Origin of the sequence: Pedobacter sp. (assembly GCF_039594775.1) — a bacterium.
Classification (GTDB): Bacteria; Bacteroidota; Bacteroidia; order Sphingobacteriales; family Sphingobacteriaceae; genus Pedobacter.
In genome coordinates this window covers 1381496-1439166 of sequence record NZ_JBCNMT010000001.1, presented here as the reverse complement: position 1 = coordinate 1439166, position 57671 = coordinate 1381496, and the positions used below count along the sequence as shown (strand labels likewise).

The 57671-nt window shown below is 36.5% G+C and carries 49 protein-coding genes and 1 tRNA gene (2 of these 50 running past the window's edge); 38 read left to right on the top strand and 12 right to left on the bottom strand.

Annotation, left to right across the window (positions count from 1 at the left end; all coding sequences use genetic code 11):
- From rsmH to ABDV71_RS06085, 7 genes are all read right to left on the bottom strand, one after another.
- Positions 1 to 230, bottom strand: the 5' end (the start) of a protein-coding gene (gene rsmH, locus ABDV71_RS06115) for a 16S rRNA (cytosine(1402)-N(4))-methyltransferase RsmH (protein WP_343531535.1). Its footprint begins 676 nt before the window's first position; only the first 230 of its 906 coding nucleotides appear in the window; it begins with the start codon at positions 228 to 230; the stop codon falls past the left edge of the window.
- The gene (gene mraZ, locus ABDV71_RS06110; RefSeq protein WP_343531534.1) at positions 220 to 690 is read right to left on the bottom strand and encodes a division/cell wall cluster transcriptional repressor MraZ; all 471 of its coding nucleotides are present in this window, start codon (positions 688 to 690) and stop codon (positions 220 to 222) included. Before mraZ ends, rsmH begins: the two co-directional genes overlap by 11 nt.
- A gap of 209 nt (positions 691 to 899) precedes the next feature.
- Entirely contained in the window at positions 900 to 2090 is a 1191-nt protein-coding gene (locus tag ABDV71_RS06105; RefSeq protein WP_343531533.1) for a phosphoglycerate kinase, read from the bottom strand.
- Between the two features lie 3 nt (positions 2091 to 2093).
- Positions 2094 to 2528 (bottom strand): GNAT family N-acetyltransferase, encoded by a 435-nt coding sequence (locus tag ABDV71_RS06100; RefSeq protein WP_343531532.1) that lies wholly within the window; start codon positions 2526 to 2528, stop codon positions 2094 to 2096.
- Entirely contained in the window at positions 2521 to 3516 is a 996-nt protein-coding gene (gene gap, locus ABDV71_RS06095; RefSeq protein ID WP_343531531.1) for a type I glyceraldehyde-3-phosphate dehydrogenase, read from the bottom strand. Before gap ends, ABDV71_RS06100 begins: the two co-directional genes overlap by 8 nt.
- Before the next feature lie 96 nt (positions 3517 to 3612).
- Positions 3613 to 4740, bottom strand: a complete 1128-nt coding sequence (locus ABDV71_RS06090; RefSeq protein WP_343531530.1) for an MraY family glycosyltransferase — start codon at positions 4738 to 4740, stop codon at positions 3613 to 3615.
- Between the two features lie 117 nt (positions 4741 to 4857).
- Complete coding sequence (locus tag ABDV71_RS06085; protein ID WP_343531528.1) at positions 4858 to 5601, bottom strand: glycosyltransferase family 2 protein; 744 nt, start codon at positions 5599 to 5601, stop codon at positions 4858 to 4860.
- A gap of 355 nt (positions 5602 to 5956) precedes the next feature.
- Here ABDV71_RS06085 and ABDV71_RS06080 point away from each other — a divergent pair, with 355 nt between their 5' ends.
- The 26 genes from ABDV71_RS06080 (at position 5957) to ABDV71_RS05955 (ending at position 37865) form a co-directional block, all read left to right on the top strand.
- Entirely contained in the window at positions 5957 to 6658 is a 702-nt protein-coding gene (locus tag ABDV71_RS06080) for a polysaccharide biosynthesis/export family protein (protein WP_343531526.1), read from the top strand.
- Positions 6658 to 9069: a polysaccharide biosynthesis tyrosine autokinase gene (locus ABDV71_RS06075; protein WP_343531525.1), complete on the top strand. Its 2412-nt coding sequence runs from the start codon at positions 6658 to 6660 to the stop codon at positions 9067 to 9069. The genes ABDV71_RS06080 and ABDV71_RS06075 overlap by 1 nt, the downstream gene beginning before the upstream one ends.
- A 3-nt stretch (positions 9070 to 9072) precedes the next feature.
- Positions 9073 to 9579: a UpxY family transcription antiterminator gene (locus ABDV71_RS06070; protein ID WP_343531524.1), complete on the top strand. Its 507-nt coding sequence runs from the start codon at positions 9073 to 9075 to the stop codon at positions 9577 to 9579.
- A gap of 161 nt (positions 9580 to 9740) precedes the next feature.
- The gene (gene asnB, locus ABDV71_RS06065) at positions 9741 to 11537 is read left to right on the top strand and encodes an asparagine synthase (glutamine-hydrolyzing) (protein ID WP_343531523.1); all 1797 of its coding nucleotides are present in this window, start codon (positions 9741 to 9743) and stop codon (positions 11535 to 11537) included.
- A complete protein-coding gene (locus ABDV71_RS06060; RefSeq protein WP_343531521.1) occupies positions 11521 to 12648 on the top strand; it encodes a glycosyltransferase family 4 protein in 1128 nt (375 codons plus the stop codon). The genes asnB and ABDV71_RS06060 overlap by 17 nt, the downstream gene beginning before the upstream one ends.
- A gap of 29 nt (positions 12649 to 12677) precedes the next feature.
- Positions 12678 to 13538 carry an ABC transporter permease gene (locus ABDV71_RS06055; RefSeq protein WP_343531520.1) on the top strand — a complete coding sequence of 287 codons (861 nt, stop codon included), beginning with the start codon at positions 12678 to 12680 and terminating at the stop codon, positions 13536 to 13538.
- Complete coding sequence (locus ABDV71_RS06050) at positions 13538 to 14389, top strand: glycosyltransferase family 2 protein (RefSeq protein ID WP_343531519.1); 852 nt, start codon at positions 13538 to 13540, stop codon at positions 14387 to 14389. The genes ABDV71_RS06055 and ABDV71_RS06050 overlap by 1 nt, the downstream gene beginning before the upstream one ends.
- Positions 14382 to 15524 carry an acyltransferase gene (locus ABDV71_RS06045; RefSeq protein WP_343531518.1) on the top strand — a complete coding sequence of 381 codons (1143 nt, stop codon included), beginning with the start codon at positions 14382 to 14384 and terminating at the stop codon, positions 15522 to 15524. Before ABDV71_RS06050 ends, ABDV71_RS06045 begins: the two co-directional genes overlap by 8 nt.
- Positions 15517 to 16722, top strand: a complete 1206-nt coding sequence (locus ABDV71_RS06040; RefSeq protein WP_343531517.1) for a polysaccharide ABC transporter ATP-binding protein — start codon at positions 15517 to 15519, stop codon at positions 16720 to 16722. Before ABDV71_RS06045 ends, ABDV71_RS06040 begins: the two co-directional genes overlap by 8 nt.
- On the top strand, positions 16713 to 17231 hold the full coding sequence (locus ABDV71_RS06035; RefSeq protein WP_343531516.1) for an acyltransferase: 519 nt from the start codon (positions 16713 to 16715) through the stop codon (positions 17229 to 17231). The genes ABDV71_RS06040 and ABDV71_RS06035 overlap by 10 nt, the downstream gene beginning before the upstream one ends.
- Positions 17224 to 19371, top strand: a complete 2148-nt coding sequence (locus ABDV71_RS06030) for a polysaccharide pyruvyl transferase family protein (protein WP_343531515.1) — start codon at positions 17224 to 17226, stop codon at positions 19369 to 19371. The genes ABDV71_RS06035 and ABDV71_RS06030 overlap by 8 nt, the downstream gene beginning before the upstream one ends.
- Entirely contained in the window at positions 19371 to 20576 is a 1206-nt protein-coding gene (locus tag ABDV71_RS06025) for a glycosyltransferase (protein WP_343531514.1), read from the top strand. The genes ABDV71_RS06030 and ABDV71_RS06025 overlap by 1 nt, the downstream gene beginning before the upstream one ends.
- 28 nt (positions 20577 to 20604) lie before the next feature.
- Positions 20605 to 21429, top strand: a complete 825-nt coding sequence (locus ABDV71_RS06020; protein ID WP_343531513.1) for a glycosyltransferase family 2 protein — start codon at positions 20605 to 20607, stop codon at positions 21427 to 21429.
- Positions 21426 to 22379, top strand: a complete 954-nt coding sequence (locus ABDV71_RS06015) for a glycosyltransferase family 2 protein (protein ID WP_343531512.1) — start codon at positions 21426 to 21428, stop codon at positions 22377 to 22379. The genes ABDV71_RS06020 and ABDV71_RS06015 overlap by 4 nt, the downstream gene beginning before the upstream one ends.
- Positions 22370 to 23599 carry a glycosyltransferase gene (locus ABDV71_RS06010; protein ID WP_343531511.1) on the top strand — a complete coding sequence of 410 codons (1230 nt, stop codon included), beginning with the start codon at positions 22370 to 22372 and terminating at the stop codon, positions 23597 to 23599. The genes ABDV71_RS06015 and ABDV71_RS06010 overlap by 10 nt, the downstream gene beginning before the upstream one ends.
- 4 nt (positions 23600 to 23603) lie before the next feature.
- Positions 23604 to 24815 carry a hypothetical protein gene (locus ABDV71_RS06005; RefSeq protein WP_343531509.1) on the top strand — a complete coding sequence of 404 codons (1212 nt, stop codon included), beginning with the start codon at positions 23604 to 23606 and terminating at the stop codon, positions 24813 to 24815.
- On the top strand, positions 24802 to 26088 hold the full coding sequence (locus ABDV71_RS06000; RefSeq protein ID WP_343531507.1) for a hypothetical protein: 1287 nt from the start codon (positions 24802 to 24804) through the stop codon (positions 26086 to 26088). The genes ABDV71_RS06005 and ABDV71_RS06000 overlap by 14 nt, the downstream gene beginning before the upstream one ends.
- A gap of 44 nt (positions 26089 to 26132) precedes the next feature.
- On the top strand, positions 26133 to 27281 hold the full coding sequence (locus tag ABDV71_RS05995) for a glycosyltransferase family 4 protein (RefSeq protein ID WP_343531506.1): 1149 nt from the start codon (positions 26133 to 26135) through the stop codon (positions 27279 to 27281).
- Positions 27259 to 28329 (top strand): acyltransferase, encoded by a 1071-nt coding sequence (locus ABDV71_RS05990; protein WP_343531505.1) that lies wholly within the window; start codon positions 27259 to 27261, stop codon positions 28327 to 28329. Before ABDV71_RS05995 ends, ABDV71_RS05990 begins: the two co-directional genes overlap by 23 nt.
- Positions 28322 to 29701: a hypothetical protein gene (locus tag ABDV71_RS05985; RefSeq protein WP_343531504.1), complete on the top strand. Its 1380-nt coding sequence runs from the start codon at positions 28322 to 28324 to the stop codon at positions 29699 to 29701. The genes ABDV71_RS05990 and ABDV71_RS05985 overlap by 8 nt, the downstream gene beginning before the upstream one ends.
- An 11-nt stretch (positions 29702 to 29712) precedes the next feature.
- Positions 29713 to 30732 (top strand): acyltransferase, encoded by a 1020-nt coding sequence (locus tag ABDV71_RS05980; protein WP_343531503.1) that lies wholly within the window; start codon positions 29713 to 29715, stop codon positions 30730 to 30732.
- Between the two features lie 80 nt (positions 30733 to 30812).
- Positions 30813 to 32522: a M3 family oligoendopeptidase gene (locus tag ABDV71_RS05975; RefSeq protein ID WP_343531502.1), complete on the top strand. Its 1710-nt coding sequence runs from the start codon at positions 30813 to 30815 to the stop codon at positions 32520 to 32522.
- A 201-nt stretch (positions 32523 to 32723) separates the two neighbouring features.
- The gene (locus ABDV71_RS05970; protein WP_343531500.1) at positions 32724 to 34679 is read left to right on the top strand and encodes an amino acid permease; all 1956 of its coding nucleotides are present in this window, start codon (positions 32724 to 32726) and stop codon (positions 34677 to 34679) included.
- Positions 34680 to 34723: 44 nt separating this feature from the next.
- A complete protein-coding gene (locus ABDV71_RS05965) occupies positions 34724 to 35875 on the top strand; it encodes a glycosyltransferase (protein WP_343531498.1) in 1152 nt (383 codons plus the stop codon).
- Positions 35876 to 35894: 19 nt separating this feature from the next.
- The gene (locus tag ABDV71_RS05960; RefSeq protein ID WP_343531497.1) at positions 35895 to 36749 is read left to right on the top strand and encodes a glycosyltransferase family 2 protein; all 855 of its coding nucleotides are present in this window, start codon (positions 35895 to 35897) and stop codon (positions 36747 to 36749) included.
- A gap of 561 nt (positions 36750 to 37310) precedes the next feature.
- Positions 37311 to 37865 (top strand): WcaF family extracellular polysaccharide biosynthesis acetyltransferase, encoded by a 555-nt coding sequence (locus tag ABDV71_RS05955; protein ID WP_343531496.1) that lies wholly within the window; start codon positions 37311 to 37313, stop codon positions 37863 to 37865.
- A 72-nt stretch (positions 37866 to 37937) separates the two neighbouring features.
- Here ABDV71_RS05955 and obgE read toward each other — a convergent pair whose 3' ends face one another.
- From obgE to ABDV71_RS05930, 5 genes are all read right to left on the bottom strand, one after another.
- A complete protein-coding gene (obgE, locus tag ABDV71_RS05950; protein WP_343531495.1) occupies positions 37938 to 38939 on the bottom strand; it encodes a GTPase ObgE in 1002 nt (333 codons plus the stop codon).
- Positions 38940 to 39155: 216 nt separating this feature from the next.
- Positions 39156 to 39725, bottom strand: coding sequence for an adenylate kinase (locus ABDV71_RS05945; RefSeq protein ID WP_343531494.1), 570 nt, complete (start codon positions 39723 to 39725; stop codon positions 39156 to 39158).
- A 599-nt stretch (positions 39726 to 40324) separates the two neighbouring features.
- A tRNA-Arg gene (locus ABDV71_RS05940) sits at positions 40325 to 40398 on the bottom strand.
- Positions 40399 to 40806: 408 nt separating this feature from the next.
- Positions 40807 to 41268 (bottom strand): redoxin domain-containing protein, encoded by a 462-nt coding sequence (locus ABDV71_RS05935; protein ID WP_343531493.1) that lies wholly within the window; start codon positions 41266 to 41268, stop codon positions 40807 to 40809.
- Between the two features lie 41 nt (positions 41269 to 41309).
- Entirely contained in the window at positions 41310 to 42233 is a 924-nt protein-coding gene (locus ABDV71_RS05930) for an SDR family oxidoreductase (RefSeq protein WP_343531492.1), read from the bottom strand.
- Positions 42234 to 42384: 151 nt separating this feature from the next.
- Between ABDV71_RS05930 and atpD the strand changes: the two genes are divergently transcribed.
- From atpD to ABDV71_RS05870, 12 genes are all read left to right on the top strand, one after another.
- Complete coding sequence (gene atpD / locus ABDV71_RS05925; RefSeq protein ID WP_343531491.1) at positions 42385 to 43887, top strand: F0F1 ATP synthase subunit beta; 1503 nt, start codon at positions 42385 to 42387, stop codon at positions 43885 to 43887.
- A gap of 113 nt (positions 43888 to 44000) precedes the next feature.
- Positions 44001 to 44246, top strand: coding sequence for an ATP synthase F1 subunit epsilon (gene atpC, locus ABDV71_RS05920; protein ID WP_343531490.1), 246 nt, complete (start codon positions 44001 to 44003; stop codon positions 44244 to 44246).
- 199 nt (positions 44247 to 44445) lie between these two features.
- A complete protein-coding gene (locus tag ABDV71_RS05915; RefSeq protein WP_343531489.1) occupies positions 44446 to 44766 on the top strand; it encodes a GNAT family N-acetyltransferase in 321 nt (106 codons plus the stop codon).
- Between the two features lie 1011 nt (positions 44767 to 45777).
- Positions 45778 to 46668, top strand: coding sequence for a branched-chain amino acid transaminase (locus ABDV71_RS05910; protein WP_343531488.1), 891 nt, complete (start codon positions 45778 to 45780; stop codon positions 46666 to 46668).
- Positions 46669 to 46874: 206 nt separating this feature from the next.
- Entirely contained in the window at positions 46875 to 48554 is a 1680-nt protein-coding gene (ilvD, locus tag ABDV71_RS05905; RefSeq protein ID WP_343531487.1) for a dihydroxy-acid dehydratase, read from the top strand.
- A 46-nt stretch (positions 48555 to 48600) separates the two neighbouring features.
- Positions 48601 to 50343 carry a biosynthetic-type acetolactate synthase large subunit gene (gene ilvB / locus ABDV71_RS05900; protein ID WP_343531486.1) on the top strand — a complete coding sequence of 581 codons (1743 nt, stop codon included), beginning with the start codon at positions 48601 to 48603 and terminating at the stop codon, positions 50341 to 50343.
- A gap of 93 nt (positions 50344 to 50436) precedes the next feature.
- Entirely contained in the window at positions 50437 to 51072 is a 636-nt protein-coding gene (gene ilvN, locus ABDV71_RS05895; protein WP_343531485.1) for an acetolactate synthase small subunit, read from the top strand.
- A gap of 490 nt (positions 51073 to 51562) precedes the next feature.
- The gene (ilvC, locus tag ABDV71_RS05890; RefSeq protein WP_343531484.1) at positions 51563 to 53044 is read left to right on the top strand and encodes a ketol-acid reductoisomerase; all 1482 of its coding nucleotides are present in this window, start codon (positions 51563 to 51565) and stop codon (positions 53042 to 53044) included.
- A 191-nt stretch (positions 53045 to 53235) separates the two neighbouring features.
- Positions 53236 to 54639 (top strand): 3-isopropylmalate dehydratase large subunit, encoded by a 1404-nt coding sequence (gene leuC, locus ABDV71_RS05885; protein ID WP_343531483.1) that lies wholly within the window; start codon positions 53236 to 53238, stop codon positions 54637 to 54639.
- 99 nt (positions 54640 to 54738) lie between these two features.
- On the top strand, positions 54739 to 55500 hold the full coding sequence (locus ABDV71_RS05880; RefSeq protein WP_343531482.1) for a methyltransferase domain-containing protein: 762 nt from the start codon (positions 54739 to 54741) through the stop codon (positions 55498 to 55500).
- Between the two features lie 59 nt (positions 55501 to 55559).
- Positions 55560 to 56159: a 3-isopropylmalate dehydratase small subunit gene (leuD, locus tag ABDV71_RS05875; protein WP_343531481.1), complete on the top strand. Its 600-nt coding sequence runs from the start codon at positions 55560 to 55562 to the stop codon at positions 56157 to 56159.
- 73 nt (positions 56160 to 56232) lie between these two features.
- Positions 56233 to 57671 carry the 5' portion of an ATP-binding cassette domain-containing protein gene (locus ABDV71_RS05870; protein WP_343531480.1) on the top strand. It continues 46 nt past the right edge of the window, so only the first 1439 of its 1485 coding nucleotides appear in the window; its start codon is at positions 56233 to 56235; its stop codon lies beyond the right edge, outside the window.

Sequence of the window (57671 nt, the reverse complement as noted above, 5' to 3'; positions counted from 1 at the left end):
CCAAAGTTTTGATCCACAAAACGAAAGCGAGGATCAGCAATTCTATTTCTTTGCGCATCAGGATCTTGATCAAAAGCGACCAACACCCCTTCATCGCCTAAATGCTTCAATATTTCCCGAGAATGCCCTCCACCGCCGAAAGTCACATCCACGTACACCCCATTAGGCTTAATAGCCAAACCTTCCATACACTCTTGCAACAACACGGGAACATGATAATTATTCTCCATCGGCACCTCCTTTATGCTTACCACCCATTACTTCTTCCGCTAATGCGGCAAAGTTTTCAGGCACATCATCAAATAGATTATCGTAAGCTTTTTTATCCCACACTTCAATTTTATCTAATTGGCAAGCCAATACAATGTCCGACTCTATACCCGCATACTCAACCAAGGTTTTCGGAAGGAGTACTCGTCCCGCGGCATCCAACGACAAAGGCATTGCTCCACGCTGAAACGCCCTCACAAACTCACGGTTTTTACGTTCGAACATATTAAGCTTACTTAGCTCGGCCACTGTTTCATCCCAAACTTTTTTAGGATAAATGACCAAATTTTTCTCGAACCCTCGATTCACGACCAACCCATCTCGCTCTACATCAAGCAATTGCTTCTTCAGCAAAACAGGCACCATCAAGCGCCCTTTCGCATCCAATTTGCAATCAAATTCTCCGATGAGTTGGTTCATTATAGTAGCTACACTTTTTATGTAGTGTAAAAGTAAGTCACTTCTACCACTTTTTACCACTTTTTACCACAAAAAAGTTTTCAACATACATTTTCTCCCACCCGAACCCGCTTTTCAGCAATTGAAATGAACATTTAGTGGTGGTAAAAAAAGAAAGCGGTCCCGACTTTAAAGTCGGGACCGCTTATATACAACGAGTTATCCTCTATTTATTTTTGAATGGCCGCTACGCCAGGTAGTTCTTTACCTTCCATATATTCTAGTAAAGCACCGCCACCTGTAGACACATAACTTACTTCATCTTCTAAACCAAACTTAGCAATTGCCGCAGCCGAATCACCTCCACCGATCAACGAGAAAGCACCATTTTTAGTCGCTTCCACTACCGCTTCGGCAACTGCTTTAGTTCCCTGCTGGAAGTTTTCCATTTCGAAAACACCCATCGGACCATTCCACAACAAAGTTTTAGATTTTTTAATGATATCACTAAATAGCTCTACCGTTTTTGAACCAATATCCAAACCCATCCAATCGGCAGGGATATGACCGCTATCTACTTGATCTTTTTGGGCTTCATTATCAAATTTATCAGCAATTACGGTATCTATTGGCAATACTAAATTCACGCCTTTTGCTTTGGCTTTTTCTAAGAGCTCTAAACACAAAGCCATACGATCAGCCTCCAGCAATGAAGTACCAATCTCGCCTCCTTGTGCTTTCGCAAAAGTATAAGCCATACCGCCACCAATAATCAGGTTATCAACCTTTTCCAATAAATTTTCGATCAATAAAATCTTATCAGAAACTTTAGCTCCCCCCATAATTGCCGTGAATGGTCTTTCGGCACCATTAATTACCTTTTCTGCATTTTTAATTTCTTCGGCCATTAGGTAACCAAAATATTTTGCATTCGGGAAAAACTGCGCAATGATTGTGGTTGAAGCATGTGCTCTATGCGCCGTACCAAAGGCATCGTTCACATAAACATCCGCCAGCTTCGAAAGCTTCTCTGCAAAAGCAACATCTCCTTTTTCTTCTTCCTTATAAAAACGAAGGTTTTCTAACAATAAAACTTCTCCAGGGAAAAGATTTTTTGCTTTGCTAATGGCATCCTCACCAATACAGTCATCCGCAAATTTCACTGGAAGGTCTAGCATACGAGACAAATCGCCCAAAATATGCTTTAAGGAATATTTATCGCTAGGTCCATCTTTTGGCCTGCCCAAGTGCGACATTAAGATTACCGCTCCGCCATCATTCAATATTTTTTGAATGGTCGGCAATGCTGCACGCATTCTTTTATCATCAGTAATATTGAAATCTGCATCTAAAGGCACATTAAAATCTACTCTTACGATGGCTTTTTTATCCTTAAAATTAAATTGGTCTACTGTCTTCATTTTCTATATTAGGTTTAAAATCATAACATAATGCGGGCCAACTCCTGCGATTTCAAATTCATCAGAAACAACCTGAAAGCCTTGCTTCTTATAAAAATCTACCGCCGAAGTGCGTGCATTGCACCAAATATACTCAGCTTTTGCATTTTTAATGTACGAAACCGCATATTTTAATAAAGCGGCTCCATAACCTTTTCCAAAAAACCGGCTATCGGTGGCCATTCCTCTTAGCTGGTAAGCAGGCTCTTGCTTTCCATCCATTTGTTGCGGGAAGAAAGTTGCCACACTTGCTATCTCTTTATCGTTCACGTAATAAGCCAGGTGAAAAATACCTTCGATACTATCGGTTGGAAAAACACAAGCATCTAAATCAGCACCATCTCTCAACATTTTGCTTCTTAGAGGCAAAACCATTTCTAAAGGGACAAACTTAATCATAGTTTAATTTAATTTTTTCCACTACATCCGCTAAACGATTGGAATAGCCAGATTCGTTATCATACCAACCTACGACCTTTACCAAATCGCCCACAATAGAAGTTAATTGGGCATCAAAAATGCAGGAATGCGGGTTGTTGATAATATCAACAGAAACAATAGGATCTTCTGTATATTGCAACACCTTATTCAGTTTCCCATCGGCCGCCGTCCTAAAAGCCGCATTAATTTCCTCAATTGTTGTCTTCTTTTTAAGGATACAGGTAAAATCAGTTAGCGAACCATTTAGCACGGGAACCCTAATACCCGCTCCGCCTAGCTTGCCGTCCAAATGCGGAAAAATATGCGTAATCGCTTTTGCAGCACCTGTTGTGGTAGGAATAATCGATGAAGAAGCCGCTCTTGCCCTGCGCAAATCATGGTGTGGCGAATCATGTAGATTTTGATCTCCTGTCATAGAATGCACGGTAGTAATATAACCATCCTCTATGCCCCAAAAATCGTCTAATATTTTTACCATAGGCGCTACATTATTAGTGGTACAAGAGGCATTAGAAAGTATAGCCGAAGAAAAATCAACTTCTTGGTCATTCACCCCCATTACTACCATCGGTACTTCCTTATCTGCCACAGGAGCAGACACCAACACCTGTTTAGCTCCAGCTTGAAGATGCTTTTCGGCGGATGCCTGATTAGCGAATTTACCTGTAGCTTCGACCACCAAGTCTGTCCCCAAATCTTTCCAAGGCAGAGTTTCAGGCTTTGAATTGGAAAGGATATTGATTCGTTTACCATCTATCACCAAACATTGGCCGTCGACAATAATTTCACCAGGATAAACGCCATGAACGGAATCATACTTGAACAAGTGCGCCAAGGTAGCAGGAGTAGTTAAATCGTTGATGGCAATGACATCGAAATTTCGTTGTAGCGCAGTGCGCAAGAACATTCTTCCAATTCGCCCAAAGCCATTAATAACAATTTTCATTTGGTATTGATTATGAATGAAACCACCGCGATTTCATGGAGCAAAGCTAGCCAATATCTACAGAAAGAAAATCTAATTTTTTAAATAAAGATGAAACTATGACACCCTAAGGGTGTCCTTTATAAAAACGTCCTTGATGGCATAATTTTTAGTTCCTTTTTTACCTTTCATATAGGTAAGCACAGTATTGGATACCACGCAAAGACCAATTTGAAGAAATATCAGCACAAAATTGCCCAAATCCTGCAACATAACTGTTAGGATGATCATCCCTAGATTAAAGGATATGGTGACCAGCAAGATTTGCTTAGCGCTAAGTCCCAAGCGCAATAAACGGTGGTGGATATGATTTCTATCGCCTCTAAATGGAGATTTTTTATTGATCACTCTAATGAAAAATATTCTTAAAGAATCAAACACGGGGATGATAAGCACTGCTACTGCGATAGATGGGGCCGAATTAAAATAAGGTGCAGGCACTACTCCAACTTTATTAATTTCGATAAATTTAATTGCCAGCACGACAGAAACCAGACCGATAATTAGGGAGCCGGTATCGCCCATAAAAATTTTTGCTGGCGGAAAGTTAAAAACTAAAAAGCCTAATATAGCCCCTAACATAGAAAAAGCAATAAATGCATAGGCCATATCATTTCCCAATGCAAAAAATATCCCAAAGCACAAACTCACCATAGCCCCTACAGTTCCGGCCAAACCATCTACTCCATCAATTAAATTAAAAGCATTGTTAATGAAAATAATAAGAGCAATAGAAAAAATACCGCCGGCAATTGGATCTACATCCCAAATATTAAACACTCCATAAAGGCTTGATAGTTTAAAGCCTCCCAAGGTTACCAAAATCAAAGAAACCAGAATCTGAAGTGCAAACTTTGTAGAAGGGCTCACGCCATATATATCGTCCTTAATTCCCAAGGCGAACAAAAAGATACTGGAAGCAATTAAAAAATTTGCCTGTTCATAATGAACGGTGGTTGCAAATAGTAATACGGTAATGGTAAATCCGCAAAAAATACCAATTCCTCCCAATCTCGAGATACCTTCCTTATGCTCCTTTCTATGTAGGTCAACACTATCGAACAGCTTATGCTTGTTCGCCACATGCAAAATAGAGGGTATAGAGAACCTAACCAACAAGAATGCTAGGCACACAATAGCAATATAGAATATCACAGGATATTCTGTAAATAGTTGTTTGGGCATGTCACTTCTTAAATGATTGACAGTCAAATTTATATTTTTTTTTAAACAAATACGTTGTATTTTTTCAAAACAACGGAAATTATTCCAGCATTAAAATCCATACTTATAGGTATTTGACTAAAAGAATTGCCTTATTTTCCGAAGTTTTTTTAGCAGCAATGCCAGCAAAGGCAAAGGTATTTGATTATGCTTTAAAGCAGCGTAATCATTTTTCATCGCCGCATATCGATGTTTCAAAGATTGGTTACTCATACCGCCGTTGCGCATATTCACCATTAACATCGGCAAATGGGCTGAAGTTATCCGGTTTTTATATAGAAACCGAAGCATCAGCTCATAGTCAGCGGCTGAACCATAATTTAATTGGTACCCCCCCAGTCTTTTAAAAAGCTCGGCTTTCAAATAAAGCGTTGGGTGTGCCGGCATCCAACCCAAAGCCAAATCAACAGGCTTCGCTTTAGACGAACGCCATTTGCGCAGAATACGAGCAATATTTTCTGGAGCGACATAATTCAAATCGCCATAAACAGCGTCGGCATTTGTTGATTGAAGTTTTTTTGCTATTTCCGAAACCACTTGCTTATCAGCCAGCATGTCATCAGCATTCAAAATTCCTATTACTTCCCCGGTTGCCAATGAAATTCCTTTATTTAACGCATCGTACATTCCCTTGTCCGGTTCCGACAGCAAAACGGCCAAGCGATTTTTATATTCTTGTGCTATTCGGTACGTACCGTCTGTAGAATCTCCGTCAATGAGTATATATTCAATATTCGAATAGGTTTGTGACAACACAGATTCGATACAATCACGCACATGTTGTTCTCCGTTATATACTACTGTGATGATGGATATTTTCAATGTTCTTTTTTAGCCAAAAGTAAACCAAGTATTTTTTCAAAGCAAATGGATATTCAATTACCTCATTATAAATTCGGCCGCCTAATTTGGGCAAAAATACATTTACTTAAAAGTTATTTATAACTAATGGTGTTTTTAACACATAAAAAACTCATATAACTAAAACCACATATTTTTTTTAAAACAACAGGTTGTTGTTTTTTTCATTTTATTGTTGACTAACAACAAAAAGTTGTAATTTGCACCTTCATTCAAACAAATGAACTACAATAGATTACCCTTAATAACAACTCTCATATTTATTGGTTTTGCCGTCTTTTTCTTAAGCTCTTGCTCCTTTAAAGGTAGACAAGCTTTGCTAAAAACACCGTATGATGCAGATACGGTTAAAACAGTTAGAGTAATTAACAGTAATGCTGAAAATCCAGGTTATTATAACCTCATTAAACCGGAGGACGAGCTTGCCATTAGAAACGTGCAAGATATGAGCCTAATTGTAAAGCTTCCAGAAGGGACAAACAATAATACAGCGAATACTTACACCACTTTTAAAGTAGACGCCAATGGCGAAATTGTACTACCCAAAATAGGCGCTATCAAAGTTGCGGGCTTAAATCGTAGCCAAGCGGCCCAGGCTATCCAAAAAGCCTATGAAGCTAAAGAACTTAATGCGCCATTGATAGACGTACGCATCGCCAATGCCTATGTAGTCATGCTTGGTGAAGTCGATAGACAAGGCAAATACCTTATTGAACGTGAAGATTATCAACTCATTGACCTTTTGGCAGATGCTGGAGGACTAACACCAAACGCCAACAATAAAATGCTACGCATTTTTAGGGGCGAAAGGGCAAATCCTGAAATCATTATGGTTAACCTTAATGACTACAACTTCCTAAAAGACCCTAAATTGAGGCTTCAATCCAAAGATATCATTTATATAGAGCCACGTAGGGCAGCAGTAAGTAGCCAAAAATTCCAAGCCTATTCCACTTTCATACAGGTGGGTTTTGTCATTGTCAATACTTTATTATTAATCTATAGTATCACCAAATAATGGAACAACAAGTCGCGGGGAGCGCAAATGTGCAGCAAGATATAGACTATGTTAAAATAGTAAAGATTGTACTGAGCAGGTGGTATTGGATCGCATGTACTGCGATCATCTCCTTAATTGCCGCTTATATTTATTTATGGTACACGCCTGAAACTTTTAGCACAAATGCTTCTTTAAAATTCGAGGAAAAAAAATCAGAAATTTCTGAATTGCTTAACGTAAGAACTGCTTATGACCGCACCAACAAAATGCAATCGGAACAATTCGTTATTCGCTCAAGAGAAGTATTATTAAATGCCGTAAATGAATTAGATTATAAAATTTCCTTCTATCTAAAAGGTCGTGTTAGAACCTCTGATATCTATCCCCAAAAGCCTTTAGACATCGCTATTATTGAACAAGACTCTGTAAAATTTACAAAGGACCTTTTTGAATACGAGGCCCAAGATGCTAACTCGTTTAAATTAAGCTACCATGAAAACGGGCAAGAAATTGCCAAAACCTTTAATATTGGACAAATCATTACTGCTCAAGGCATCAAGTTCAAAATTAACAACAGCACTTTTAATAAAAACAGCAATTCGATTTACTGTTTTAGATTTAATTCCAAAAGTAGTTTTTTAGGCCGCATTGTTTCTGGTTTAAATATGAGCGAGACTAAGGGTACTAATATCCTTTCTTTATCTCAAACTGATATTAATCCTTATTTTGCCACAGACATTTTAAATGCCATTCTACGTTCATACGTGAATTATGATCGTAGTCAAAAAACCATTTCGGCTACCCAAACCATCAGGTTTATTGACACTTTGCAACAAAACATGTCCAAGGTGGTAAAATCATCTGGCTCTGAATTGGAGCAGTTTAAAGTAGCTAATAAAGTGTTGGATATTTCGGCAACAGGGCAAGATGTAATGAAGAAATTGACCGATCTTGAAACCGAAAAAAACACCCTTAACTTACAAGGTATCTTCATTAACCAACTGGAAAAAGAAATTGTAGGCAATAAAAACTTAAATGCAATCAACTACAATTTACAGGGGATTACCGACCCAATGTTGGCTTCTCTTTTATCGCAATACAACAGTTTGCTTTTAAAAAGAGAAGAGGCCTTAGTAACTTATAAAGCCAGTTCTGATGTTATACAACAAATAGACAAACAGATATTGGACATCAAAGCCGCTTTTGTTAGCAATGCCAATAGTCAAAGACAAAAAAACAATAAAACCATTACCTTTTTGGATCAGCAAATTGCCTCCATCAAGCAAACTTTCAACTCTATCCCAAAGGCTGAACGAGATCTTATTAATTTACAATCCAACTTTGCCATCAATCAAAAAGTATATAGTTACTTATCCGAAAAGAAACTAGAGGCCCAAATCAGTAAAGCAGCCGTTACCCCTGGTGCCACTATTGTAGATTTTGCGTTATATAACACCAACGCAATAGCTCCAGTTCATAAGAAAACCTATATCAGCGCACTAATGATAGGGCTTGTGGCTGGTATTGGTTTGATATTCTTGGTAAGAATGCTCAATCCGTATATCTACGATAAAGAGACTATTGAAAACCTTACTACTATTCCTATTATTGGAGTTATTAGAAAATATCAGGATGCCATAGACGAAGACAATCGTCAGATTTTATCTATTAAGAATCCAAAGTCTTTATTTGCGGAATCAGTAAGATCGGTAAGGACCAATCTTAGTTTTTTGGCTGCCGAAAAACAGAGCAAAGTGGTTTGCATTACTTCTGAAATTTCAGGCGAAGGGAAATCGTTCACCACGGTAAACCTAGCAAGTACATTAAGTTTAATTGATAAAAAGGTGATTGTAATTGCTGCCGATTTAAGACGTTCAAAGTTACACCATACTTTTAAAACAAGTAATCTAAAAGGTTTGAGCTCGTATTTATCCAACCAAGCAGAGCTCACAGAAATCACTTTTGATACCGAAGTAGAAAATCTTACCTTTATCCCTGCTGGTCCAGTGCCTCCAAACCCATCAGAACTATTGTATTCAGACAAAATGAAAGCGCTTTTAGAATTACTTACTCAATCTTATGATTTTGTAATTGTCGATTCCGCTCCTGTGGGTTTGGTTTCTGATGCCATTCCGTTAATCAGAATGGCTGATGTGAATTTATTTGTGATCCGCTCCGGCGTATCTCGTTATCAGGCGGCTTCCGTACCTGAGCGTCTTTCTAAAGAATTTAATTTATCTAATATCGCAATCATCTTAAACGCTTTCGACAACGATATTCTGCATAGCAGATACTACACTACCAATTACACCGGTAGCTATTACGCCAATTATTACTATTATTCAGATTATTCGAACACTGGGTATGGTAACGGCTACTATAGTGATGGTGCAACAAAAAGATGGTGGGAGTTTTGGAAAAGGAAATAGAAAATGATTGACAATTTGTACAGATGGTATCCGGTGTATACGAATTCTAGGGCAGAGAAAAAGGCTTATCAAGAACTACAAAGAAAAGGGATTGAAGCCTATTTACCCCTAAAAAAAGAATGGCGTCAATGGAGCGACCGTAAAAAATTAGTAGAAGAACCATTGTTCAAGTCCTACGTTTTTGTTCGCATATCAAACAAAGAGCACGCAGAAGTGCTGATGACTCAAGGCATTAGCCGTTTCCTCTACTTTTCAAATAAAATTGCCGTAATGCCCGATAAGCAGATGGAAGATTTAAAGCTTCTGCTTACTTCTGGTGAAGACTTGCAGCTCATTGAACATGAAGTAATGCCCGGTGAAAGAGTGTTGGTAAACGCAGGTCCGTTCAAAGGCATGATTGCTGAATTGGTTGCCATAGAAAATAAAAAGAGCCTGGTATTAAAACTAGAAAACCTAGGCTACGCCTTAGAAGTAAAAACCTCAATGGCTTATATTGAGCCTTTAAAATAAATTGAAAAGATTAGCTGATGTAACGATTAGCTAATTTGAAGATAGAAATATTGATCAATGCCAATTTACCTCATTGATTATTCGCGTTAGGCCCCAAAATGGGACTGAAAGGGCGAAGCTGTGGATAAGAAAATCAATCATTTAACGTACTAAGAATACAAATGTGCCGTATAGCTGGTATCATTAGCCAAAAGCTAAATACAAAGGAAATAGAGGAAGGTATACAGCGCATGTGTAATATCATGCACAAAGGCGGCCCCGATGGCTATAACTATTTACTCCTGCCTAATTTCAACCTATCCTTTGGTCACAGAAGGTTATCCCTTATAGACCTGAGCGAAAACGGCAAACAACCAATGCCTTATCAAAATGAGCTCTGGATTACCTTTAATGGCGAAATCTATAATTATCTGGAACTGAAAGCAGATTTGATTAGCAAAGGTTTCGGTTTTAACAGTGAAACCGACACTGAGGTGATCCTTGCAGGTTACCAAGTTTACGGTGTAAGCTTTTTCAAACAACTAAAAGGCATGTTTGCCTTTGCCCTACTGGATCAGAAGAAAAAGCAAACATTTTTGGTAAGAGATGAGCTAGGCATAAAACCGCTGTACTACTCGCTTAAAGATAATGAGCTATATTTCGCTTCGGAAGTAAAAGCATTTACAGCCTTCGATAAACATTGGAAAAGCAATACTGATTGGCCTATATATTTTCTTTCATTTGGTTTTATTCCAGAGCCCTATACCACCCTTGAGGGAGTTCAAAACTTACCAAAGGGTCACTTTTTAACTTGGAATCATCAGAACCAAAATTGCACTATACAAAAATTTGCGGGTGATTACCCACTCCAAAAAAAAGTAGAACTGCAAATAGCCCAAGAGGAAATCAAAACAAAATTAGATCAATCTGTTAAAAGGCATCTTATTGCCGATGCACCTATTGGTGTATTTTTAAGTGGAGGAATTGATAGTAGTTTGTTAAGCCTAATTGCTAGCGAACAAACAAAACAGGTTATCAATACCGTAAGTATCAACTTCAACGAGCCTGAGTTTTCTGAACAAGAATATCAAGACATCATCGCCAAGCAAATCAATAGCAAACATATTAGCTATACGGTAAGCGCTAAAGATTTCGAAGAAAACATTGAGCAAATTTTTAGCGACATGGACCAACCATCCAATGATGGGGTAAATTCATGGTTTGTAAATAAAGTGGCTAAAGAGAATGGATTAAAAGCAGTGCTTTCCGGTATTGGTGCCGATGAACTTTTTGGTGGCTATCCATCTTTCAAAAGATACCAATTGATTAAACAATTGAAAAAAGCTCCTCGCTTTCTATTAAAGATGATGAAACACCTTCCTTCAGATAAAATTAAGCGCATCAGTTTTTTAGCTTATCAAAATCCAATCGGAGAATATCTGTTTTTAAGAGGCTTTTATACGCCCAATGTGGTAAGTAAACTGCTTAACGTGCCAGAAAAGAAAATAGAGGAATTATTGGCCAATTATCCTTTAAACAAGGAAGTTGAGCAGTTAAGTAACGAAGACAGAGTGTCTTGGTTTGAGACCAATGTTTACATGCAAAATCAGTTGCTTAAAGATACTGATTATATGAGTATGGCTCACGGCGTAGAAGTACGTGTTCCTTTTTTGGATCAAGATTTAGTGGCCGAAACATTAGCCCTACCCAAAAATGCAAGGTTTAATGGGCAACCCAAATCGTTATTGATCAAAGCTTATCAAAAGATACTGCCAGAAGCGATTTGGAACCGTCCCAAAAAAGGTTTTACTTTTCCTTTTCAACAATGGTTTAAAAGCTATCAACCTATGCTTAACGAAGGACATTATCATCATAACGAACAGGCATTAACCTTGTTAAAACAATTTAAGAATAATAAACTGCATTGGTCAAAACTTTTTGCGGTTTACCAAGTATTTCATCGTGCCCAAAAAGTCTAACGAAATATTGTTTCTGAACCTTTATGCTTTCAGTTTAACTGGAGGTGTAGAGAAAGTAAGCAGAAAATTTATTTATGCTTTAGGCAAACTATTTCCCGATTTAATCTGGTCTAGCTATTCCATGCACGACGATGGAAAAGATACTGACGTACGCTACATCTCTACTAAGAAATACAGAGCATTCAAGGGGGCTAAATTAGCTTTTGTTATAGCCAGCTTTTTAAAAGGCATTAAAAGTCAGACAGTTATCTTATCACACATTAATTTGTTACCAGTAGCTAAGCTAATTACCACCATTAAACCCAAACAAAAAATTATCATGCTTGCCCACGGTATAGAAGTTTGGGACAAGCTGCCAAAATGGAAAACAAGGTTCCTTCAGGAAAAAGTACAGATTTGGGCCGTTAGCAATTATACTAAAGATAAAATGACAATGCAGCATCGCATTGCTCCCCAGAAAATAAAAGTGCTCAATAACTGTTTATCCCCTTTTATTAATCTCACTAAAACCTTTGAGAAACCACAGGATTTGGTAAAAAAATATAAGTTGGCTGAAAATACACCGATAATCTTTACGCTAAATCGCTTGTCCGCCTCTGAGAAATATAAAGGTTACGATAAAGTCATTATTGCTCTTAGCAAACTAAAACAACAAGGCAAAGCTTTCACTTACCTTTTAGCGGGCAAGGCCGATGATACTGAACGCTTAAGATTAACCAAATTAATTGAAGAAAACGAGCTTGTTAACGAAGTTAAATTGATTGGCTATTTACCCGAAGAAGAATTGACACCACATTTTTTGCTGAGTGATTTGTTTGTTATGCCAAGCAAAGGTGAAGGTTTCGGTATTGTATTTATTGAAGCGGCCGCACATGGTTGCAAAATTATAGGCGGAAATGTTGATGGCAGTACAGACGCATTGTTAAATGGCCGATTGGGACGGTTAATTAACCCAAACGATGAAACTGAAATCTTAACAGCTATTCAAGATGCACTCGCTAATAAAAGTCATCAACCTGAACTGCAACAGCAAATTACTATTGAAAACTTTGGTTTTGACAACTACCTTAGCCAACTAAAGCAACTATTAAGCAGTCCCATCACGAATTAAGTATATCATTAGCTCATATACCTAAATTAATGAACAACCAGCAAACACACGACTGGAGCATAGAGCCCCAAAACTCATTGCTAGACCTCAAGCTAAAAGATACTTGGGCCTACAGAGATTTACTTTGGCTTTTGGTACGCAGAGATTTTGTTTCCTTTTACAAACAAACCATTTTAGGACCTCTCTGGTTTTTTATACAACCTCTTTTAACCACTTTAATTTTCACTTTTGTTTTTGGCAATTTGGCTGGTATTAGCACCGACGGTCTACCCCAACCCCTATTTTATATGGCTGGTATTACCGCTTGGAATTATTTTGCCGATTGCCTTACCAAAACTTCTACTGTATTTAAAGATAACGCCAATATTTTTGGAAAAGTATATTTCCCCCGTTTAATTATGCCGCTCAGTATTGTAGTGAGTAATTTGGTGAGGTTTGGTGTACAATTTTTGTTATTCCTATTGGTAATGGGTTATTATTATGTTGTTAACCCAACTAGTTTTAATGTCACCTGGGCAATCAGTTTATTCCCATTAGTGGTACTATTAATGGCTTTATTTGGTTTGGGTTTGGGAATGCTCATCTCAGCAATGACCACCAAATATCGTGACTTGGCTTTTTTGGTAACTTTTGGTGTACAACTATTGATGTATGCTACTACGGTAATTTACCCCTTAAGTACAGCAATAGAAAACTACTCAAATTATGCTTGGATCATTGAGTATAACCCAATGACACCGCTAATAGAAACCTTCAGGTATGGGTTTCTGGGCAATGGCACTTTTAGTTGGGGAGCTCTAGGTTACACAACGGGCATCACCATAGGAGTTCTACTAGTGGGCATTGTTGTATTTAATAAGGTAGAAAAGAATTTTGTAGATACTGTTTAATGCTGCTCACCATTATTACCATCAACTTAAACAACGCCAAGGGATTGGAAGCAACCATTGCCAGCGTGGCCGCACAAAAAGATGCCCAATTTGAATATTTGGTAATTGATGGAGGTTCTACCGATCAAAGTGTTTCACTATTGCACAAATATCAAAAGTATATTTCCACGTTTATTTCCGAAAAAGATAATGGCATTTATCAAGCCATGAACAAAGGCATTAAATTGGCTAATGGGAAATATTTGTTATTTCTAAACAGCGGAGATACTCTTAATGGTAATCACATCATAAGTGACTTAATCACATATTTACAAACTTATCCTGAAAAAGACGTTTATTATGCCAATGTGCTTTTCGTAGATGAGATACAGAAAAAAGCCTATACCTACGAATATCCGAGGGAATTAAATCTCGATTACTTTTTACACAGCGGTTTATGTCATCAATCTACAGTGATAAGCAAACAGTTATTTGATAAGATAGGTCTTTATGATGAGAACTATCGCTTGGTTTCCGATTGGTCATTTTTTCTAAAAGCCATCAAAAAAAATTATAGTTTTCAGCATGTCAATCAATTGATTTTAAGTAATTATTTACTGAATGGCCTTTCTACGGACTATTTATTTTGTAAAAAGGAACGCTTGCAAATCATCAAAAGTCAATATCAAGAGCACCTAGACCGCTACCTTTATATTAACAAACCATTCGGATTAACTGCTAGAATTTGGCTAAAGTTGCAAAAGCTTATCAAAAATTTTAGTGGAAAATCTAAATCCATAAAAACGACGCTTTTCAGTCAATATCAAGAGCAGCGCAAGCTCGACATTAAATATTTGTTCACCAATGCCTAACATAGCTATAAAAGCAGAAAATTTGTCCAAAGCCTATCAACTAGATGAAACACATATTAAACCTTATAGTGAACTGCTACTAGCATATAAAACAATTCCGTCATTAAATGGTTGGCGTGCCATTGCTATATTACTGGTTATAATTGGGCATTTAAAAAAAACACTTCAACCAACAGGAATGGCCTACAAGATATTGGACAACATCATCTTTGCCGAATTCGGTGTAAGAATATTCTTTGTACTTAGCGGATTTCTAATTACCACATTATTAATTAAAGAAAAGAAGAAAACCGGGAAAATAAATATTACCAATTTCTTCATTAGGCGCATTTTACGTATTGTACCGGTATTGTGGGCATATTTAATAATTGTCGCTATATTAAATCAACTATTTGAGTTTAATTTAACCCTTTCACATTTTATTGGACCATTTCTTTATATAAATAATTTCAATTTTTTACCTGGAACCTGGATATTAGGACATACTTGGAGCCTTGCTGTTGAAGAGCAATTTTATTTGATTTGGCCATTTATATTTAAGTACGTAAACAAGAAATTAAGTTTTTGCTTAATTCTTATAATCTTAATTCCATTTATTAATGTGTTGGCCTATTTAAATCCAAAGTTTATTGTCATAACACTTCAACCATTTTTTAAGCATGCCGCTGCAATTTTTATAGGAGCTATTTTGTCAATATTATGGGCAAAGAATTTTTATGGATTTAATGTTAAAAAATACTTGACGAGAAATATTTTTATTATTTCAATAATATTAACATTCCTAATCAATATAGCCCAATATCATGGCAAATTTGGTATTATTCTTCTACCCGCAGGTGACTTTATTTTAAATACTTGTATTGCTTACATGATACTATTTAGTATCTTAAAAAACACCGCTGTATATAAAATATTAAATACTAGCATAGTAATAAGCATAGGAATTCTTTCTTATAGCATTTACATTTGGCAACAACTATTTCTAATTCCTTATAAGACTTATGCTGCTTGGAGTGAGTATTTTTTCTTCCCTTTTAATCTCGTGGTAATTGGCATAGTTGCTTACCTTTCTTACCACTACCTTGAAAAACCATTCCTAAAATTAAAACAAAGATTTTCATTTAAGAATGTCTAACATCGCAATAAAAGCCGAAAATTTGTCTAAAGCCTATCAACTAGGCGAAATTGGCACAGGCACCATTAGCCGCGACTTGGAACGTTGGTATGCCCGCATCAGAGGTAAAGAAGATCCCTTCTTACGTATCGGAGAAACCAACGACCGTACAGCGAAAGGCAGTTCCGATATCGTATGGTCTTTAAAAGATATTAACTTCGAAATTGAACAAGGTGATGCGGTAGGCATTATTGGACGTAACGGCGCAGGCAAAAGTACTTTACTTAAGGTTTTAAGCCGTGTGACCTCTCCTACTTCTGGTCGCATTACTGGTAGAGGTCGGATTGCTTCCTTATTAGAAGTAGGTACTGGTTTCCACCCAGAGCTAACCGGACGTGAAAACATTTACTTAAACGGTGCCATTTTAGGTATGCGTAAAAAAGAAATTATCCGCAAGTTTGATGAAATTGTAGACTTTGCTGGTGTAGAGCGCTACATCGATACGCCTGTAAAACGTTATTCGAGCGGAATGTACGTACGCTTAGCTTTTGCTGTCGCTGCCCATTTAGAAAGTGAAATTCTCATTGTAGATGAGGTATTGGCTGTAGGTGACGCGGAATTTCAGAAGAAATGCCTAGGTAAAATGGGGGAAGTGAGTAAAGGTGAAGGCAGAACGGTACTGTTTGTAAGCCATAATATGGCCGCTATCAAAACGCTTTGCTCGAGTACTATAATTCTAAATCAAGGTAGAATCTCTTTTGACGGCGATGTTAATAAAGGAATAGCATATTACAACTCGGAAAATATTCAAAGAAACTCAAACTATATCGCTAATGGGTGTAAAGATACACCCTATTTTGAAAGGGCTTCCGTTACTATCAATGAAAAAATCAATATCGTTCTACAAATAGCAAATGAGATAAACTCAGATTTAGTTGCCACTGTTCTAATTAGAAATGCGAGTGGAGACATTATAGTTCACGGAACAGACGAGGTTTGCAGTCAAAAAGGAAAAGGTTCAAGAAAAATTGAGTTTCCTAAAAACTTGTTAAGCTCTGGCGACTACTATATTACTATTGCACTAGGAAACAGATATAATATGCTATTTGAAAAAATTGAAGATGCTTTGTTTTTTAAACATGAATATGATGGTCTAATTGCTAGCAAAGGACTTTCTTGGAAAGGTATATTAACTCCAGATTTTTTAAGATGGCAATAAAACGGTTCATTATATCTTGCCTGATAAGCATAGCAAATACTTTAGCCAATATTGAGTTCGATTTACTTTCTGAAAATGGAGTACAATATTCAATATTGAGAAAAATCTATCTCAAATTAATGCTTGTCAATTTCAGCACCTATAGATTTGGAAAGCATATATATATAAAAAAAAGGGGTAACTTAAATTTGGGGCAAAATGTTCGCATCGGTAGTTTTACCAAGATTTGGAATTATAGTCTTGTAGAAATTGGAGACAACTTTCTGGCTGCAGGCTGCTTAACGTTGAATACGGGAACTCATGATGTAGACACCCTCGATGCAAGATCAGAAAGTATTAAAATTGGCAATAACGTATGGTGTGGTGTAAATGTTACAATACTATCAGGCGTTTCTATTGGTAACAACTGTGTTATTGGCGCAGGAGCAGTAGTGACAAATAGCATACCCGACAATTCTATCGCTGTCGGAATTCCTGCTAAGGTCATCAAAGAAAAGAAAAATGATTAAAAAAATCAAAAATATATTAAGACCATTTTACAAAATCTATAAAGTTTGGCATGAAGAAAAATTTCGTACAAAAGAACTACCTGAAGTAATAAACTTTAACGCCAACGACATTTGTAATTCAAAATGTACTATGTGTAATATTTGGCAGCAAAAGCAGGACAATGAAATTACTCCAGAACAATTCAAACTATTATTAAAAGATCCTTTATACCAAAATGTTAAGCATATAGGAATCACTGGTGGAGAACCAACTTTGAGAGAAGATTTATATCTATTATACGATGCGGCTATACAGGCGTTACCAAACATAAATGGCCTGAGTATTATTACCAATGCGATCCAAAAAGAGCAAGTCATTGAAAGAATCGAGGAAGTCATAAAAGTTTGTGCGAAACATCAAAAAAGCTTTTCTATAATGGTCTCGTTAGATGGGTATAGAGATGTCCATGATTTGGTTAGAGGCAGACTTGGAAATTTCGAAAGTGCATTAGCTGTTATCAAATATTTTAAGGAGAAAGGTTTAAGCGTTATAACAGGAACTACAATTTCAAAAGCTAATGTGTGGGATGTAGAAGAATTACTTCATTTTTTCAAAAAAACCAAACAGGCGGGACGTTTCAGAGTAGCGGAATTCATTAAAAGACTTTATAATGATGACAGATATGATGTGATTAGAAATTTCGATGATGATGAAACTTATCAACTGCAATTATTTTTTTACAAACTTATTGCTACTTATGAGACGGATCCAACCTATCAACGCACTTATAAAAGTATCATTAATGTTCTAGGTGGTGGTAAAAGGCTTATCGGCTGTCCTTATCACAATGAGGGCGTAGTAGTTAGTAGTAGAGGTGAATTAGCATACTGTGCTCCAAAATCAAATTTCATTGGTAATGGTTTAAAAGAAAGCTCATTACATCTCTATCAAACTAATACCAAAGAAAAGGAAAGAATTAAAAAAGAAAATTGCGAATCTTGTATACACGACTACCACTATAAGGAAACTTTCAACGAACTAAAAGCTAGAATAGCAACTAGACTATGGACGAAGTTGTATCAAATAGACAGTAAATGGTATAACATACATCGTCTAGTAAGGCCTTTCAAAAAACTAAACCAAAATAAAACTGTTTTCATCGTTGGTTGGTATGGCACTGAAACTGTTGGTGATAAGGCTATTTTAGCAGGAATTGTTCATGAGTTAACTGAAAATTTTGGTAAAATAAATTTATATATCGGAAGTTTATACCCTTTCATCACCGAACGAACTATTAGGGAGCTGGACATTCCAGCTACAGTGATTGATGTTTGGGAAAAAGAATTTATTGCAGCCTGCAAAAGTAGTGACTTAATCATAATGGGAGGAGGGCCTTTAATGGATTTGGAAGTTTTATCCGTACCATTAAAAGCTTTTCAATTAGGTAAGATATACAACAAAACAAATATTGTATATGGCTGTGGAATTGGCCCCTTATTTGATAAACGTTACCAAGACACTGTAAAAAAAATACTCTCACTTTCAAATGAAATTATGGTAAGAGATGAGAAAAGTAAATTAACTGCTGAGGACTGGACAAATAATAATAAACCAATAAAGCTTTCTGGCGATCCTTCGAAAATATATTTGAAAAACCTACATCAGCAATTTCCACAGCGCAATATTATCTCCTGCTATCTAAGAGACTGGACTTATGAATATTCCAGAGATCTATCTTATGAAGATTTCTTAATCAAAAAGAAAGATTTTGAATTAGGCATTGCCAACTTCATTAAGCAAAAGGCGATTGAAATGCGAGTAGATGAAATTCGTTTGGAGCACATGCATAATTTCGTAATCGGTAATGATGACCGAGATTTCTCTCGATACTTTACAGAAAAATATTTTGATGATTTCGAAATTCCAATTTCCTACAACAAGTATCTTTCTACTGTTGCATCCATAAGTGCAAGCATGCAATCTTCAAAGTTGAACGTTTGTATGAGATTTCACTCGGTAGTTTTTGCACACAGCTTTAATACTAATTTTGTAGCTGTAGATTATACCAAGGGTGGAAAAATCAAAAACTATCTAGTTGATGAAAATCAGATGAACAACTATCTGTCGGTGGATAACATTATAAGTAATTACGCTTATTAATGAAAGTCGTACATATCACAACTTGGTTGCATGGCGGAGCTGGTATTGCAGCGCTAAGATTACATCGTGAACTCCTAAATCAAGGTATTGACTCGCATATAATTTCGCTTGCTAATACTACGATTCCACAAGTGGACAATCATCATCCAGTTTTAAAACGCCAAACAAAGCTCCATGAAAAAGTCTTTAACAAGTTTGGTATAAGATTAAACTCGGCTTACCGCAATGCTCACAGGCTAAAACAGCTAAACGGAGAATATGAAATTGTGACTTTCCCAGACACTGATTATAGAATTGAAAACATTGAAGTTATAAAAAATGCAGATGTTATTCATCTCCATTGGATAGCAAACTTTATCAATTACAAAACCTTTTTTTCTAAACTCAAGCATAAAAAGATTGTTTGGACTTTACACGATCTGAATCCAATCCAAGGAATATTTCATTATAAAAATGATGAGTTTAATAACCCTAGCTTTGGAGGCCTAAATAAGCTTGCCTATAAACAAAAAATGGAGGCTATTCAAAAGATAAAGAACTTAACCTACGTCTGTTTAAACAACTGGATGCTTGATCAGTTAAAAAGTGGGATTAATATCTCTCACTGTAAAGCCGAAGTAATCCCAAACATTATAAATGAGAAAGATTATTTTGTGGATTCTAAGTCAGCAAAGAACAGCGGGTGTTCACTCAATTTTTTGCTAATTGCCGAGAATGTAAATAATCACAGAAAAGGATTTGACCTCGCATTAGCTACATTAAGCAAACTAAGGCATAAGGAGAAAGTTGCCATATTTATAGTTGGCAAAGGAGAAATTCCAGTTTCAAAAGAAATAAAGGTAAATATTATTGGCACTGTTAATGATACTGAAAGACTTAGAGAGATTTACAATGAATGTGAATATTTGATACTACCTTCTAGAGAAGACAATTTACCTAATACAATGGTCGAAGCTTTATTGTGTGGCACAGGAATTATTAGTTTTAAAATTGGAGGTATGACTGATCACATTTTAAATAATGTTAATGGTTTTGCAATAGAACCTTACGATGTTGACCAAATGGCAAAACAAATTGATTATATCATTGAAAAAAAAATTATCCTATCACGGCATCAAATATCTAATCAAGCACATCAGATTTTCTCTCAAATAAACATTCAAAAATACATCAAACTTTATAAAGGCTCAATGGATGAAAATTAACCGTATATCTATTTATAATATATAATTCATGCCTAAATTATCTATAGTTACTATTAATTATAACAACTTTAGTGGACTTGAAAAAACATTTAATAGCATTTTCGCTCAAACTTATAAAAATTTTGAGTACATCGTTATTGACGGAGGGTCTACTGATGGGAGCAAAGATTTAATAGAACGATATTCGGAAAAAATTACGTATTGGGTAAGCGAAACCGATAATGGCATATATAATGCTATCAATAAAGGTATTGAAGCAAGTAATGGTGAATATTTATTTTTTTTGAACAGTGGTGATTTCTTATTCTCTGACGATACATTATTAGAATTTAATAAAAATGCTAATGAAGATATTCTTTATGGCGATATAAAAAAATTAAAGTCTAAATATCAGCTTGATGACGAAATTAAAAAGCTTCCATATGATTTGAGCTTTAATTTCTTTTATAAAGACACACTACCTCACCAATCTTGTTTCATAAAAAAAAACCTATTTACTAAATATGGGCTATATGATGAGCAATTAAAAATAACTGCTGATTGGGCTTTTTTGATATTGGCAATTTGTAAATATCAGTGTTCGTATAAACATCTAGAGAAGACGATTTCGTGCTACGATACGACAGGAATAAGCTCACAACCTGAATTATTTATTGAACATACAAAAGAAAGGCTCATCATTTTAGAAAGACACTTCAAGTTGTTCCTGAACGATTACAAAAGCTATAACGAAATGTCTCATATCGCCCAATTCAAATCTTACAAAAACTTAAAATTTATAATCGAAAATAGTAATGTGGGACATAAACTCTTAAATTACTTCTCAAGTATGGTTAAATTTCTTCTATCGTGATTTCCGTTTCTTTAATCATTACGCACTTTAACCAACTTAGTTATCTTAAAGAACTATTAAAATACGTCGCAGAACACAATGCATTTTCTTGTAAAGAAGTTATCGTAATAGATGACCATTCATTAGAAGATGCCCAGGTTTCGGAAATTCAAAAAGTCTATCCTAATTACATATTTATTAGGAATGAGAAAAATCTTGGTCCATCTTATAGTAGAAATCTTGGGGTTAGGCTATCTAATTGCAAATATTTACAGTTCTTAGATGCTGATGATTGGATTACATCCGACAAAATTAAATTGCAATACAAATATGCAGAAGAAAATGGCTCTCCTTCATTTATATGTTCAGATTGGGCTAGATCTTACTACAACAGCACATTTGAATATCCCATTATAGTGTCTGAACACATCCCTATTTTAAACAAGCCAAAAATTCTTTCAATAATGGCTCATTTTATACCACTAATGGCAGGGTTAATTAAAAAAGAATCATTTAGTTCTGTCGAAGGTTTTGATGAACAAATGAGATGGATAGAAGATGTTAACCTATTGATTAGAATATGTAATATAGATGATAATATAATTTATAAAAGTTTTCAAAAAAATCTTTTTTTCTATAGAGTGGGAAATACAAGTTCTCTATCAAATTCGAATAAGTTAGAGTTTAACAAAGCTGTCTTAAAAAATTATAAATTATGTTTCGAATTGTTATCTAAAACTTATACGAAAAAGGAATTAGATGCTTATAGACTTAAGACTTTTGAAGTTTTATGGCACATTTATTTGAATGCATCAGCCTTTAATTACAATAATCAGCTTTTAAATGACGTAATAGAATTAATAAAAATAACTCCTTTTAGCTTGGAATACTTAAGACATGGAAAAAAATTTATTCTAGCAAAAATAATTGGATATAAAACTGCGTCTTTATTAATCAGAAAATGGAATTAAACTCTGAAAAGAAATTAATAGTGATAGCTACTGACTATTTCTTTCCAAATAGCAGGGGGGGGACAGAAAAATATATCCATCTTTTGGCAAAATACCTTGTCTTACATTATAATATAAGAATTCTATCAATTCATAAAACATTAAAATACGAATATTTCGATGGTTTAAGAATAGATTATATTTTACCAAACACAGACAACCACAAAAAGACCATAAAAGGCTTACAAGCCCCAAATAATCTAAAAGCTTTCGAAGAATATGTTAGTAAACAGAATCCAGATATAATACACTTTCATACGCTCACCTCAAATTTCAATATATATCATCTCAAATCCTCAAATTCAAAAAATTGTAAAGTTTATTTTACGTCTCATATTCCAGGACACATTTGTTTAAGAGGAGATTTCTTGCAAAACGGAAACACTCCTTGTAATGGAAAAATAAGTTCAATTAAATGTGCTAGTTGTATATGTTTCTCTAGCAAAGGATCATTGATAAAAAAAATCACCAAATATCTCTATTACTGTTTAACTCCCAATTCACCTGTTAAGCTGAAATTAAAACAATTGATAGATATTGAGAGGTACACCGATAAAATGATTTCTGTGTCTCAATGGCAAAAGGATTTTTTTATCAAAAATGGAATAAAAAGCTCACATATAGAGATATGTAGGCAAGCTTCAAACAAGATTTCTATAAATAAATCGGAATCTAACAACATTCGGTTAGGATTTATAGGTAGAATCGATCCCTTAAAAGGTTTACATCTTCTTCTGGAAGCTGTTGACATTTTAAGAAATCCGAATATAATGCTGTCAATTGCGGCAATTACTCCAGCTGTAGAACATGAGCAATATTACGCATCATTGAGAAGCCTATCAGAAAACATTCTTGAATGTAAATGGTACTTTAATTTAGAGGCACAAAAGTTAAATATTTTTTTTTCAGACATTGATTATCTTGTAGTTCCTTCAATCTGTTTTGAAACTGGTCCCTTTGTAATTTATGAAGCCCTCGCAGCTGGAGTACCTGTAATAACCACAAACATGGGTGGACAAAGCGAGCTAATAGAAGATGGCATAAACGGTTATTTATTTAACACTCTGCAGGAACTAATAAAAATCTTATCCCATTTGGATAAAAATAAGTTGACTACGAGCAATTTATTTCACAGAAAAGAAAATATGATTGGCATGGAAATGCAAAAAATATATCGCTAAAACCTTGACTGAAATCCTAATCTGTTCTACAACACATTTGTCTAACAACCCTAGACTAGTAAAAGAATTGAATACGCTTTCGAAAATATCCACTTATAAAGTCGAAGTAGTTTTCTTTCAGTTTGACGACGAAAAAACAAAATACGATGTTGACATCATCGCCAGACTTTCAAATATAATTTTTAGCCCAATCGACTGGTCTCGGAAAAATCCTGCAAGGTTATTTTATACAGTTATTTCAAAACTACTCATCATTATACACCGACATCTACGTTTCTCATTTTTCCCACAACAGCAAATATTTCCTGGATATTTAAAATTGTATAAAACCTTAAAGAAAACTAAAGCAGACATTTACCATGGCCACAACTTAGGCGTATTGGCAGCTATAATCGCTATTGCAAAAAATAAAGGTAAAAAATGTATGTTTGATGCTGAAGACTTTCATAGAGGGGAAACGGCTATTACAGACTTAAAAAATAAAATCACTATTTTCCTTGAAAATAAATATATTCCTCAGCTTGACATCTTAATTAGCGCAAGCCCTTTAATTACTCAGGAATATACAAAACTCTATCCTGCTCTAAGGCATATCAATATCAATAACGTATTTCAAGTCAATAGAAATGAAAAAAAAATAGAATTTGAAAGTAGTAGTTTAAAATGTGTATGGTTCTCTCAAGTAGTTGGATTGGACAGGGGTTTACAAGACATCATATCTGGTATAAGCAAAGTAACTTATGGAAAGATAAAGTTGGATATTATTGGTAATTATGATGAATACACAAAACAGAATTTACTTTTATTAAATCAAAATCCGTTACATAATATTCAGTTTTTCAAGCCATTGTCTCCTTCTAATCTAGATGAAATTCTAATTAACTACGACGTAGGTATAGCATCAGAAACTTCGCCAAATTACAATAGAACAATTTGTTTAACAAACAAGATATTTCAGTATGTGAGCTCTGGTCTAGCTATTTTAGCTTCTGACACTTTAGCACAAAAAAAATTCATGGATGAAAATCGTAATATTGGCGCAATCTATCAAATTGGAAACATCCACGAAATTACTGAAATATTAAACCTATGGATAAGAAATAGGGACTTATTGGAAGAAATTAAAAAAACTTCCCAAAGGCTTTCGGCGGAACAACTTAACTGGGCTTTGGAAAGGACAAAGTTTTTGAATGCTATAGAATATGCCCTTAGATAAAAAAAAAATAATTATAATAACTCCCCACTTCCCTCCTTCTAATCTAGCAGCGGTTCACAGAACAAGGTTATTCGCACAACATCTACCGAAATTTGGTTGGGAGCCTATTTTAGTTACGGTACATGAGAAATATTACGAAGAAGAGTTAGATTATAATTTAGTAAAGCTTCTACCAAAAGATTTAAGAATAATAAAGACAAATGCGATTCCAACTAAACCCCTGCGTTTAATCGGAGATATAGGTATACGAGGATTTTATCATATCTATAAATCAGTTTTAAATTTAATAAAAACAGAAAAAATTGATTTCATTTATATTCCAATTCCATCTCATTTTAGCGCTCTACTAGGACGCCTTATCCATGCAAAAACTGGTACAAAATACGGAATAGACTATATAGATCCTTGGGTACACCAATGGCCCGGTACAGAAAAAAAATTTTCTAAACATTGGTGGAGTATGAAATTGGGCGAATGGTTAGAGCCAATAGCTGTTAAAAAAGCTTCGCTGATTACTGGAGTAGCCGAAGGGTATTATAAAGATGTATTAGAAAGAAATCCACATTTAAAAAATAGCTGCCTACGGGCTGCAATGCCCTATGGAGGAGAAAAGCAAGATATAACTACACTTAAACAGTTAAATCTTCAATCCTATCTTTTTGAAAAAAAGCCAGGCATCTTAGATTTCGTCTACGGTGGCGCGATGTTACCTAAAGCTTTTGAACCATTAGAAATGGTCATGAAATGTATTTCGGAAAATAAACCTCTTTTTAAGAATATCAAGATACATTTTATAGGTTCTGGTAAATCTCCAAATGACACCAATGGCTATAATATTAAATATATGGCTATGAAATATGGATTATGGCAATCTGTCTTCTTTGAATATCCAAAACGTATTCCATATTTAGATGTACTAACACATTTGAATGCTGCAGATGGCTCTTTTATACTTGGTAGTACAGAACCTCACTATACCCCATCAAAAGTTTATCAAGCAGTATTATCGGAAAAACCAGTATTTGCCATATTACATCAAGAAAGTTCAGCTTGTGAAATTATCAAGAAAAGTAGGGTGGGAATTGTACTGGAATTTAATGGGAGGGAAAACTTAAATGTTATTGCTAATAATTTTGTCTCTGAATGGGAAACATATATTGACTTTTTGAGTAAATATAATATAGAAAATGTAGACAGTGCTATTTTTGATCAATATTCTGCCGTTGAGGTTACGAAAACTTTAGCGACCGGTTTAGATAAACTGAATCATTAAATATATCAATGCCGGGAAAAGATTTAAAAAATTGAGAAGTTAAAGTGAAAAAATTAGCGATAATCATTACCCATCCAATTCAATATTATGTACCTGTTTTTCAGTTATTAGCTAAAAAGTGTAGTCTAAAAGTATTTTATACTTGGGGTGATGATGTGCTTAAAGAAAAATTTGATCCAGGTTTTGAAAAAGTAATTAAGTGGGACCTACCTTTATTAGAAGGTTATGATTACCAGTTTCTAGAAAATACCGCCAAAGACAAGGGTTCTCATCATGGCAAAGGCATTATCAATCCAGATATTACGATAGCAATAGAAGATTTCTCCCCAAATGCAATTTTGATTTATGGTTATATCTATCATAGTCACTTTAAGGCTATGAGGTATTTCAAAGGGAAAATACCAATTTGGTTTAGGGGAGATTCAACATTACTAAATGAAAAATTAAATTTCAAGAGCTTGGTGAAATGGCTTTATCTAAAATGGATATACAGCCATGTCGATAAGGCTTTTTACGTTGGAACTAACAATAAATTATATTTTAAAAGATATGGACTGCATGAGCATCGATTAATTTTTGCTCCTCATGCTGTAGACAACGCTAGGTTTGGCAGAATAAATGAATCTGAAGTAGATACATTTATGCAAAAGTTGGGAATTAAAAAAGAGAGTGATATAGTCTTGTTATATGCAGGTAAGTTTGAGACTGTAAAAAATTTAGTCGTTTTAGTTAAAGCACTCCTAACTATGAATAACTTAAATTTAAAATTACTATTAGTCGGAAATGGCCCAGAGGAACAAGAACTAAAAAAACTGGCTAACAATGAACAAAAGATCTTATTTATAGATTTTCAAAACCAAAGTTTTTTACCTTCAATTTATCATACAAGTGATATATTTTGCCTGCCTTCAAATAGTGAAACTTGGGGCTTAGCCATTAACGAAGCCATGGCTGCAGGAAAGGCTATTATAGCTTCGGATAAAGTTGGTTGTGCTATTGATTTAGTTAAACCTGGTAAAAATGGATTTATCTTCAAATCTAATTCCGTTAAAGCATTAACTAATGCCTTGCAAACGTTAATTTCAGACAATAAATTCGCTAGTTATGGTCAAATGTCATCACAAATTATAAATCAATGGACTTTCGATAAACAAGTCGAGGCTATTTTAGATGAGCTTGCAAAAACGAATTAAATTGATTGATAGCTTGCGAGGCTTGGCAGCATTGATTGTGGTTGAGCATCATATAGTTTCATTAGATTCTGAAAAATTAAAGTCATTTACTGCTCCTACTTTATTTGAAATCTTAAACTGGCTATCAAATAAAAATGTGGAAGCGGTTTTATTTTTCTTTATCGTATCAGGGTTTAGCATAGGTTTAAGTCTAGCCAAAAATCCAATTACTGATAAAAACAGTGTAAACGAATATCTGTATAGAAGAGCCAAAAGGATTTTGCCAATTTATTGGCTGGCCATATCCATTGCCTTAATCAGTTTATTTCTTTTCCCAGCCATCTATAATGCTTCATTTTCTTTCTATAACTTACTTGGGAATTTGATTTTTCTACAAACTCCAAATATAGCAGGCGCTTGGTTTATACCTTATGGAAATAATGGGCCATTATGGTCCTTATCTTACGAATTTTACTTCTATTTATTAGCGATTCCAGTATTGATTTTCAAAAGAAAGTTCAGCATCTCTCCATCAAAATTAACACTTGTCTTTTTTATGGTATCCTTAATCATGATTGGTTTTAGTCATAAATTTCCAAATCCCTTTACTTCGTTTTTGACATTATTCCCAATTTGGTTGATAGGATATGAGCTTTCTCATATGTATATTCATAAAAAGGCAAATAAGCATTACTTGATTATACTCGCATCAGTCTTTATTATATCAACCTTTATTAATCGAGTTTACTTAATGTCTTCTACCCTTAAAGTGTTGAATCTTGGCATTTTAATTAGCCTAGTTAGCTGTTTTGGGTACGCACTGTATCATGTGAAACCATTGCAAAGTTATTTAGCCATAATGATCAATATTTTTAACAAAATATTTTATAAAATCGGACTGGCTAGTTTCTCGATTTATATTTTTCATTATTTAGTGTTACGCTCATTAAATCAACATCACTTGTTCATCCAAATTGCGGCGCTTTCATTTTTGATTATTTGCTGCTATTATTTCGAAACTTGGATAGTAAAAAAAAGATTTACTTTTTTAAAAAGAAAATATGTATAATCAACTATCTAGCGTCTTAAAAGTTAACCCGTACCTCAAAAAAGTAATATTTTTATTTATAGTGATTAGTTTATTTCTACCAAATACGTTAATCACCATATACGCTCTAATTGCTTTAGCATTAATTGTACATTTTACCTGGCCTAAAGGGCATTTGCCTATTTTAATGGTTTGTTTGTTATTCCAATGGGTTCAGGCCTCTACTAAAATTTTTCAAGCAACCTTTGAAAACGTATCGATTAACACTTACACCAATTCCCCCTTTGGGGAAGGCGCAGTGTTTTTATCTATTACAGGAGTACTAACTGTAGCCTTAGGTTTTTATCTAATTATTAAAAATAAAGTAAAGAACCAAACAATTTTTGATAAGTATTCTTATAAAGAGCAAAATGCTTTTAAACTTTTTCTACAATTATTCTTGATTAGTAACGCGGCTGATTTTATTACTTATTTAGTTCCTGCCTTTTCTCAAATTACCTTATCTCTCTCACATTTACAATGGGTTGGATATGCCTTATTATTTTTAGTTTGCCTAAAAAACAACAAGGGTTATAAATATCTCGTTATTGCTTTTGCGTTAGAAATAAGTACCAACCTATTTGGCTATTTTTCAAACTTTAGAGAAGTTTTACTTTTTACTGCCATTTTATATTTACCATTTATAAAAAAACCAACATTTGTTTCAATAACCACCCATATTATCATAATATATGCTGCTTACTTGTTTTTTATTGCATGGACTGGAATTAAGAGTGATTTCAGGAAAGTTTTAGATAATGAATCCAATATTTCATATACTAATCGAGTGACAACTTTCTACGACCTTTACAATAACTTTGAGGGGTTTGAAGAAGCTGAAGAACAAGGACTAGATAGACTCGCCTATACAGATATGTTGATGTATTGTATGGAAACTATTCCCTTTCATAAACCACATGAGAACGGAAAATTATGGCTTGGTTCAGTACAACATGTTTTAATGCCCAGGTTCCTATTTCCTAATAAAAGAACGTTAAATGATTCGGAAAAAGCCAACGCTTATACTGGACGAGAATGGGCTGGTGCTGAGCAAGGTACCTCTATCAGCATCGGCTATATCGCAGAAAGCTATGTAGATTTTGGTTATTTTATAATGTTTCTTCCCTTATTATTGCTTGGCCTGTTACTCGGCTTTCTTTATAATATAGTAAATAAACTTAGAGTGGATAGCTGCGTTGCTTTTGCAATTATTGCACCTATTTTATTCTTTACAAAATTTAGTCTATTAGAAACTAGTGGAGATAAGTTGCTTGGTGCATTAATCATGAACTTTCTCATAATTTACATTTTCGGCAAGTTATATGCAAAAAAAATACAATCATATATCTCTTAATACTAACTCTGATGTCATCTAAAAAACGGTTAGAAAATCTCGATCTCATCAGGGCCTTAGCCATTATATTAGTAATTTACTACCACGTTACCCAAATGCTTATTGGAAACCTATTTTCCAATAGAACATTATTCTATTTTGGCCACCACGGCGTAACTATTTTCTTTATATTAAGTGGTTTTTTAATTGGCGGGATATATTATAAACAAGAGCAGATTAAACCTTCCAAATTTTGGCTGTCTAGATTCCTGCGTACCTATCCCCCATATTTAATAATGCTGTTGGCTTCATGGCTTTCTGTTTACATCACAAGGAATGAACATTTTGATTTCGGCTTTTTGCTCCTTATACAAAATTTTTATAAAGAAATACCTTATTTTCTAATTTCATGGTCATTAGCAGTAGAAGAACACTTTTATCTGCTTTTTGCCCTACTAATTTTAGGCATAAGCAATAGAAAAATACAATTTTATTTCTGGATTTTACTAGGCATCTCTCCCACTATATTTCGTATTCTATTTTATAGTGAAGGAGGTGAATTTGGCTTCTACAAAACTGCTTCATTTTTACATATAGATGCATTGTCAATCGGCGTAATACTCGCTTATCTCGTTCATGAAAAAAAATTAACTATTAAAGTTAAGACTTGGCATTTGTGCATTTCCTTCGTAACAATGATTACCATATTCTATATTATTAGTAAGCATGAAAATATTTATACTTGGAGTCTAGGCCACACCTTAGCAAACATTTCTATTGGCTGCTGGCTGCTTTTTTCTTATCATTATACCACAATCAAACTAGCTAAATCAGCGTTTATTAAGCAAACTGCAATAATGGCATACTCGCTGTATTTGGTACATCCATTAGTTATTCATTTTTCTATGGCGGTTTTCAAGAAATTTTCAGTCACATCTATCAGTCTACAGTATTCTGCAACTTTAGTATTAATATATATGGTTGCTTATCCATTTTATTATTTAGTGGAAAAGAGAAGTATCCAAATCAGGGATAGACTTCTCAAAACTTAACAACCACGAACTATATTTGACAATTTCTACATAAAACATTTACCTCCTATTTACGTTCAAAACATACAACATTTCATACCATGAACACGATCATCAAAAAGCAAAGAACATATATCCCACAAAACCTTGAAATTAAATGGGAAAACCTATCCCCTATTTTTGAGGAATTACAAAATAGAAATATTGCTACCGTTGTTGAATTAGAACAATGGCTTCGTGATAAAAGTGAACTTGAAGCAGCTTTAGAAGAAGATTTCGCTTGGCGTTACATCAAAATGAGCTGCGACACCGCGAACGAACAACTGGTAAAAGATTTCCAATATTTCGCTACTGACATTGAACCCAGAATAGCCCCTATTGCGAATGAACTTAACAAGAAGTTAGTAGAAAGTCCATTCGTTGACGAACTAGATCAACAAAAATACTTTGTTTACCTACGTGGTGTACGTAAAGCTTTAGAATTATTCAGAGAAGAGAATATTCCTCTATTTACCGAATTACAGGTAAAACAACAACAATATCAAGGAATAACCGGAGCCATGAGTGTGACCATTAACGACCAGGAATACACCTTAGAGCAAGCAAGCAATTTCTTGAAAGACACCGATAGGAACGTTCGTCAAAATGCTTGGGAAACCATTCAACAAAGAAGATTGGTAGATAAAGACCAATTGAATATTCTATTCGATGAATTGGTAAAATTACGCCATCAAGTAGCACTTAATGCTGGTTTCGAAAACTATCGCGACTATATGTTCCAAGCCCTTGGCCGTTTTGACTATACACCCAAAGACTGCTATGATTTTGCAGAAGCCATTGAAAAAGAAATTGTTCCCATTTTGAGAGAGCAAGCCGAAAAACGTAAAGAAGCATTAAACTTGGAAGACTTACGCCCTTGGGATTTGGATGTAAGTACTACTGGAAAACCAGCATTAAAACCTTTCAAAAACGGCAATGAACTAATTGATAAATCTATTGCCTGCTTTAACCAAATCAATCCTTCCTTAGGCGAAAAATTGGCTATTATGAAAGCAAACCAATTGTTTGATGTAGAAAGCCGTATGGGTAAAGCCCCGGGAGGATACAACTACCCTTTGGCTGAAACAGGCGCACCCTTCATTTTCATGAATTCGGCCAACTCCTTCCGCGATTTAACCACCATGGTACACGAGGGAGGTCATGCTATCCATACCTTTTTAACGGCCAATTTGGAACTGAACGACTTTAAGCACTGTCCTTCGGAAGTTGCCGAATTAGCATCCATGAGTATGGAATTGATTTCCATGGATCAGTGGTCTGTTTATTTTAATCAAGAAGAAGATTTAATCAGAGCAAAAAAGGAGCAACTGGCTGATGTACTGAAAACTTTGCCGTGGGTAGCAGTAATTGATCAGTTCCAACACTGGATCTATACCAATCCAGAGCACAACGCTGCCGATCGCGAAGAAGCTTTTAAACAGATTTACAATAGATTTGGTGCCGGCTTTGCAAATTGGGAAGGTTACGAGAAACAATTTGGAAATGTATGGCAAAAACAATTGCATTTGTTCGAAGTGCCTTTCTACTATATTGAGTATGCTATTGCGCAATTGGGAGCCATAGCCGTTTGGAAAAACTATAAAGAAAATCCTCAACAGGGCTTGCGGCAGTATTTAGATGCTTTAGCACTTGGTTATACCAAACCCATGAATGAGATTTATGAAACCGCGGGCATCAAATTCGATTTTAGTGCAGCTTACATCAATGAACTGGCAGCTTTTGTAAAAATTGAGTTAGAAAAACTAGGATAAATAGTATCTCCAACAACCAATTTATCTAGTGTGGTTTATATAGAATGCTATTTTTATATAACCTTAGAGGGCAATAGACAAAAATCGACAAAGACTTCTGCAATTGAAAAATTGTAATTTAAATTCTTCGTTTCATTCAGAATGACAAAGAATTCTATTTATTTTTTTAAGTTTGAAGCATCACCAACCAAACAATAGCGCATGCTAAAAAACCTGTTCAGAAAAAAATCTGTTAGTAAAATATTGGCCGATGCCGCAAAGGGCTATGGCGATCACGAGGCTTCCTTACATAAAACATTAGGTGTACGAGATCTCACCGCATTCGGAATTGCCGCCATCATAGGCGCCGGTATTTTCAGCACCATTGGTAAAGCAAGTGCCGACGGCGGCCCTGCAGTAATCTTTTTATTCATTTTTACTGCCGTTGCCTGTAGTTTTGCAGCCTTTGCTTATGCAGAATTTGCGTCAATGGTACCCGTTTCTGGCAGTGCTTACACTTACTCATACGTGGCCTTTGGCGAGCTGGTTGCATGGGTGATTGGCTGGTCGCTCATTATGGAATATGCCATTGGTAATATTACGGTAGCCATTTCCTGGTCCGATTATTTCACAGGGCTGCTCTCCTCCATTAAAATACCCGCTCTTGGCATCAATGGCATTCATGTACCTGATTGGGCAAGCATGGATTATCTTACAGCCTTTAATGGCCATAAACATGCCGAAGCACTATTAAATGCAGGAAAAAGCATGGCCAATATAGATGAAGCTACTCGCGTTGCCGCCAATGCTTGGAATACCGCTCCTCAGATCGGGGGCTTCCATTTAGTGGCCGACATTCCAGCGTTAGCTATTATTATTTTCATTACCTGGTTGGTATATAGAGGGATGAAGGAGTCTAGAAACGCCAGCAATGCCATGGTAATTGTTAAGCTAGCAGTAATTTTATTAGTATTGGCGGTTGGTATTTTTTATGTAGATACAGAGAACTGGAATCCTTTTGCTCCTAATGGAATTTCAGGGGTACTTAAAGGGGTATCAGCCGTATTTTTTGCCTACATCGGATTTGATGCTATTTCGACAACAGCAGAAGAATGTAAGAATCCACAACGAGATTTACCTCGAGGAATGATGTGGGCCATCGTGATTTGTACCATACTGTATATTGCCATTGCATTGGTCCTTACCGGAATTGTAAAATACAACACCTTGGCAGTTGGCGACCCTTTGGCCTACGTTTTTGACCAAATAGATTTAAAACTCATGAGTGGTATTATCGCTGTAAGTGCGGTATTTGCGATGGCATCTGTACTATTGGTTTTCCAGATGGGACAACCTCGGATTTGGATGAGCATGAGCCGTGATGGATTATTACCAAAATCATTCTCTAAGATTCACCCAAAATATAAAACACCTTCATTTTCTACCATAGTAGTTGGTTTTGTAGTAGCCATTCCTTCGTTATTTATGAATCTTACTACGGTAACAGATTTATGTTCTATTGGTACTCTATTTGCTTTTGTACTGGTATGTGCCGGTGTGTTGGTACTTCAAAACAGGCCCGATGTGCAACGAGGCAAATTCAAGATACCTTACGTTAATGCTAAGTTTGTAATTCCTGTACTTTTTGCTGGAGCCATTATTCTGTCTTTTACAGAATTTAAAAAGGAAACGATGAGTTTTATTTCCAATACTCCAAAAGTGGTAAATCCAGTTACCTTCGTTACTTCATTAAATGGCGAAGAGCTCGCGACCATAAAACAAGAAATCAGCACCAGTCCGGTAGTATTACAGGGCAAGCAAATAGATGCAGAGGCCTATTTGAGCAATCTCAATGCCGAGCAGTATGAAAGCTTCTTAACTAAATCATCCGTAGATTACCATAAAAAATATGAAAGTGGGTGGCATTTATTCAAGCATAAAATCCCAATGTGGATTTTCTTCATTATTTGCTTAATCATTACCTATTTATCTATCAGTAAAAATTTATCTCTTATTCCTGTATTGGGTTTAATTTCTTGTTTGTACATGATGTGTGAACTAGAATTAAGTAATTGGATTGGCTTTGGAATCTGGTTGGTGGTGGGCTTAGTTATTTATTTCTTTTATGGCTACAAGAACAGTAAACTTGCTCAAGAGCAGAATAACTCGTTAGCTTAGGAATTAAACCGTACTTATTACATTTTGCTCTCTCGCCAGGAAAAATGAAAATCATCCAAATATGTGCAGCCTATAAACCTGCATACATTTATGGTGGGCCAACCATGTCTGTATCCAAGCTTTCGGAAGAGTTGGTAAAAGCAGGCCAAGATGTGTTAGTGTTAACCACTACAGCCAATGGTAAAGCAGAATTAGATGTAACTATAAACACTCAACAGGTTATAGATGGTGTAAAGGTATTTTATTTCAAAAGACTAACTAAAGACCATACTCATTTCTCTCCTGCGCTATTTAGATTTCTTCACAAGCTAATTGTAGAAGAGAAAAAAGCAGGCCGAAAAAATGAGCTCATTGTACATATTCATGCTTGGTGGAACTTGGTCTCAATTTTTTCTTGTTTAATAGCAAAAACACATGGAATAAAAGTGATTTTATCTCCTAGAGGGATGTTGACCAATTATAGTCTTACCAACAGAAATTCGAAGTTTAAGGATATTATTCATTTCTTTCTCGGAAAAAATCTTTTAAGATATTGCCACATCCACGCCACAAGCAATAAAGAGCAGGAAGACGTAAAACAAACCTGTAAAGTAAATGGAATTAGCGTTATTCCCAATTTTGTAGAATTTCCCCAAAATACATCTCATCAACCCAATAACAACAACCTATATCGCCTACTTTTCCTATCACGTATAGAAGAAAAAAAAGGATTAGAGCTATTATTCGAAGCTTTAACCAAAGTATCCATACCTTGGAAACTTTCTATTGCTGGAAGTGGTGAAGCTGATTACATAGAAAGTTTACAGCAATTAGCTTCAAAATTAAATATCGAGCATCAACTTAAATGGTTAGGTCACGTACCCAATGAGCAAAAGTTTGAGCTTATCGCCCAACATGATTTGCTAGTTCTTACTTCCTATAATGAGAACTTCGCAAATGTGGTGATAGAAAGTTTGGCGATGGGCACACCTGTTTTAGTAAGCCAAGAAGTAGGTTTAGCGGATTATGTACTTGAACATAATTTGGGTTGGGTAACTGAATTAAAACATTTGGAAATAGCAGAAGCCATTACTAATTCATTTAAAAAAGTAGACGACAGAAAAACGATACGAGCTAATACCCCTACCATCATTAGACAAGATTTTAGCCCTAGTGCATTAGCAACAAGGTACATCAATCTGTATAACATTTTGTAATTTTTTTATCCTTCCCTAAATGACAAGTGAATTTAGCTTTATTGTACTTACTTATAATGAAGAACAACACCTTCCTCGTTTGCTCAATTCAATTGTTAAATTAAATGCCCCGTTATTTGTACTAGACTCTGGCAGCACTGACCAAACGCTCAAAATTGCGGAAAATTTCGGAGCATCTATCAAATATAATGCGTTTGAAAACCATCCTAAACAATGGGATTTTGCACTGAAAAATTTTGAAGTTAAAACACCTTGGATCATAGGGCTAGATGCAGACCAAATCGTTACTTCGGAGCTTTTTGATTTATTAGCAAAATTTAAAGACGAACATCATAAAGGCATTAACGGTATTTATTTTAATCGCAAAAATTTTTTCAAAGGGAAATGGATTAAATATGGAGGATACTATCCCAAATATTTGTTAAAAATGTTCAGAACGAACATTGGCTTTTCGGACATCAATGAAAATATGGATCATCGCTTCATTGTTCCAGGGAGTACCACTGTTTGGAAAAAAGGCCATATCCTAGAAGAAAATCTTAAAGAAAATGAAATCAGTTTCTGGATCAATAAGCACAATCGCTATAGTGACCTAGTGGCTGATGAAGAAATAGAGCGAATGACCGCTTTAAGGACTCAAACAATAAAACCAAAGTTATTTGGCGATCCCAATCAAAGAAAAGCATTTTTGAAAAAACTATGGTGGAAACTTCCTAGGTTTGTGAGACCATTTATTTACTTTGGTTATAGAATGGTGTTTCAATTAGGTATTCTTGACGGCAAAACAGGTGTATTATTCCATTTCCTACAAGGTTTTTGGTTCCGTCTAATTATAGATGTCAAAATTGAGGAAAAACTTAAGCATAAGTCATGACTTACATTTCTCAAAAGTTCCAAAAGCTTTGGAATGATCCTTATCTAAAATTTATCATCTCATTTGTAGGCCTATATCTAATACTATATTACTTTAATGAACTCTACATTGGCATTACTGCAAAAGGGGGAATTTATATATCTTTCCTGGACCACCATCTAAATTATATTAAATGGTGGCGTAATTTTTCCATTCAAAGTACCGCAGAAATATTAAGATGGCTTGGGCATACTGTTTATACCAATACTACTCAGCTAAAGGTGATTGGAAAATCGGGATTTACATTGGTATATTCCTGCTTAGGCTACGGAGTCATGAGCGTTTTTATTGCTTTCTGTATTTCCTTTCCTACTCCTTTTAAACATAGATATAGCTTTATGTTAATTGGGCTCATATTTATACAGGCATTGAACACTTGCCGATTCATCTTCTTATCACTATTCTGGAAAAAAAATTGGTATTTTTTGGGAATGGACCACCATGATTTATTCAATATTGTCGTTTATGCAGCACTCATTTTAATATGCTATCTTTGGATACGATTTTCTTCAAAAAATAAAAATGCTCAAAACCCAACTCAAAAAGAATTTCGATAAAAAAGATTTCAGTTCGGGCGCTTCAACTTTGAAAATGGTGCTTTGGTATTTCACCAGCGTTGTTTTTATTCGTTCTGGAATAATCCCCTCTAGTAGTTTAATTGTTTTTATACTGAAATTATTTGGTGCTAAAATTGGCAAAGATGTACGTATTAAACCAGGGATTTACATTCATTATCCATGGCGACTTACCATAGGCGATTATTCGTGGCTGGCCGAATGCAGGATTGAAAATTTGGCTCAAGTGACCATAGGCGATAACGTTTGTGTTTCTCAGAAGGCAATGCTACTAACAGGAAACCACAATTATAAGTCTGTAGATTTTGACCTCATCGTTCAGCCGATCTTATTAGAAGAAGGTTCTTGGATTGGCGCAAATGCTACCGTTTGTCCAGGAATAACAGCAAAATCTCATGCGGTACTCACCGTAGGCTCCATTGCCACTAAAGATCTAGAATCTTATAGCATCTATCAAGGAAATCCAGCAGTTAAAGTAAAAGATAGAGCTATTTTTTGCTAGCTGAGTATTCCTAATTTGTTTAATTGCTAACCATTTTCATTGGCTAATCGTTATAGTTGCAAATAAAAACTGCTACTGTTCAGCATTAATCGCTTTCCACAACAGATCCTTTAATTCCACCAAGCCTTGCTGGGCTACTGATGAAATAAAAATATGAGGAATTTTAGGCAACTCCTTTTCCATCTCTGCTTTTAGCTCCTCATCAAGCATATCCGATTTGGTAATTGCTAACAAATGGGGCTTCTGCATTAATTCTGGATTGAATTCCTGCAGCTCATTCTTTAATATCTCGTATTCTTCCGAAATGGTTCTACTCGTATCTGCAGGAACCATAAATAACAATACAGAGTTACGTTCTATATGCCTTAAAAATCTAAAACCTAATCCTTTTCCTTTGGAAGCTCCTTCAATAATTCCCGGAATATCAGCCATGATGAAAGATTTCGAATCGCGATAAGCAACAATTCCCAAATTAGGCACCAAAGTAGTAAATGGATAATCTGCAATTTCGGGCTTTGCAGCTGATAATACCGACAGTAGCGTTGATTTTCCGGCATTAGGGAAGCCCACTAAACCTACATCAGCCAACACCTTTAACTCCAATACTACCCATTCCTCTTTTCCGGCTTCTCCCGGTTGTGCAAAACGTGGGGTTTGTAGCGTAGCAGATTTAAAATGGGCATTACCCAAACCACCACGCCCGGCTGCTGTTAAAATTTTGGTCTCGCCATCTTCTGTAATCTCAAAAAGCACTTCTCCAGTTTCGGCATTACGAGCAATAGTACCTAGCGGAACTTCTAAAATCTCATCCTTACCCTGCTTACCAAATTTATGTCCACTACCACCAGCACCTCCATCTTCGGCAATAATGTGCTTACGATATTTCAAATGCAGTAAAGTCCAGAATTGGGTATTACCTTTTAAGATAATATGTCCACCACGCCCGCCATCTCCGCCATCAGGACCACCTGTAGCAGTATGTTTATCACGGTGCAAATGTGCCGAACCTGCCCCCCCTTTTCCCGAGCGACAGCAAATTTTTACATAATCAACAAAATTGGAACCTTGAGACATTGAGATTTACGATTTTTGATTTACGATTGTTAAATGGCTAAATTGCTTTTGACAACACCTAATGTATTAAGATTGTTTAAGCATCTAATTAGTCCTTAATTTTTTATTTAGTGGTTAAACTAAAAAACAAACATCCGCAAAAATAACCAATGTATTTTATGCGGATGCTTTATATTTTTCATCAGCTAATTAACAAATTAGCTAATCAATACTTTATTAATATTGGTCAATTACCTCGCAAAGGCTATTGAAAATCACTTCAATTTCGCCAATACCATTTACCTTAACCAATTTATCTTGGCCTTGGTAATACGGCAATACATGAATGGTTTTGTTAAAATACTCGTCAATACGTTTTTTTAACTTTTCGGCATCATCATCAGGTCTTCCACTAATTTTGTGGCGCTCTGCAATACGACGGGTCAATTCATCTTGGTCTACGTCTAATGCAATTACACCATTAATTTTTTCACCTTTTGCTACCAAAAACTTATCCAATTCTTCTGCTTGGGGAACTGTACGCGGGAAACCATCGAAAATAAATCCTTTTGCATCAGGATTTCTGTCTACTTCCTCTTCCAACATTGCAATGGTAATGCTATCTGGCACCAACTCACCATCAGCAATTAATTTGCTCACCTGTTGTCCTAGCGGAGTTTGGTTTTTGATGTGGGCTCTGAATAAATCGCCTGTTGAAATGTGTACTAACTGATATTTATCAATTAACTTTTGAGATTGGGTGCCTTTGCCTGCACCTGGAGGGCCAAAAAGAACTAAATTTAGCATCAAATTAAGTTAACTACGCTCCTAAAAGGAAATCTATTTATTGTATTGAACTGGCTCATCTTAAGCCATTTCTTTATGAGGTTGCAAATATATAAATATATATTAGCTCCACCGCCATTTTTTTCAATTTTTGGCTCTTTTCCTTTAAAAAGTTTCAATCAAAACGTTTGTGTTTTAAACTCAACCGCAACGAGTTACTTAGCCAAAGTATAACAATAAAATTCCGCTATACAGGCCAATTCAAACACCACAAAACATCAACAACAATCTAATTGTAAACAAATTAGGCTAAAATTTTGCTTTTTTCAACCGATAAATCTTATCCCCGTTTTCATACACGGTTCATTCTGAGATTTTCACATAAGATATTCAAATTGGTCAAGGCAATAGGAACAGTGAGCAATGCCAACGGCTTATTAGGTTTAACCGTTTAGAGGTTTTGAAAAGAAATATCGCATTGACTAGCCCTTGAAAAAACCCCGAACAATATAACAGCAAGCAAGAAATGATGGAGGATAGACATAGCCAATAATCTGTTATTCAAACATAAGAAAGAGCTATAAACAAAAAAGGCAGAAGCGACTAACTTCTACCTTTTGTGCACTCGTAGGGATTCGAACCCCAAACCTTCTGATCCGTAGTCAGATGCTCTATCCAATTGAGCTACGAATGCATTTCCCCGTAAGGGACTGCAAAAGTAATGTTTCAAATTTAAATTCACAATTTTTTATTACAAATATTTGAACCGTACTTCCTAATTATTTGAAAAGCAATTCATTTACTACTATTTAAAGCTAGTCCCGCTACTGGCTCATACTGCACCGGCTTTAGCCACAAGGCCGGTATCCGCACATATCGGGTTTAGTTGGCAGGTACTTTGCACAGGTTAAAGTTCCCTAAACCCGATTGAAGTGACAATACTTTTTGTTTTTACTTTTCATCCTGAACGTAAGTGCGAATCAGAAACAGATTCCCCGTGCCTCGGAATGACAGAAAAGGCAGACAAAAGATTAAAACGAAAAGCGGGACTATGCTTCAATAGAAGCACCAGTCCCGCTTTTCTAAAACTTAATTGCTATAACTACGCAGCAACCACTTTATTAATGGTTGCAAAATCAGGTAAGTTTCCGGCATCTTCCAAAACTTCGGCGTAAATCACTTTACCTTCTTCGTCAATCACAAAGGCCGAACGTTTAGCGATACCTTTTAAACCTAAAAAGTCTTCATACAATGCACCATAAGCTCCAGCTGTTTCCTTGTTAAAATCAGAAAGCAATGGGAACTGATAAGCCTGGTCTTCCTTAAACTTGGCCAAAGTAAATGGCGAATCAACCGAAATACCTAAAACTTGAGCATTTAAACCATCATAATAACCGAAGTTATCTCTCATGGTACAAAGTTGCGTTGTACAAACACCAGTAAAAGCCAAAGGGAAAAAGTGAAGCACTACTTTTTTACCTTTAAAGTCGCCCAAAGAAACTTCTTTTAGCTCTGTATTCTTTAATTTAAAATCTGGAGCAATATCTCCTACTTGTAATGACATATGTCTATAATTGTTAATGTTTATATTAATCGTTGATTTGGTTAATTGTTTAATCGGTTAACTGAAACTGCTAACTGACGACTCACCAACGCTAACCCTTCTTCAAAACTATGAGGTTGATAGTTCAAATCGGTCATTGCTTTGTCTAAAATGAATCCCGTTTTCTTAGGGCGCTTGGCTTCTTGTCCCAAACTACCTGAGCTTACTTCAGTAATTAAAGTTTTATCTAAGTTCCAGAAATCTGCCACTCGCCTTACCAATTCTACGATACTCATCATATCTCTTCCCGAAATGTGATAAATTCCTTTTGCCTTGTGCTTAACCGCTAATAAACACGCTACTGCTAAATCCTCTGCTAGCGTAGGCATGCGCCATTGGTCGTTCACCACCTGAATAGGCAAACCTTTTTCCAAGGCGCCCTTTGCCCAAAGCACAATGTTGCTACGGCTCATATCCTTTAAAATACCATAAACCAGAATGGTCCTAACAATTGCCCAGTTACCTTTCATTTGTTGAACAATGCGCTCGCCTTCCAACTTACTTTCTCCGTAAAAGCTAACCGGTTTTGGCTCATCATCTTCTTGATAAGGGCCATTAAGTCCATCAAATACAAAATCTGTAGATACATATATAAAATGTATGCCCATGCGTTCGCAAAGCGATGCCAAATATTTTGTAGCCTCCACATTTAACTGCCAGCAAGCTTCTTTATGTTCATGACACATATCTACATTGGTCATTGCAGCAGTATGAATTAGTGCCTCAGGTTTGTATTTTTTCAGAACAAATTGTACCTGTTCGGCATCCAAAATATCCATCGTTTCATAAATATAACCTTCCAGTACAGGATATTTATTTTGTCCCCTATTGGTAGCGATTAAATTCACGCTTTTATCGGCTAAAACTTTTTCAGTTATTTTCTGCCCCAAAAGGCCATTGCTACCCGTAACCAATACTGTTTTCATAGCAGCTAAATTATCATTTATTAAACTGTTGAAAAACATTTTATTTCTATATAAAATTTACATTAAAAATTAATAACTTTGCCATCCGAAAAGCAGGCGCACAAAAACGCCTTTAACATTTTGATTTTTATAATTTTACCAAATACAAAATATGCCTAATATTGGAAAGATAGCGCAAATTATAGGTCCGGTAGTTGACGTGAGCTTTGTTAACGATGCCACTTTACCTAAAATTTTCTCTGCTTTAGAGATTAAAAAAGAAAATGGTCAAAAAATCGTTCTAGAGGTACAACAACACCTTGGTGAAGACCGTGTACGTGCCATTGCAATGGACTCGACTGATGGTTTAGTACGTGGAATGGACGCTTTAGATACTGGTGCACCTATCAAAATGCCTATTGGCGATGAGATTAAAGGTCGTTTATTTAACGTAGTTGGTGAAGCTATCGATGGTATCAACACTTTAGATAATTCTACAGGTAAGCCAATCCACAATGCCCCTCCTAAATTTGATGAGCTTTCTACTGAAACTGAAGTACTTTTCACAGGTATCAAAGTTATCGACTTATTAGAGCCTTATGCAAAAGGTGGTAAAATTGGATTATTTGGTGGTGCGGGTGTAGGCAAAACCGTATTGATCATGGAATTGGTAAACAACATTGCTAAAGCTTATGCTGGTTTATCAGTATTTGCTGGTGTAGGTGAGCGTACTCGTGAGGGTAACGATTTATTGCGTGAATTTATCGAGTCGGGCGTAATCAACTATGGTGATGAGTTCTTACACTCAATGGAAAAAGGTGGATGGGATTTGGACAAAGTTGATACTGAAAAATTAAAAGAATCAAAAGCAACATTGGTATTCGGTCAAATGAACGAGCCTCCTGGTGCACGTGCTCGTGTAGCATTATCAGGTTTAACTGTTGCTGAATATTTCCGTGATGGTGATGGTGAAGGCGCTGGAAAAGATATCCTTTTCTTCGTTGACAACATCTTCCGTTTCACTCAAGCAGGTTCTGAGGTATCGGCACTCTTAGGCCGTATGCCATCAGCAGTAGGTTACCAACCAACCTTAGCTACTGAAATGGGTTTAATGCAAGAACGTATTACTTCAACTAAACGTGGTTCAATTACATCTGTACAAGCGGTTTACGTACCTGCGGATGACTTGACTGACCCTGCTCCGGCTACAACGTTTGCCCACTTAGATGCCACTACAGTACTTTCTCGTAAAATCTCTGAGCTTGGTATCTATCCTGCGGTAGACCCTCTAGATTCTACTTCACGTATCCTTTCTCCTGCAGTTTTAGGAGATGAGCACTACAATACTGCTCAACGTGTGAAAGAAATTTTACAACGTTACAAAGAATTACAAGATATCATTGCGATTTTAGGTATGGACGAGCTATCTGAAGAAGATAAATTAACTGTACACAGAGCCCGTCGTGTTCAACGTTTCTTGTCTCAACCTTTCCACGTAGCTGAGCAGTTCACTGGCTTACAAGGCGTATTGGTAGACATTAAGGATACTATCAAAGGCTTTAACATGATCATGGATGGCGAAGTTGATGAGTATCCAGAAGCAGCATTTAACTTGGTAGGTAGCATTGAAGATGCTATTGAAAAAGGCAAAAAATTATTGGCAGAAGCTAATTAGTATATAGTAGTTAGTACTTAGTATATAGATAACTCTTTAGCCTAAGTACTACCTCGTTAATTCATTTAGTGAATTGGCAAACTACTAATTACTAAATACTAACTACTAAAAGAATGAACTTAGAAATATTAACTCCAGATAAAAAAGTTTTCGAAGGCGAAGTAACGGCAGTTACTGTTCCTGGAACTTCTGGTTCTTTTCAGATCTTGAAAGACCACGCTCCTATTATCTCTACATTAGAAGATGGACCGGTGATTGTAAAGGAAGCAGCAGGCGAAAACATCTATAACATCAAAGGTGGCGTAGTAGAAGTACTGGATAATAAAATTATCGTATTAGCCGAAGCTGTTATCGCTTAAGCTGATTGGTAAATCAAAGGAAGAGCCCTGAACATAGTTCAGGGCTCTTTTATTTTTCCGTCATTTCTGGATTCTACAGATTTTTCTATAATGATTGCCTCGCAATGAAGCAACCTAACACATCCGTTTATTAACATACATCAATCTTAAACAAAGGTATTCTCATTAACTTCGTTCAAATCATAAAAACTACAAGATCATGAAAGAAGAATTTCTTAACCTACCTTTAACCAAAAATGAAGAAGCAAAACGTTTCGAATTAATAGTAGATGGACATATCGCATTTATCGATTATGAAGAAGAGGGGAAAATCATTAAGCTCATCCATACCGAAAGCCCAGAAGCTTTAGCGGGAAGAGGAGCCGCAACCGCATTAATTGAAAAAACCTTGAACTACTTAGAAGAGAATGCATATGCTTTGATTCCTTTATGTCCTTTGGTTTTCGCTTATGTAAAAAGACATCCGGAATGGAAAAAATTGGTTCCATCTAAATATCTAAGACTTTTTGATAGAGAATAATTTTTTAGAGCATTATCTTTATATCGTATCAAATTTGTCGTGAATAATGCTCAATCAAAAGAATATTCTAAGCTCATTAAAATGGACACTGGTAGTATTTTTCGTATTACTTACTGCTCTTGATATACCCCATGCCAAGCATAGCTCCAACACCCAAAACCGAATCATAGTACTTATAGCACTAATTATAATTTTTTTATATAAAAACCGATATACTTGGATTATCGGAATTATCTTATGCCCCTATGCTTGGTATTACCTTATAGCTATTGCTGGAAAATATTCCGAATATGTTGCTTTTGATTTGACGGCTCGATTAAAGTACATATTTCATACTTCAAATAGAACAACTTTTGGTGCTATTATCTACTGTTTCCCATTCTATTTCTACTTTATTTCTTTCGTCATTTTCCTTACACCAATGGGAAGAAGATGGTACGGTATTTCATTCAGAAAACAACCTAAAATATCATCCTTAAATTAGGTCAATATTTTTCAACCATTTTCTGACATTGCTCACTTTTAGGCAGAATTTTGCTCAAATTACAATGCAAGCATAATATCCATACCGAATACCAATTTCATATTTGGTCTACACTTCGCCACGTTTCGATAGAAAAACCACACAAAAAACAGAATTATAATTCAACATATATAAAAAAAACAGAATTATATTCTAAATAAAATATTTTCATTTTGTCTATTGCTATTTTTTGAACCAAATACTAAATTGGTATTTATAAAAACAAGCATCATATAAAACACTTTAAGCAGCATGAAAATAAACACCTTAAATAGCAACGTCAACCTCTTCGGTCTTACCGAGGTGCTGCTACTTAATGTGCTAATTCTAAAGCAATGTAAGGGTTCGTTATAACGATATTGATTAAATCGAAAAAAGCGTCCCTTCTTAAAAAAATGGGACGCTTTTTTTAAAACAAGATAAACCATCATGATTTTACAGAATCATGATAGCTTCATCACCAATGAAGACCTAATAAAAAGATGAAAATGAATTATTACAATTCGAACACGGTAATTTACTTAGACGGCCAGTTTGTAAAAGCTAGTGAAGCCAAGACCGACTTATATGGTCAATCGCTACACTATGGCTTTGCAGCGTTTGAGGGCATAAGGGCTTATAAAACCCATAATGCCACTCGTATTTTCAAGGCTAGGGAGCATTTCGAGCGGTTAAAACGCTCATGCGAATTAACAGGTATTCCATTTAATTGGAACATTGATGACCTGATTAGACAAAGCTACCGACTGCTCGAACTGAATAATTTCAAAGACGCTTATATTCGTCCATTGGTTTTTAGCGAACCACAAATGACATTAGTTGCTCCAGAAAAGGTATCTATCATGTTGTGTGCTTGGGAATGGGCGGCTTACCTCGGCGATAGACAATTGAAAGTATGCATCTCCCCTTTCGAACGTCCAAACCCAAAATCTACCAAAATTGAAGCGAAAATTAGCGGCAACTATGTAAACTCTATTTTAGCTACTTCTGATGCCAAAAACAAAGGTTTTGATGAAGCGCTATTACTGGATGCCAGAGGTCATGTTGCGGAAGCACCTGGTGCAAATATCTTCATTGAAAAAAACGGCAAGTTATACACTCCCGCCAAAGGAAATATTTTACCAGGTATTACAAGAGCTACAATTATAGAGTTGTGCCGCGTTTTAGATATTGAGGTCATTGAAAAAGAAATCACCGTTGACTTTCTAAAAGAAGCAGACGGAGCATTTTTCTGCGGAACAGCAGTTGAAGTGGTAGGCATCCATACCTTAGACGAAACCGTTTACAGACAAAGATGGAGAGATAGCATTGGCGCGACCTTACAAAGAGCTTATAAAAACCTAGTACTGGAGAAAGTGAACTACGAAGTGATTATTTAATTTCTCTTCTCGATAATTTGTTAGTATGTTTGGCTGAAACAAAAACCACATATGCGTTTAAACACAGTCATTATTAACAACATTATCATTATTCCTCACCCGAGGGAAGGCAATCGTTGTATATAATGAAAAAGATACTATAGCGAAACCGCCTCCCAAAAAGAGGCGGTTTTTTTTTGAATTGAACAGAACAAACAACAATATAAATGGAATTAAATAAATACAGTAAGACTTTTACGCAAGACCCAACACAGCCTGCAGCACAAGCTATGCTTTATGGAATTGGTTTAACCGATGCCGATATGGCCAAAGCCCAAGTGGGCATTGCAAGTATGGGTTACGATGGTAACACTTGTAACATGCACTTAAATGATTTAGCCGCTGTGGTTAAAAAAGGAGTCTGGAACAATGATTTAGTCGGTCTTACTTTTAATACCATTGGCGTAAGCGATGGCATGAGCAACGGAACCGAGGGTATGCGCTATTCTTTGGTTAGCCGTGATGTAATTGCAGATAGTATTGAAACGATTTGCGGTGGACAATACTATGATGGCGTAATTGCCATCCCAGGTTGTGACAAAAATATGCCAGGAGCGATTATGGCCATGGCTCGTTTAGATCGCCCTTCCATTATGGTTTACGGCGGTACTATTGCCCCAGGTCATTATAAAGGTGAAGAATTGAACATCGTTTCCGCTTTCGAGGCTTTAGGTCAAAAAATCTGTGGCAATTTATCAGACGAAGACTACCAAGGTATCATTAAGCATACTTGCCCAGGTGCTGGTGCCTGTGGCGGCATGTACACAGCAAACACCATGGCTTCAGCTATTGAGGCACTGGGCATGAGCTTACCTTATTCGGCATCTAACCCTGCCATTAGCGAAGAAAAGAAAAACGAATGCTTAGATTCAGGTAAATATATCCGTATCCTTTTAGAAAAAGATATTAAGCCTTCGGATATTATGACTCGTAAGGCTTTTGAAAATGCCATTCGTACCATCATAGTTTTGGGTGGAAGTACTAACGCGGTGTTACACTTTATCGCTATCGGTAAAGCTATCGGCGTGGAAGTTTCACAAGATGATTTCCAACGCATGAGCGATATTACTCCTGTATTAGCAGATTTTAAACCAAGTGGCAAATATTTGATGCAAGATTTACATCAGTTCGGAGGAACCCCCGCAGTGATGAAATATATGCTAGACGAAGGCATGCTACACGGCGACTGCTTAACTGTTACCGGAAAAACTGTTGCAGAAAACCTAAAAGACGTAAAATCAATCATCGATTATAACCAACCTATTATCCAAAAGCTAGATAACCCTATTAAAGCCACGGGTCACCTGCAAGTATTGTACGGAAACTTAGCAGAAAAAGGTTCTGTTGCAAAAATTTCTGGCAAAGAAGGTGAGAAATTCGAAGGACCTGCAAGGGTATTTGATGGCGAACAAGATTTAGTTGCTGGTATTGCCTCTGGCAGAATTAAACCAGGGGATGTGGTAGTCATTAAAAATGAGGGGCCGGTAGGTGCTCCAGGTATGCCAGAAATGCTAAAACCTACTTCACTAATCATTGGTGCAGGCTTAGGTAAAAGCGTTGCCTTAATTACCGATGGTCGTTTTTCGGGTGGTACCCATGGTTTTGTAGTAGGACACATTACACCAGAAGCCTATAAAGGAGGCCTAATTGGCTTGGTAGAAGATGATGATGTAATCGTAATTGACGCAATAAATAATAAAATCACCCTACAAGTAAGCGATGAAGTAATTGCTGAGCGCAGAGCTAAATGGCAGCAACCTAAACTGAAAGTCAGCAAGGGCGTATTGTATAAATATGCCCGTACCGTTTCAGATGCTGCCGGAGGTTGTGTAACCGACGAAGCTTAATACAATTAACTTAAACCGAAAACTTCCATTCATAAAATATAGAACTATGGAAACCTTACAAGATACAGAGACTAAAAAGGCTACAACCAGCTCCCCTACTTTTAAAGGTTCGGGTTCCCAAATGTTGTTGAATGCCCTTATTGAAGAAGGCGTAAGCACAATTTTTGGCTACCCAGGTGGTGCAATTATGCCTATTTACGATGCCCTATACGATTATGCAGATAAGCTAGAACATATTTTGGTACGCCATGAGCAAGGCGGCATTCATGCGGCACAAGGTTATGCCCGTACCAGCGGAAAAGTGGGTGTTGCTTTCGCTACTAGCGGCCCAGGAGCAACCAACTTGGTAACAGGTTTAGCCGATGCCCAAATTGATAGTACGCCTATTGTTTGTATCACAGGGCAAGTATTTGCACACCTTTTGGGAACAGATGCTTTCCAAGAAACTGATGTCATTAACATTACCACACCAGTAACCAAATGGAACTACCAAATTACTGATGCGAAGGAAATCCCTGAAGTACTAGCGAAAGCCTTTTATATTGCTAAAAGTGGCAGACCAGGCCCTGTATTGATTGACATTACCAAAAACGCTCAGCTACAAATTGAGGAATTTGAAGCTTACGTAAAATGTAACCATATCCGTAGCTACAGACCTAAACCAAAAGTAAGGGTTGAATTTATTGAAGAGGCTGCAAAACTAATTAACAGTGCTCAAAAACCATTTGTATTGTTTGGTCAAGGGGTGATTTTAGGAAATGCCGAGAAAGAGTTCAAAGCTTTCATTGAGAAAACTGGTATTCCTGCAGCATTTACCATTATGGGCGAAGGTGCTATTCCAACCGACCACCCTTTAAACGTAGGGATGTTGGGAATGCACGGCAATTACGGACCAAACGTGTTAACCAACGAAGCAGATGTAATTATTGCCATCGGGATGCGTTTCGACGACCGTGTAACTGGTCGTTTGGATAAATATGCTAAACAGGCAAAAATTATTCACTTGGATATCGACCCTGCCGAAATTGATAAAAATGTAAAAGCTGAAGTTGGCGTTTGGGGTGATTGTAAAGAGACGCTTCCAATTTTAACCAACTTGGTAAAAGAGAATAAACACGAAGCCTGGGTTGCTCAATTTAGAGATTACAACCAACAGGAGATAGACCAAGTCATTACACCAGAATTGTATCCTTCTGGTGAAGAAATGACCATGGGCGAAGTTTTACGCACCTTAAATGAGCTTACCGGTGGCGATGCGGTAATTGTAACCGATGTTGGTCAGCACCAAATGGTCGCGTGCCGTTATGCGAAGTTTAACAAAACCCGCAGTAACGTTACTTCTGGTGGTTTAGGCACTATGGGCTTTGGCTTACCTGCCGCTATCGGCGCTAAATATGGTGCTCCAGAACGTACGGTAGTGGCCATTATCGGTGACGGTGGTTTCCAAATGACGCCGCAAGAATTGGGTACGATCATGCAGTTCGGTGCTGCTGTGAAAATCTTGATTTTAAATAACCAGTTCTTGGGAATGGTACGTCAGTGGCAACAATTGTTCCACGATAAACGCTATTCATTTGTGAACATTACCAGCCCTGACTTTGTAGCACTGGCTAAATCATACTATATCGAGGCTAGTAAAGTAGACCAAAGGGCTGAGCTTAAAAAAGCATTGGAAACAATGATCAATCACGACGGATCTTACCTTTTGGAAGTAATGGTTGGCAAGGAAAACAACGTTTTTCCAATGGTACCACAAGGTTGCAGCGTAAGTGAAATTAGATTAAAATAATTAGAGCAAAGAACAAGGATTAAAGAGCAAAGATTAAAAGTATAGACGTTATTTCTTTGATCCTTGTTCCTTTATCCTTAATCCACAGAAACAATGAGTAACGACACCATAAAATATACACCTAGCGATATCAGTTACGAAGGTAAGCAAGACTTTACCATTACGGTTTACGCCGAAGATAGGGTTGGTTTACTGAACCGCATTTCAATCATATTTTCGAAAAGAAAAATCAATATCGACAGCTTAAACACTTCTCCTTCGGAGATCGCAGGCATCCATCGTTTCACGATTTTAATTAACGAAAGTCATGAAGTTGTGAGAAAGTTAGCACGCCAGATTGAGAAACAAGTTGAAGTCCTGAAAGTATACTTCAATACCGACAGTGAGGTGATTTGGCAAGAACTGGCCCTATACAAAGTATCCACCGAAGAGATTACCGAGAAAGTAACGGTAGAGCGTTTATTGAGACAATATGGAGCTACTGCGGTAGTGATTAGAAAAGATTATACTGTTTTTTCTGTGACCGGCCATAAAGAAGAAACGGATGCTTTGGTGAAAGCCCTCGAGCCTTATGAACTGATTGAATTTGTGAGAAGTGCAAGGGTAGCCATTATTAAAGACAGCGCTGGGTTCCACGAGAAATTGAAAGAATTTGAAGCAGAGGAACCAGGTGAAGAACGTGTAGAAAACGAGTTCTTGGATAAGGGCGATAAGATTTTTACGATGTAGCTTTGAGTCGGGAAGTAAGAAAGACTGAAAGTCGGAAAGATGTAGAATTAACTCGGTATATCTTGCTGACTTTTCGGACTTATGGACTGAAGTTAACTAAACCCGATTGAAACGCCTGCCTGCGGTAGGCAGGGAAATACTTTTTGTCGGTGTCATCCTGAGCTTGTCGAAGGATTAGTTGTTAATAGATGCTTCGACAAGCTCAGGATGACAAATATTAACGGTAGCACCAACAAAAAGATTAAAGTGAAAAGTGGGACTACAATAACCGAAGCACACAGTACCATGCTTTACAAGAATAAAGAGCAGGATTAAAGAGCAAAGAATAAAGACCAATAGTATAATTATCGGTGAAATCACAAAATCTGTGTAATCAAACCGAAGGAAAAAATTAAAACGTAAACAACAAATCAGTGTAGCAAATATCAGTGAGATCATAGAATCTGTGTAATCACTAATAAATGCAATCACTAAAAAACTAAATAGAAAAATGGCAAATTATTTTAACACATTACCACTTAGAGAAAAATTGAACCAATTAGGTGTATGCGATTTCATGGAAAACGATGAGTTTTTGGATGGCGTAAATGCATTAAAAGGCAAAAAGCTGGTAGTTGTAGGTTGTGGCGCTCAGGGCTTAAACCAAGGTTTAAACTTGAGAGATAGTGGTTTGGATGTATCGTATGCGTTGCGCAAAGAGGCTATAGAACAAAAAAGGGATAGCTGGAAAAATGCGACTGACAACAATTTTAAAGTAGGTACTTATGAAGAGTTGATCCCAACTGCTGACGTGGTAATTAACCTTACGCCTGATAAACAACATACTTCGGTGGTAAATGCGGTGATGCCGTTAATGAAACAAGGTGCTACCCTACTTTATTCTCATGGTTTTAATATCGTAGAAGAAGGTATGCAAATCCGTAAAGACATTACGGTAATTATGGTGGCTCCTAAATGCCCGGGTTCTGAGGTTAGAGCGGAGTATTTAAGAGGTTTTGGTGTACCTACCTTAATTGCGGTTCACCCAGAAAACGACCCTGAAGGCAAAGGCCTGGCGCAAGCTAAAGCTTACTGCGTAGGTACTGGCGGTCATAGAGCTGGCGTATTGAAATCATCATTCGTGGCTGAGGTGAAATCTGATTTAATGGGCGAGCAAACGATTTTATGTGGCTTGCTACAAACCGGTTCTATCCTTTCTTTTGATAAAATGATTGAAAAAGGAATTGATGCTGGCTATGCTTCTAAATTGGTTCAATACGGTGTTGAGGTAATTACCGAGGCTTTGAAACACGGTGGGGTAAGCGGTATGATGGACCGTTTGAGCAATGTAGCTAAAGTTAAAGCTTTCAAAATTTCGGAAGAATTGAAAGACATTATGCGTCCGTTGTTCCAAAAACACCAAGACGACATTATGAGCGGTGAGTTTAGCCGTATCATGATGGAAGACTGGGCTAATGGCGATGCAAACCTATTGAAATGGAGAGCTGAAACTGGTGAAACTGCTTTCGAAAAAACACCTGCTGGTGATGTAAAAATTGGCGAGCAAGAATATTTTGACAATTATACTTTGATGGTAGCTTTTGTGAGAGCTGGTGTAGAATTAGCTTTTGAAACGATGGTTGAAGCGGGTATTAAACCTGAAAGTGCCTACTATGAGTCACTACACGAAACGCCGCTAATTGCAAACACTATTGCCCGTAAGAAATTATTTGAAATGAACCGTGTAATTTCTGATACTGCTGAGTACGGTTGTTACTTATTTGACCAAGCTTGTAAGCCTTTGTTAACTGATTTCATGAAAACGGTTGATGCTGACTTAGTAGGTAAAAACTTTAACGAAGGCAAAGATGGTTCGGTTGATAATGCTGAACTGGTAGCTATCAACGAAATTTTACGCGACCACCAAGTGGAAGTTATAGGTAGAAAATTGCGTAAAGCAATGACTGCAATGAAGTCGATTAAGACAGCATAACGCGGTCTCTCTTTTCAAACGAAAGAGTAATTTAAAGAAGAATACCAAACCTCGTAGGTTTTAAAAACCTATGAGGTTTACAAAAAAGAATGTCGGTTCTGAGCCTGTGGAAGGAATTCTTTTCTAATTTTACAGAGAAGTCTTCGACAAGCTCAGACTGACAAACTAACTAAAAATAATTTTATAAAAAGATGGCGAAAACATTAGTAGAAAAAATATGGGATGCGCACGTAGTGAAACGCGAAGAGGGCTTTCCTGATATTTTGTACATTGATACGCATTTGATCCACGAGGTTACTTCGCCTCAGGCTTTTGACGGCTTGAGAAAACGTGGCATCGGACTTTTCCGTCCGAAACAAACGGTAGCAACTGCCGACCACAATGTTCCCACTTTAGACCAACACTTACCAATCAAGGAAGAGCTTTCGAGATATCAGGTAGATATGTTGACTAAAAATTGCGCTGAGTTTGGCGTAGAACTTTATGGTTTAGGACACCGCTATCAAGGTATTGTACATGTGATTGGTCCAGAGTTAGGCATTACCTTACCCGGAAAAACCATGGTATGTGGCGATAGCCATACTTCAACGCATGGCGCCTTTGGTGCTATTGCTTTTGGTATTGGGACTTCACAGGTGGAGCAAGTTTTTGCGACACAGTGTTTGCAACAAAGCAAACCTAAAACCATGAAAATTGAAGTAAATGGAGAACTGGGCAAAGGCGTTGGTGCAAAGGATATCATTCTTTACATCATTGCCAAAATTTCTGCAGCTGGTGGTACCGGCTATTTCGTGGAATTTGCAGGTTCTGCGATCCGTTCCTTAAGTATGGAAGCTCGTATGACGGTTTGCAATATGAGTATTGAAATGGGTGCTCGTGGTGGCTTAATTGCTCCCGACGAAACCACTTTCGAGTATATTAAAGGCAGGGAGTTTGCCCCAAAAGGTGAAAAATGGGACGAGGCTTTGGCTTACTGGAAAACATTGTACAGTGATGCTGATGCAAAATTTGATAGCGTATTAACTTTCGATGCGGCCGATATTGCTCCAATGATTACGTACGGAACCAATCCAGGGATGGGCATTGGCATTGATGATAAAATTCCAGCTACTTCGGCACAGCCTAAAAGCGAGCAACCTTCTTACCAAAAGGCTTTAGATTATATGGGCTTTGAGGATGACGCTTCGCTAATTGGTAAACCGATTGATTATGTATTTATTGGCAGTTGCACAAATTCTCGCATAGAGGATTTACGTGAAGTGGCTTCGTTTGTGAAAGGCAAGCAAAAAGCTGCTGATGTGGAGGTTTGGATTGTTCCAGGATCGAAACAAGTAGAAGCGCAAGCAAAGGCAGAAGGTTTAGATAAGATTTTTGAAAATGCTGGTTTCCAGCTACGTGAACCAGGTTGCTCAGCTTGTTTAGGGATGAATGAAGATAAAATTCCGGCAGGAAAATATTGTGTATCCACATCAAACAGAAACTTTGAAGGCCGACAAGGACCAAACGCAAGAACTTTATTGGTAAGTCCGTTAACCGCAGCAGCAGCAGCAGTTACAGGTAAAATTACCGATGTGAGGGAGTTATTAGAAGCTTAGGAACTAGGGTCAGGGTCAGGTGTCAGTGGTCAGTGGTCAGTCAGAACGTCGATATCTAATCTAAAAAACTAACCAACAAACAACTAAAAAACTAACAATATGCCAGAAATACATTGGGACAGTAAGCTATACAATGAACAACATCGTTTCGTCTCTGATTATGGAGCTGATGTTTTGCAATGGCTTGATGCCAAAGCGGGCGAAAATATTTTAGATGTTGGTTGTGGTACCGGCGATTTAGCGGCTAAAATACAGGAAACGGGAGCTGTAGTTTCGGGTGTTGATGCCTCTGCCGATATGGTTGCACTTGCCAAACAGAATTACCCAACCATTTCGTTTGAGCAAAAAGATGCATCGCAATTAGACTACAACCGTGAGTTTGATGCCGTATTTAGCAATGCCACTTTCCACTGGATTGAAAACCAAAAAGGATTGTTGAGGGGCATCTATAAAAGCTTAAAACACGGTGGCCGTTTAGTTGCCGAATTTGGTGGCAAAGGAAACATTAAATCAATTATTGATGCCATAGAAGCTGCAGCAAAACAACTGCATTTAGAGCATAGAATAATTTCTAACTTTTGGTTCTTCCCATCTATTGGCCATTATGCAACCTTATTAGAATCTACAGGTTTTGAAACGGAGCAAATTTGGCTATTTGATAGACCAACCAAATTGGTAGGTGAAGATGGCATGCTAAAATGGATCAACCAGTTTGCACAACATGCTTTTGTTAATCTTAATGAAGAGGAAACAAAGATGGTAACCGATTTGGCTATCGAGCTCTTAAAACCTACTAACTTTAAAAATGGTGAGTGGACTGCCGATTATAGAAGATTGAGGGTAAAAGCAATAAAAAAGTAATAAGTTTTAGGTTGTAAGTCCAAACAACAAACAAACCAAAAAACGAAAAAACTATATAAATGAAAAAATTCGAAAAATTAACTTCGGCAATAGTGCCGGTAAATATAGAAAACGTTGATACCGATCAAATTATTCCCGCTAGGTTTTTAAAAGCAACAACCAGAGAAGGGTTTGGCGAAAACTTATTCCGTGATTGGCGTTTTGATGGGGAAAATCAACCAAAGGCCGATTTCCCGTTAAATAACCCTATTTACAGCGGAAAGATTTTGGTTGCCGGCAAAAACTTTGGTTGTGGAAGTAGTCGCGAGCACGCTGCTTGGGCCATTCAAGATTATGGTTTCGACGTAGTGATTAGCAGCTTTTTTGCTGATATCTTTAAAGGAAATGCCTTAAATAATGGCTTGCTACCTATCCAAGTTAGCGATGCTTTTTTGGCCGATATTTTCAAGGAAATAGAAAAAGATACCAACAACACATTAACCGTAGATTTGGAAGCACAAACCGTAACCATCGATTCTACTGGAGCACAGGAAAGTTTCGAAATCAATCCTTACAAAAAATCGTGCTTAATTAATGGCTATGATGACATCGACTTTGTTCGTAGCCAAACAGCGCTAATTGAAGAATTTGAAGAGAACAAAGTTTTTAAATTCTATTAATAACCATAATAGTGTGTTAAAGCCAATCGACATTATCATATGCTTTTGACTTTCCACTTTTGACTTAAATAAAATGAGTAATCCAATAGTTCAAATATCTAATTTCAATTTAAAATACGGCAGTAAAACCGTGTTAACTGATTTGGAATGGACTATCTCTGAAGGAGAAAACTGGCTTTTGACCGGAGCAAGTGGCAGTGGCAAAACAGTTTTGCTTAAAGCCATTGCTGGCTTAGAAAAAAGTACAGATGAAATTGTCGTCAGCTTTAATCCACAAGCCGATGTAAAGCCCGTCTGCCAGTACATAGCCCAATGGTATCAATTTAAAAATATAGAGGGCGTAGCCAATTTCTACTATCAACAGCGCTACAATGCACAACAAGTAAAAGATACCTTGACCGTTAATGCTGAGTTAGTACATTACGGCAAAGAAAACAACCTCAACTTAAGCAAAATAGAACCCATCTTAAATGCGTTAGGCTTTGCTTCCCTTCGAAATGCCCAACTGATAGAACTATCAAGTGGCGAACACAAAAAACTGCAATTGGTAAAAGCCTTATGGTTAAAACCTCAGTTGCTATTGTTAGACCAGCCTTACACTGGTTTAGATGTTCAATCCCGTCAAAATCTTAACAATTTATTAGATGAATTAACCAATGATGGGGTACAAATTGTTCTGGTTAGCAACGAAACTGAAATTCCCGCCTGTATCAATAGATATGCGGAAGTTGAAGATGGACAATTGGTAGAGCATTTTACATTTTGCACCAGAAGCAATATTGTGATAGAGGAAAAGGAAATTCCAGCGTTTTTGCACGAAGCACCGCCTTCAAGTAGTAATACTTTGATTAAAATGGTTGATGTGAACATCAACTATGGCGAAAAGCAAGTGCTTAAAAACGTAAGCTGGGAAATCAAGGCGGGTGAAAAATGGTTATTGCAAGGCCATAATGGTTCGGGAAAATCAACGCTGTTGAGTTTAATCAATGGCGACCATCCACAGGCCTATGCCAATGAAATTTATCTTTTTGGCAACAAACGAGGCTCAGGCGAAAGCATTTGGGACATCAAACAACATATCGGTTTAATTTCTCCGGAGCTACATTGGTATTTCGATTTCAATGCTACGGTTTGGCAAAGCATCGCTTCTGGTTTTTTCGACAGTATTGGCCTATATAAAGAAATTGGCTGGCACAAACGTACACAGGTAGACGAGCTAATCGAATATTTTGGTTTAACTGCCAATAAAAATGATTTATTATCACAATTATCATTAGGTAAACAACGCTTGGTATTATTAGCAAGAACTGTGATTAAGAACCCGGAGCTTTTAGTCTTGGATGAGCCTTGTCAAGGTTTGGATGCGCACCAAACTTTACAGTTCAATACCCTAATTGATGGTTTGTGTACCACCAACAGAACATTAATTTACGTGTCGCACAGCGACGACCAGCTACCTAAAAATTTAACGCATCAACTATTACTTAGCAAAGGCGGAGTGATATATAATGA

Bases quoted from the DNA above. Each gene is read 5' to 3' on its own strand.
- ilvN (WP_343531485.1), top strand. From the start codon at position 50,437: ATGAGTAACGACACCATAAAATATACACCTAGCGATATCAGTTACGAA.
- leuC (WP_343531483.1), top strand. From the start codon at position 53,236: ATGGCGAAAACATTAGTAGAAAAAATATGGGATGCGCACGTAGTGAAA.
- ABDV71_RS06055 (WP_343531520.1), top strand. From the start codon at position 12,678: ATGAACAACCAGCAAACACACGACTGGAGCATAGAGCCCCAAAACTCA.
- ABDV71_RS06040 (WP_343531517.1), top strand. From the start codon at position 15,517: ATGTCTAACATCGCAATAAAAGCCGAAAATTTGTCTAAAGCCTATCAA.
- ABDV71_RS06035 (WP_343531516.1), top strand. From the start codon at position 16,713: ATGGCAATAAAACGGTTCATTATATCTTGCCTGATAAGCATAGCAAAT.
- ABDV71_RS06105 (WP_343531533.1), bottom strand. From the start codon at position 2,090: ATGAAGACAGTAGACCAATTTAATTTTAAGGATAAAAAAGCCATCGTA.
- ABDV71_RS06100 (WP_343531532.1), bottom strand. From the start codon at position 2,528: ATGATTAAGTTTGTCCCTTTAGAAATGGTTTTGCCTCTAAGAAGCAAA.
- ABDV71_RS05915 (WP_343531489.1), top strand. From the start codon at position 44,446: ATGAAAGAAGAATTTCTTAACCTACCTTTAACCAAAAATGAAGAAGCA.
- asnB (WP_343531523.1), top strand. From the start codon at position 9,741: ATGTGCCGTATAGCTGGTATCATTAGCCAAAAGCTAAATACAAAGGAA.
- ilvB (WP_343531486.1), top strand. From the start codon at position 48,601: ATGGAAACCTTACAAGATACAGAGACTAAAAAGGCTACAACCAGCTCC.
- ABDV71_RS05945 (WP_343531494.1), bottom strand. From the start codon at position 39,725: ATGCTAAATTTAGTTCTTTTTGGCCCTCCAGGTGCAGGCAAAGGCACC.
- ABDV71_RS05930 (WP_343531492.1), bottom strand. From the start codon at position 42,233: ATGAAAACAGTATTGGTTACGGGTAGCAATGGCCTTTTGGGGCAGAAA.
- ABDV71_RS05880 (WP_343531482.1), top strand. From the start codon at position 54,739: ATGCCAGAAATACATTGGGACAGTAAGCTATACAATGAACAACATCGT.
- ilvC (WP_343531484.1), top strand. From the start codon at position 51,563: ATGGCAAATTATTTTAACACATTACCACTTAGAGAAAAATTGAACCAA.
- leuD (WP_343531481.1), top strand. From the start codon at position 55,560: ATGAAAAAATTCGAAAAATTAACTTCGGCAATAGTGCCGGTAAATATA.
- ABDV71_RS06070 (WP_343531524.1), top strand. From the start codon at position 9,073: ATGATTGACAATTTGTACAGATGGTATCCGGTGTATACGAATTCTAGG.
- ABDV71_RS05970 (WP_343531500.1), top strand. From the start codon at position 32,724: ATGCTAAAAAACCTGTTCAGAAAAAAATCTGTTAGTAAAATATTGGCC.
- obgE (WP_343531495.1), bottom strand. From the start codon at position 38,939: ATGTCTCAAGGTTCCAATTTTGTTGATTATGTAAAAATTTGCTGTCGC.
- ABDV71_RS05985 (WP_343531504.1), top strand. From the start codon at position 28,322: ATGTATAATCAACTATCTAGCGTCTTAAAAGTTAACCCGTACCTCAAA.
- ABDV71_RS05965 (WP_343531498.1), top strand. From the start codon at position 34,724: ATGAAAATCATCCAAATATGTGCAGCCTATAAACCTGCATACATTTAT.
- atpD (WP_343531491.1), top strand. From the start codon at position 42,385: ATGCCTAATATTGGAAAGATAGCGCAAATTATAGGTCCGGTAGTTGAC.
- ABDV71_RS05955 (WP_343531496.1), top strand. From the start codon at position 37,311: ATGCTCAAAACCCAACTCAAAAAGAATTTCGATAAAAAAGATTTCAGT.
- ABDV71_RS05990 (WP_343531505.1), top strand. From the start codon at position 27,259: ATGAGCTTGCAAAAACGAATTAAATTGATTGATAGCTTGCGAGGCTTG.
- ABDV71_RS05960 (WP_343531497.1), top strand. From the start codon at position 35,895: ATGACAAGTGAATTTAGCTTTATTGTACTTACTTATAATGAAGAACAA.
- ABDV71_RS06025 (WP_343531514.1), top strand. From the start codon at position 19,371: ATGAAAGTCGTACATATCACAACTTGGTTGCATGGCGGAGCTGGTATT.
- ABDV71_RS05975 (WP_343531502.1), top strand. From the start codon at position 30,813: ATGAACACGATCATCAAAAAGCAAAGAACATATATCCCACAAAACCTT.
- ABDV71_RS06090 (WP_343531530.1), bottom strand. From the start codon at position 4,740: ATGCCCAAACAACTATTTACAGAATATCCTGTGATATTCTATATTGCT.
- mraZ (WP_343531534.1), bottom strand. From the start codon at position 690: ATGAACCAACTCATCGGAGAATTTGATTGCAAATTGGATGCGAAAGGG.
- ABDV71_RS06010 (WP_343531511.1), top strand. From the start codon at position 22,370: ATGGAATTAAACTCTGAAAAGAAATTAATAGTGATAGCTACTGACTAT.
- ABDV71_RS05910 (WP_343531488.1), top strand. From the start codon at position 45,778: ATGAATTATTACAATTCGAACACGGTAATTTACTTAGACGGCCAGTTT.
- ABDV71_RS05980 (WP_343531503.1), top strand. From the start codon at position 29,713: ATGTCATCTAAAAAACGGTTAGAAAATCTCGATCTCATCAGGGCCTTA.
- ABDV71_RS06020 (WP_343531513.1), top strand. From the start codon at position 20,605: ATGCCTAAATTATCTATAGTTACTATTAATTATAACAACTTTAGTGGA.
- ABDV71_RS06050 (WP_343531519.1), top strand. From the start codon at position 13,538: ATGCTGCTCACCATTATTACCATCAACTTAAACAACGCCAAGGGATTG.
- ilvD (WP_343531487.1), top strand. From the start codon at position 46,875: ATGGAATTAAATAAATACAGTAAGACTTTTACGCAAGACCCAACACAG.
- gap (WP_343531531.1), bottom strand. From the start codon at position 3,516: ATGAAAATTGTTATTAATGGCTTTGGGCGAATTGGAAGAATGTTCTTG.
- ABDV71_RS06045 (WP_343531518.1), top strand. From the start codon at position 14,382: ATGCCTAACATAGCTATAAAAGCAGAAAATTTGTCCAAAGCCTATCAA.
- atpC (WP_343531490.1), top strand. From the start codon at position 44,001: ATGAACTTAGAAATATTAACTCCAGATAAAAAAGTTTTCGAAGGCGAA.
- ABDV71_RS05935 (WP_343531493.1), bottom strand. From the start codon at position 41,268: ATGTCATTACAAGTAGGAGATATTGCTCCAGATTTTAAATTAAAGAAT.
- ABDV71_RS06075 (WP_343531525.1), top strand. From the start codon at position 6,658: ATGGAACAACAAGTCGCGGGGAGCGCAAATGTGCAGCAAGATATAGAC.
- ABDV71_RS06030 (WP_343531515.1), top strand. From the start codon at position 17,224: ATGATTAAAAAAATCAAAAATATATTAAGACCATTTTACAAAATCTAT.
- ABDV71_RS06000 (WP_343531507.1), top strand. From the start codon at position 24,802: ATGCCCTTAGATAAAAAAAAAATAATTATAATAACTCCCCACTTCCCT.